This is a genomic window from Streptomyces zinciresistens K42, from assembly GCF_000225525.1.
GTDB classification, from domain to species: domain Bacteria; phylum Actinomycetota; class Actinomycetes; order Streptomycetales; family Streptomycetaceae; genus Streptomyces; species Streptomyces zinciresistens.
The window spans coordinates 1-44,758 of sequence record NZ_AGBF01000041.1 but is presented as its reverse complement, the minus strand read 5'-3'; the positions used below and the strand labels follow the sequence as shown (position 1 = coordinate 44,758).

Here is a 44,758-nt window from a genome sequence, read left to right as displayed (position 1 = left end):
CTGCCCCGGCACGCCCTGCTGCGGCTGGTCCTGCGCGCCCGGGAAGGGCTGCGCGCCCGGCTGGGGCGGCGGCGGTGCGTACCAGCCCGGCTGGCCCTGGCCCGGAACCGGCATCGGAGGCTGGGCGCCGGGCGGCAGCGGCTGGTGGAGCCCGGCCTTCTCGTCGGCGGTCGAGCGGTAGTCGACGGCGCCCTGCGTCATCCGCATGTACGCCTCCTCCAGCGACGCCTGGTGCGGCGACAGCTCCCACAGCCGTACGTCGGCGTCGTGCGCGATGTCGCTGATGCGGGGCAGCGCCAGCCCCGTCACCCGCAGCCCGCCGTCCTGCTCGGGCAGTACATGGCCGCCCGCCTCGGTCAGCGCGCCCGCCAGCTTCTCGCGCAACTGCGGCTCGGTGTCGGGTGTGCGCACCCGGGCGAAGCCGGCGGAGTTCGCGGCGATGAAGTCCGGCACCCTCATGTCGGCCAGGAGCTGTCCGCGCCCGATCACGATCAGATGGTCGGCGGTCAGCGCCATCTCGCTCATCAGGTGCGAGGAGACGAAGACGGTACGGCCCTCGGCCGCGAGCGACTTCATCAGGTTGCGCACCCAGAGGATGCCCTCCGGGTCGAGGCCGTTGACCGGCTCGTCGAACAGCAGCACCTGGGGGTCGCCGAGCAGCGCGGCGGCGATGCCGAGCCGCTGGCCCATGCCGAGGGAGAAGCCGTTGGAGCGCCGCCCGGCCACGTCCTGGAGGCCCACCACGCCCAGCACCTCGTCGACCCGGCGGGCCGGGATGCCGGAGAGCTGGGCCAGGCTCAGCAGGTGGCTGCGGGCGGCCCGGCCGCCGTGCACTGCCTTGGCGTCGAGCAGGGCGCCGACCTGGCGGGGGGCGTTGGGCAGCCTGCGGTACGGGTAGCCGCCGATCGTGACATGGCCCGCCGTCGGGTTGTCCAGGCCGAGGATCATGCGCATCGTCGTGGACTTGCCCGAGCCGTTGGGGCCGAGGAAGCCGGTGACGGCGCCGGGCCGCACCTGGAAGGACAGGTTGTACACAGCGGTCTTGTCGCCGTAGCGCTTGGTCAGGCCGACTGCCTCGATCATGCTCCGCACCCATCGAAAGGTTCTGGACAGCGGGGCGCACGCCCCCCGTAAGGCTTAGGAGGATATCGAGGAGCTGACGGTTCCGCTCAAGGGCGGGTAAAAACTTCACGCCATGGCGGGTGCCGCCCCCTCCGGGAGGCACCCGCGCCGCGTCAGGCGTCCCGCTTGCGCAGGGTCACGTAGCCGCCGGCGATCGCCGCGATCACCCACAGCGCCATGATCCCGAGGCCGCCCCAGGGGCCGTACGGCTTGTCGTCGTCGATCGGGGTCACCACCTGGAGGATGCGGCTGCCGGCCTGGTCGGGCAGGTAGCGGCCGACCTTCTGGGTGGCGGAGACATTGCCGAGGATGTTGGAGACGAGGAAGAAGAACGGCATCAGGATGCCCAGCGAGAGCATCGGCGAACGCAGCATCGCGGCCACGCCCATCGAGAACATCGCGATCAGCATCATGTACAGGCCGCCGCCGAAGACCGCCCGCAGCACCCCCGGGTCACCGATCTGCGCCCGGTGCTCGCCCAGCATCGCCTGCCCCAGGAAGAACGTGAGGAAGCTGGTGGCCAGGCCGACGAGCAGGGAGAGGCCCGTCGCCACCGCGATCTTGCTGAAGAGGAAGGTCCCGCGCCGCGGCACGGCGGCCAGCGAGGTGCGGATCATGCCGGTGCTGTACTCGTTGGACACGACCAGCACCCCGAACACGATCATCGCCAGCTGGCCGAGGCTCATCCCGGCGAAGCTGATGTAGGTCGGATCGAAGGAGAGCCGGTCCCGGGCGCTCAGGCTGTCGAAGTCGCTGTTCGACAGCGCGGCGATCAGCATCCCGAGGGCGACGGTGACCACCACGGCGAGCGACAGCGTCCACACCGTCGACGCCACCGACCTGATCTTGGTCCACTCGGAGCGCAGTACCTGGGTCGTCGCCATCTCAGCCCTTCCTCCAGCCGTCGCCCCATGCCTGCCCGGGGGCCGGTCCGGGGGCCTGCCCGGGAGCCGGTCCCGGGGCCGGTCCGGCCTGTGCGTGGTACTCCACCGACTCCGCCGTCAGCCCCATGAACGCCTCCTCCAGCGATGCCTGTTGCGAACTGAGCTCGTGGAGCACGATCTGGTGCTGCGCCGCCAGCTCCCCGATCCGCTCGGGCTTGCCGCCGTCCACCTCCAGCGCGCCGCCGCCCGCCTCCACGGCCGTGATCCCGGCCGTGTGCAGCACGTCGCGCATCCGCTCGCGCTGCGGGGTGCGGACGCGGACGTACGACCTGGAGTTCCGCGCGATGAAATCGGCCATCGAGGTGTCGGCGAGCAGCCGGCCCTGCCCGATCACGACCAGGTGCTCGGCGGTCAGCGCCATCTCGCTCATCAGATGGGAGGAGACGAAGACGGTACGGCCCTGCCCGGCGAGCGACTTCATCAGGTTGCGGATCCAGTGGATGCCCTCGGGGTCCAGACCGTTGACCGGCTCGTCGAACATCAGGATGCGGGGGTCGCCCAGCAGCGCGGCGGCGATGCCGAGCCGCTGGCCCATGCCCATCGAGAAGCCCTTGGTCTTCTTGCGGGCGACCGCCGTCAGCCCCACCGTCTCCAGCACCTCGCGCACCCGGGAGTCCGCGATGCCGTTGCTCTGCGCGAGGCAGAGCAGATGGTTGCGGGCGCTGCGCCCGCCGTGCCACGCCTTGGCCTCCAGCAGGGCGCCGATGGCCGTCAGGGGGTCCTTGAGCTGTTCGTAGTGCCGTCCGTCGATCCGCACGTCGCCCGCGGTGGGATGGTCCAGGCCCAGGATCATCCGCATGGTGGTCGACTTGCCCGCGCCGTTGGGACCGAGGAAACCCGTGACGATGCCCGGTCTGACGGTGAAGGAGAGGTTGTTGACAGCCACCTTGTCGCCGTACCGCTTGGTCAGCCCCGAGAGCTCAATCATGCGGCCACGCTAGGGCGGCCGTTGGGCCGGTGCCACCCGGGCGGGCAAACAGAGGTCCGCCACCGGGCGACGGCGGGCCCCGGCCGGCCCGCCGGACATGACGCGGGTCCGCCCCCCCTGACGGGGAAGCGGACCCGTGTCGTCCTACCTCACACGGTCACCGGGACTGCTGCGCCGGGACACCACGGGAGATCGGCTCGTCGTCGGCCGGGGAACTGGCGGCGGCGACGGCGGCACCCGTGAGGGTCGCCAGCATCTCGCGGACGTTCGTCAGCTGGGCGTTGATGCTGTCGCGGCGGTTGGTGAGGGCCGCCAGCTCGCGCTCGGACTCCGAACGGATCCGGTCGGCCTTCGCGTTGGCGTCGGCCACGATGTCCTCGGCCTGGCGCTGAGCCGTCTCGACCGTCTGGCGGGCGCGGCGCTCGGCGTCGGTCCGCAGCTTCTCGGCCTCCAGGCGCAGCTGCTCGGCGCGGTGCTCGATCTCGGCGAGGCGCTTCTCGGCCTTGGCCTGACGGGAGGCCAGGTCGCGCTCGGACTGCTCGCGGCGCTTGGCCAGGTTCGTCTCGAAGTCGGCAGCCGCCTGCGCGGCCTTCGCGCGGGTCTCCTCGAAGAGGGCGTCCGCCTCCTCACGCTTGGACTGAGCGTCCTTCTGGGCCTCGGAACGCAGCTGCGAGGCGTCGCTCTTGGCCTTCTCGACGATCCGGACGCCCTCGTCCTCGGCCTTGGACTTGCGCTCCGCGGCGAACGACTCCGCGTCGTTGCGGACCTGCTGGGCCGCCGACTCGGCCAGCTCGCGGTGCTGCTCGGCCGCGCGGCGGGCCTCCTCGCGCAGATCCTTTGCCTCCTCCTCGGCGAGGCGGAGGATCTTCTCGACACGCGCGCCGAGGCCGGCGTACGACGGCTCCGCGTCGGTCACGGCGGCCTGGGCGTTCTGCGTTTCGAGGTGGAGCTCCTCGATGCGCTTTTCCAGAGCGGTGATGCGGGTGAGAGCGCTGTCACGGTCGGAGACGAGCTTCGAGATCCGTTCGTCCACCTGAGCGCGGTCGTACCCACGCCGCACAAGCTCGAAGCCGTAGGGGGAAGTGTCGCTCATGGGGTTCCTGTCGAATGAGACCGGTGAGGTGATAAGTGGAATCCTAGGGGCCTGAGCGGTGTGTCATCGAGCGGATACGTGTTTGATCTGGAGAATGAGACCCCTTTTGAGTGGCTAACCTTCGGACGGCTTGCCAAAAACCGGGTCAAAACCCCCAGGGCGCGTCGGAACGCGCGCGTCGGAACACGCGCGCCCCCTACCCGTCGGACGGCTTGCCACCCGATCGGGGCGCCCCGACCGTCGCCCCCGCCTTGACCCCGCCGTCCTTGGCGCCGCCCGGCGCCTCGAAGGACTCCAGCGCCTCCAGGACGTCCTGCACCCGGGAGATCTCGGCGTTGATGTCCTCACGCCGGCGCACCAGGACCTCCAGCTCGCGCTTGCCCTCCTCGACCGTGCGCTTGGCCTCGCGGATCGCCTCGGCCTTCAGCTCCTCGGCCTCCCGCACCAGCGACCCGCGCTTCAGCTCGGCCTCCTTGAGCAGCCCCTCGGCCTTCTTCACGGCGGCGATACGGACCTTGCCCGCCTCGGAGTTGGCCTCCGAGACCAGTTCCTTCGCCTTCGCCTGCGCCTTGGCCAACTGCTCCTCGGCCGCCTTGATCAGCGCGTCGCAGCGGTCGCCCGCCGACCTCATCGTCTCGGCCGACTCACGGCGGGCCCGCTCGTGCAGCGACTCGATCTCCCCGGTGACGCGCTCGCGCAGCTCCTCCGCCCGCTCCCGGATCGCCGTGGCGTCCCGGCGGGCCCCGACCAGCAGCTCGTCGGCGTCCGTACGGGCCTTCTCCACCAGGGAGTTGCCCTCGACCGTCGCCTCGGAGACCAGCCGGTCGGCCTCCGTACGGGCGGCCCCCACCATGGTGTCGGCCTGCCCCTCGGCGTCCGCGGTCGTGCGGTGCGCCTGCTGCTGCGCCTCGGTGAGCAGCTTGTCGGCCTCGGCCGTGGTCTCGGTGATGAGCAGGTCGACCTGCTCGGCCGCCTCCGAGCGCCGCTTGTTGGCGTCCTTGCGCGCCTCGTCCAGGGTGCGCTCGGCCTCCGTGCGCGCCGCGGACACCAGCCGCTCGGCCTCCGCCGCCGCCTCGGCCCGCAGCCGCTCGGAGTCGCCGCGCATGCGATCGGCGTGCTGCTGGGCCGACCCCACCGTCTCGGCGGCCCCGGCGCGCAGCCGCTCCGCATCCGAGGTGGCGTCGCCGACCAGCTTCTCGGCCCGCGCGAGGGCATCGGCCCGCACCCGGTCGGCCTCGGTGACGGTCTCCGCCTGGAGCCGCTCCGCCTCCGAGCGGGCCTCGGTGATGAGGGTGTCGGCCTGCGTCGCCGCGTCCGAGCGCATCCGGTTGGCGTCCTCGCGGGCGTCCGCCCGGGTCCGCGACGCGGCCTGGTCGGCCTCGGCGAGCTTGTCGGACGCCTCGCTGCGCAGGCGCTGCGCGTACTCGGCGGAGTCCGAACGCAGCCGGTCCGCCTCGGCGATCGCCTCCCCGACCGTGCGCTCGGCGAGGGACTTGGCGGCCTCGGACTCCTCGTTGGCCTCGCGCCGCATCCGGGCCGCGTCCTCGCCGGCCCGCTCGCGCTCGGCGTAGGCGTCGGAACGGACCCGGTCCGCCTCCTCCTCGGCCTCCCGGCGGGTGCGGTCCGCCACGTGCTCGGCGGCGCTGCGCAGCCCGGAGATCTCCTCCTGGGCCTGCTCGTGCAGCCCGGAGACCGAGTCGCGGACCTGCTGGGCGTGCTGCTCGGCCGCCGACACCATCTCGGTGGCGCGCCGGTCGGCCTCCTCGACCAGCCGAACCGCCTCGGCCTGCGCCTCCTCCACCCGGTTGCGGGCGGAGGCCAGCAGTTCCTCGCTCTGCTCGCGGGCCCGCTCGCGCTCCTGGTCGGCCTCCTGCCGGGCGGAGCCGAGGAGTTCGTCGGCCTCGCGGCGGCGCCGGGCGGCCTCCTCCTGGGCGGCGGCCAGCGTCTCGGACGCCTCCGCCGCCAGCCGCTCGGCGGCGGACTGCGCCTCGGCGCGCACCCGGTCGGCGGTGTCCTGCGCCTCCGACTTCAGCCGCTCCGCCTCGACGGCGGCCTCCGAGCGCAGCCGTACGGCGACCGACTCGCCCTCGGCACGGGACGCGGACGCGTCCGCGGCGGCCTCGGTGCGCAGCCGGTCGGCCTCCTCCTCGGCCTGCTGCCGGAGCGTACGGATCCGCTCGGCGGCCTCCGAGCGCAGCCGGTCCGTCTCCTCGCCGGCCTCGCGCCGGATGCGGGCGGCGGCCTCGCGGGCCTCGCTCAGCGCCTCCTCGGCGGCCGTGAGCCGCTGCTCGGCCTCGGTGTGAAGGCGCGTCAGCTCCTCGGCGGCCTCCGCGCGCCGGGCCTCGACGCCCCGCTCGGTCTCCTCGTGCAGCTCGCGGGCGGCGCGCTCGGCGTCGGCCTTGACGCCCTCGGCCTGCTCGACGACCTCCTCGCGGTGCCGCTCGGCCTCCTGGCGGGTGCGCTGAAGGGTCTCCTCGGCCTGCCGGCGCAGCGTCGTCGCGCGCTCGATGGCCTCGGTGCGGACCTTCTCGCTGTCCGTGGTCGCCTTCTGGCGCAGCTCGTCCGCGTCCTGCCGGGCCTTGGCGAGCAGTTCCTCGGCGGTCTTGGCCGCCTCCTCGATCTGCTGGACGGCCTCCTTGCGGGCCTCCGCGCGGATCTTCTCGCCCTCGGCGACCGCCTCGGAGCGCAGGTGCTCGGCCTCGCCGCGCAGCCGGCGGGCCTCCTCCTGGAGCTCGACGGTCTTGGCGCGGTACTCCTTGGTGTCGTCCTTGGCCGCGCCCTTGAGCTGCTCGGCGATGTCGTTGGCCTCGCCGTGCAGCCGGGCCGCCTCGGCCTCGGCCTCCCCGCGGATCCGCTCGGCCTCCTCGGAGGCGGCCTTGGTGGTGTTCTGGGCGTCCTGCTGGGCCTTGTTGAGGACGTCCTCGGCGGTCTTGGCCGCCTTGGAGAGCTGGGTGGCGCTCTCCTCCGCGGTGATCGTGCGGGCCTTCTCGGAAGCCTCGGCGACGATCTTCTCGGCCTCCGCGCGGGCGTCGGCGACGACCTGCTCGGCGTCCGACCGGGTGCTCTCGGCCTCCTTGGTGGCCTCGCTGACCAGCCGGGCGACCTGCTCCTTCGCCGTGCGCGTGCGCTGCTCGTTGGCCGACTCGGCGCTCGCGAGGGCCTTCTCCGCGGCCGTCTTCGCCTCGGCGACCAGCTTCTCGGCCTCGGTCTGCGCCTTGCGCAGCGCCTCCTCGGCCTCCGCCATGCGCTGCTCGGCCGCCCGGCTGAGCTCGCCGGCCCGCCGGCGGGCGGTGTCCGACTCGTCGGCGGTGGAGCTGCGCAGCTGCTCGGCGTGGTCGGCGGCCTCCTGGGCCTGCGCCGAGGCGGCGTTCAGCAGCCGCTCGGCGTCCGTCCGCGCCCGGCGCAGGATCTGGTCCGCCTCCGCGCGGGCCTCCTCGGCCGCGCTCGTCAGCCGCTGGCGGGCCTCGCCGGTGAGCCGCTCGGCCTCCGTGCGCGCCGAGGTCATGGCCTGGTCGGCCTCGGTGCGCGACTCGTCGAGGAGCCGGCGGGCCTGCTGCTCGGTGCGGGCGCGCAGCTGCTCGGCCCACGCCACGTTCTCGTTGACGTGGGACTCGACGGTCTGCCGGCGCTCCGACAGCTCCTGGTCCAGCTGCTGGCGGCGGGTCACCGCCTCCTGGTGCAGCTCCGCCTGGAGCCGGGCCGCCTGCTCGGCGTGCTCCTGGAGGATGCGCTGCGTCTGCGCGCGGGCCTGGCTGAGCTCGCGCTCGGCCTCCTGGCGCAACTGGTCGGCCTGCACCTGCGCGTTGCGCAGCAACTGCTCTGCCTGGTAGCCGATGTCACCGCCGTCGAAGGCCGGCCGGGACATGATGGTGCGCCGAGCCTCGTGCAGCTTCGCACGCAGCACCTCGACCTGGTAGCCGAGGTCCTCGGCGTGCTGGATCGCCTTCTCCCGCTCGGTCTTCAGCCGATCCATCTCGGCCTCGAACCGAGAGAGGTGGTCGACGTCAGCCGCCGGCTCTCGCTCCTGGCGTTCGTAGCCCCGCACTGCGCGGTCCCATCCGTCCCCTGGTCGCATCTCTGGCCATACGAGCCCCGTCCGTCCGCCGAACGGTGCCCCCGGGGAATGGTGTCAGATCAACGGCGGAGCACGGGCTGCCGCCCCGACGCTCGCCCCCCGAAACCGGACCCCGGAACGGTCCCCCCGCAAAAGGGCGGGACCGGGCCACCCCGGTTCAGGGAGCGACCGCCCCCAACCCTACCGGCCCCTATGTACGAGGGTCAGTGCTCAGGTGACTCAACCGGCGCCGAAGTGACCAGTTCTGTCAGTACGCCGTGACAATCCTTGGGGTGCAGGAAGGTGATCCGTGACCCCATGGAGCCGCGCCGGGGCTCTTCGTAGAGCACGCGTACGCCCTTGTCCTTGATGCCGGCGGCGTCCGCGTCGACGTCGGCCGTGCCGAAGGCGATGTGGTGCACCCCCTCGCCGTTCTTGTCGAGCCACTTCGCCACGGCGGAGTCCGGCCGGGTGGGTTCGAGAAGCTGCAGGTAGGAGGCGCCGCCGTCGGAGGTCTCGTTGATCTTGAGCATGGCCTCGCGGACACCCTGCTCCTCGTTGACCTCCGAGTGGTACACCTCGAAGCCGTAGGTGGCCCGGTAGAACTCGACGGTCCTGTCGAGGTCGAAGCAGGCGATCCCGATGTGGTCGATTCTCGTCAGCATGGGATTCAGTGGAGCGCTCCTGGAGTGGTTACGCAACGTGCGCGCGATCACACCGACGGCCCGATGACGGCACGGAGTGCCACTCAGTACATTCGAAGTAAACCCTCGTTCACTCCTCGGCTGTCCAAGCTGGAAGGGGATCGCACCTCATGTCTTCTGGGATGTCTTCTGGAAACGGCACGACGTCCGTCATCGTCGCGGGTGCCCGCACCCCGATGGGGCGGCTGCTCGGCTCGCTGAAGTCCTTCTCCGGGGCCGACCTCGGCGGCTTCGCGATCAAGGCCGCCCTCGACCGTGCGGGGATCGGCGGCGAGCAGGTCCAGTACGTGATCATGGGCCAGGTGCTCCAGGCCGGGGCGGGGCAGATCCCGGCGCGCCAGGCCGCGGTCAAGGCCGGCATCCCCATGAGCGTGCCGGCGCTGACGGTCAACAAGGTCTGCCTGTCGGGCCTCGACGCGGTCGCGCTCGCCGACCAGCTGATCCGCGCGGGTGAGTTCGACGTGGTCGTCGCGGGCGGCCAGGAGTCCATGACCAACGCGCCCCACCTGCTGCCGAAGTCCCGCGAGGGCTTCAAGTACGGGGCGATCGAGATGCTCGACGCCATGGCGTACGACGGTCTGACCGACTCCTTCGAGGGCATCGCCATGGGCGAGTCCACCGAGAAGCACAACACCCGCCTCGGCATCGCCCGCCCCGAGCAGGACGAGATCGCCGCCCTCTCCCACCAACGCGCCGCCGCCGCCCAGAAGAACGGGCTGTTCGAGGCCGAGATCACCCCGGTGGAGATCCCGCAGCGCAAGGGCGACCCGGTGCTCTTCAGCAAGGACGAGGGCATCCGCGCCGAGACCACCGCCGAGTCGCTGGGCAGGCTGCGCCCCGCGTTCTCCCGGGACGGCACGATCACGGCCGGCTCGGCCTCCCAGATCTCCGACGGCGCCGCCGCCGTCGTCGTCATGAGCAAGGCCAAGGCGCAGGAGCTCGGCCTGGACTGGATCGCCGAGATCGGCGCGCACGGCAATGTCGCGGGCCCGGACAACAGCCTCCAGTCCCAGCCCTCGAACGCCATCCTGCACGCCCTGGGCAAGGAGGGCCTGGAGGTCTCCGACCTCGATCTCATCGAGATCAACGAGGCGTTCGCCGCCGTGGCCGTGCAGTCAATGAAGGACCTCGGCGTGTCCACGGAAAGGGTGAACGTCAACGGTGGTGCCATCGCCCTGGGCCACCCGATCGGCATGTCCGGCGCACGGCTCGTGCTGCACCTGGCGCTGGAGCTGAAGCGCCGGGGCGGCGGGGTCGGCGCGGCCGCGCTGTGCGGTGGCGGCGGCCAGGGCGACGCCCTGATCGTGCGGGTACCGAGGGCCTGAGTCCTCCTTCTGTGGGAACACTGTGCGAACGGAGCTGTGATGCAGGACGTCTCCACCCTGGTGGCCCAGGCCAGGGAAGGCCGGCCGCGTGCCGTGGCCCGGCTGATCTCCCTCGTGGAGGGGGCGTCCCCGCAGCTGCGGGAGGTCATGGCGGCCCTCGCCCCGCTGACCGGCAACGCCTACGTGGTGGGCCTGACCGGCTCGCCGGGCGTGGGCAAGTCGACCTCCACCTCGGCGCTGGTGACGGCCTACCGCAGACAGGGCAGGCGGGTCGGCGTCCTGGCCGTCGACCCGTCCTCGCCCTTCTCGGGCGGCGCGCTGCTCGGCGACCGGGTCCGGATGTCCGAGCACGCCTCCGACCCCGGGGTCTACATCCGCTCGATGGCGACCCGCGGCCATCTGGGCGGCCTGGCCTGGGCCGCGCCGCAGGCGATCCGGGTGCTCGACGCGGCCGGCTGCGAGGTGATCCTCGTCGAGACCGTCGGCGTGGGCCAGTCCGAGGTCGAGATCGCCTCCCAGGCCGACACCTCCGTCGTCCTGCTCGCCCCCGGCATGGGCGACGGCATCCAGGCGGCCAAGGCGGGCATCCTGGAGATCGGCGACCTGTACGTCGTCAACAAGGCCGACCGCGACGGCGCCGACGCCACCGCGCGGGAGCTGAACCACATGCTCGGGCTCGGTGAGTCCCGTGGCCCCGGCGACTGGCGCCCGCCCATCGTCAAGACGGTCGCCGCCCGCTCCGAGGGCATCGACGAGGTGCTGGAGGCGCTGGAGAAGCACCGTGCCTGGATGGAGGAGCGGGGCGTCCTGGCCGAGCGCCGCCGGGCCCGCGCCGCCCGCGAGGTGGAGGCCATCGCCGTCACCGCCCTGCGCGAGCGCATCGCGGACCTCCACGGTGACCGCCGCCTCGGCGCACTCGCCGAGCGCATCGTCACCGGAGAACTCGACCCCTACCGGGCGGCCGACGAACTGGTGGCAGGACTGACGACGCGCTGAGCCCGGCCGGACCGGGGCGGCGGACCGGGGCGGCGGCATGGCCGACTCCGGTGCCGCGCTGCTAAGTTGACGCCCATGCACCTCCTCATGGCCTAGGGCACACCCCGCCCGCGCACGGTGGACGGCCGGCCGGCCGGGACCGTCGCGGCGCACAGGCGTCCCCTTTTTCCGCCGTGAGCCGAGGAACCCCCGTGTCCGCCATGCCCCCCGCGCGGCCGTCGTACGCCGCCGTCCTGCGCGTCCCCCACGCCCGCCGCACCTTCGCCGCCGCGCTGCTCGGCCGGGCTCTCGTACGCGGTCGCCCCGCTGTCCGTGATGCTCGCCGTGACCCGCTCGTCCGGGTCGTACGCGGTGGCCGGCGCCGTGATGGCGCTCTTCTCCGGCACCAGCGTCTTCCTGTCGCCCGCGCGGGCGGCGCTGATCGACCGGTACGGGCCGCGCCGGGCCCTGGCGCCGATGGCCGCGCTCTACACCGTCCTGCTGGGCGTCCTCACCGTGGCCGTGTGGCGTCCGCAGGGCACCCCGCCGCTCGTGCTCGGCGCGGTGACGGCGGCGGCGGGCGCCTGCACCCCGCCGCTCGGCCCGGCCATGCGCGCGGTGTGGGGGCGGCTCGCACCCGGCCGCGCGCTGCTCCAGCGGGCGTACAGCCTGGACGCCGTCGCCGAGGAGCTTCTCTTCGTCTCCGGTCCGCTGCTGGTCGGCGTGGTCGTCGCCCTCGCCCCGCCGGCCCTCGGCATCGCGGCCGGCGCGCTGCTGATCGCGGCCGGGACGGCCGGCTTCGTGACGTCCCCGGCCGTCCGGGAGGTCCCGCCCGCGGCCGGGCGGTCCGCGCGGGGCGGGCGCCGGGTCCTCGGCGGGATCCGGCGGCCGGTGACCGCCGCCCTCGGCGTCGGCCTCACGCTGGGCGCCGTCGAACTGCTCGTCGTGGCGTACGTCGAGGGCCGCGGCCGGGGCGGTGAGACGGTCGCCTGGGTGCTGGCCGCCCTGTCGGCGGGCAGCGCCGTCGGCGGACTGCTCAACGGGGCCGTCGCCTGGCGCACCCCGGCGGGCGTACGGCTGCCGCTGCTGACGGCCGGGCTCGGACTGGCGGTGCTCGCCGCCGCGGCGGCCCCCGGCACGGTGATCCTCGCGGCGGCCATGGCGCTCGCCGGTCTCTTCGTGGCGCCCGCCCTCACCACGGCGTACCTCCTCGCCGACGAGGCGGCGGCGCCCGAGGCCCGGGTGCGGGCGGGAGCCTGGGTCAACACGGGCGTCAACGCGGGTGCCACGGCGGGCACCGCGGGTGCCGGGGTGCTGGCCGCGGCGCTGCCGACCGCCTGGTGCCTGGTGGTGACGGGTGCCGTGACGCTGGGCGCGGCGGCGGGCGCGGCGGCGACGGCGCCGAGGGGCGCCACCCGTGACGGGGGCGCCCCTCGGCCGGTGGGGGACGGGGATCGCGGTGCGGCGGTCCGGGGTCAGTCGTCGTCGCCGCGGTCGTCGCCGTCGTCGTGACCGCCGCGCTGGCCGCGGTCGTCGTGACCGGCGCGGTCGTCGCGGTCGTCGCTGTCGTCGTGACCGCGGCGGTCGTCGCGGGACTGGGTGACCTTGCCGGTCTTCAGGTCGACCTTGAACTCGCCCTTGGCGGTCTTCACGCTCCAGGCCCGGGGGCCGTCGTCGTCGAGGTCGACGTCGGTGACCGTGCCCCTGGCCGCCCCGGCGACGGCCGCCTCGCGGGCGTCGACCGACGTGCCCTTCAGACGGGCGAGGTCCCCGCGGCCGTTGTGGTCGTCGCGGTCGTCGCTGTCGTCCCGGTGGGCGCCGAGGACCTTGCCGGTGCTCGTGGAGACGCGGACGTCGCGCTCGGTGCCGTTGGACCTGACCACGTCGACCTCCCAGGCGCGGGTGCCGTCGTCGTCCAGGGAGACGCCGACCGCGGTGCCCGGCGTGTTCTTCAGGGCGGCGGTGATGGCGTCGGCGGCGCTCACCTTGGCCCCGGCGGGCCGCGCGGCGGACCCGTTGCCGCTCTTGCGGTCGCCGGTCCGGTCGTCCACCGTGCCGGCCCGGTCGTCGGCGACCCGGGTGCCGGACGGGCTCTGCGTCGGAGCGCCGCCGTCGTTCCCGACCGCGTAGGCGGCGACCGTGCCGCCGATGAGCGTCGCGGCGGCGACGGTGGCGATGACGATGTTGCGCTTCATGGGGTTCCCTCCCGGTTCGGCCGACTGCTGAGGAGTCGTTGCCTTTCGACGTCCACCAAGGTGCCGGAGCGACGCTGAGAGGAACCTGAAGGACCCTGAAGAGATCTTCAGGGAGGCTTTGCCAGGCTGTACCCATGCGCCTGCTCATCGTGGAGGACGAGAAACGCCTCGCCCGGTCCCTCGCCCAGGGACTGACGGCCGAGGGACACGCCGTCGACGTCGTCCACGACGGCGTCGACGGGCTGCACCGGGCGAGCGAGGGGGTGTACGACCTCGTGATCCTCGACATCATGCTGCCCGGCATGAACGGCTACCGGGTCTGCGCCGCCCTGCGCGCCGCCGGCCACGACGTGCCGATCCTCATGCTCACCGCCAAGGACGGCGAGTACGACGAGGCCGAGGGGCTGGACACCGGCGCCGACGACTACCTCACCAAGCCGTTCTCGTACGTCGTCCTCGTCGCCCGCGTGAAGGCGCTGCTGCGCCGCGGCGGACAGGGGGCCGGGGCCTCGCCGGTCCATGTGCTCGGCGACCTGAAGGTCGACACGGCCGCCCGCAGGGTCTTCCTGGGCGCGGTCGAAGTGCCCCTGACGACCAAGGAGTTCGCGGTGCTGGAGACCCTGGTCGTGCGGGCCGGGGAGGTGGTGTCCAAGTCCGAGATCCTGGAGCACGTCTGGGACTTCGCCTACGAGGGCGACCCGAACATCGTCGAGGTCTACGTCAGCACCCTGCGGCGCAAGCTGCACGCCGGGCTGATCCGCACGGTGCGCGGCGCGGGATACCGGCTGGAGCGGGTGGAGGCGGCGCCGTGAGGAGGCGGCTGTTCGGCTCCGTGCGCTCCCGGGCCACGCTGGCCGCCACCCTCGTCGTCGCGGTGGCGCTGGTGGCGGCCGGGACCGCCGTGCTGCTGTCCCTGCGGTCCAATCTGACCGGGCAGGCGGGCACCGACGCGGCGGGCGCGGCCCGCGCCGTCGCGGTCGAGCTGGCCGACGGCCGGCCCTACGCCAAGCTGACCGGCCTGGACGACGACGACCGCCCGGTCCAGATCGTCGACGAGAAGGGGACACCCGTCGCCGTCAGCAAGGACCTGCAGAAGATCAGCGGCACGGGCGTCGACTCCGTGCGGCCGCGACCGTCCACCGTGAACAAGGACAGGAGCGGCGGCCGGGACGACTCCGACGACTCGGGGGACGGCGGTTCCGACGACTCCGGCGACGGCGGCGCGGACGACTCCCCCAAGCCCGGTGAGATCGCCTCGGACACCGGCTACACCAACGGCTCCGCCACCGTCGACGGCCAGCGCGCGGACTACCGGTTCGCCTCCGTCCGCGTGGAGTTCGAGGACCGCGGCCGGCTCACCGTGTACGCCGGGGCGCCGCTGTCCGCCGAGCGCAGCGCGGTCGGCACCACCACCACCGTGATGCTGATCGGCTTCCCGCTGCTGCTCGCGGTCGTCGCCGGCGCCACCTGGCTGGTCACCCGGCGCGCGCTCAGCCCCGTCGAGGGCATCCGGCGCGAGATGGCCGCCATCACCGCCTCCGAGGACCTGGCCCGCCGGGTCCCGGTGCCGGCCACGCACGACGAGGTGGCCCGGCTCGCCCTGACCACCAACGAGACGCTGACCGCCCTGGAGACCTCCGTGGAGCGCCAGCGCCGCTTCGTCGCGGACGCCTCGCACGAACTGCGCAGCCCGATCGCCTCGCTGCGCACCCAGCTGGAGGTGGGCGCCGCCCACCCCGAGCTGCTGGACCTGGACGGCGCGGTGCACGACACCGTACGGCTCCAGGTGCTCGCGGCCGATCTGCTGCTGCTGGCCCGTCTGGACGCGGGGGAGCGGCCGGGGCAGGCGCGGTTCGACCTGGGCGCGCTGGCCCGGGAGGAGGCCGGGGGCCGGGCCGGGGTGAGCGTCGACGCACCGGACGCGGAGCTGCCGGTGATCGGGTCCAAGGGCCAGGTGGGGCGGGTGCTGACCAACCTGCTGGACAACGCGGCGCGCCATGCCCGCTCGGCGGTCACGGTGAGCGTCCGCGAGGAGCGCGGTGAACACGAGGAGGGCGACTGGGCCGTCGTCGCCGTGGCGGACGACGGGGACGGCGTGGCCGAGGCCGACCGCGAGCGGATCTTCGAGCGGTTCGTACGGCTGGACGAGGCCCGCAGCCGCGACGACGGCGGGGCCGGGCTGGGGCTGGCCATCGCGCGGGACGTGGCCGTACGGCACGGGGGCACGCTCACCGTCGACCGGGCGCCGGCGGGCGGAGCCCTGTTCGAACTCCGCCTGCCGCGGGCGCGGTAGGCCGCGGGCCGGGTCCGGCTACGGCCTGCCGCGCTGGCCGCGCAGGTGCTCGGCGATCGGCTTGAGGGCCTTGTCGAGTTCGGTCAGGGCGTCGGGGGACAGCAGGTCGATGAAGTGCCGGCGCACGGACGCCACGTGGTGCGGCGCGACCTTCCGCATGGTCTCCAGGCCGTGGTCGGTGAGGACGGCGTAGAGCCCGCGGCGGTCGGACTCGCAGTTCTCGCGCCGGACCAGGTTCGCGTTCTCCATCCGGGTGATCTGGTGGGAGAGGCGGCTCTTGGACTGGAGGGTCGCCGACGCGAGGTCGCTCATCCGCATCCGTACGCCCTCCGACTCGGAGAGGTTCACCAGGATCTCGTAGTCGTTCATCGTCAGGCCGAACGGCTGGAGGTCCTTTTCGAGCTGGTACGTCAACAGCCTGTTGACCTCCAGGTGGGTGCGCCAGGCGCACTGCTCCGCATCGGTCAGCCAGGGGGTGGCCGTCTCGGTCTCCATGAATGAAGTCTACCTAAAATGTTGAAAGGCGAACTAGTGAGGGTGTGTCCGTGAACCGGCGGTGTGCGCACACGTTCGATGTCACACTCCGCAGACTACCGCTCACAGCCCGAAGCGACGCTGGAGGTCTCCCAGCTGTCCGGGAAGGCGCGGTGTGCCGGCGGCTTGTGAAGACCCTGTGCGGACCCCGCCGGAACCGGGCACTCCGGCGTCCGGCGGAGGGGTCCCCGTGGCCTGCTCGGCCATGAGGGTCTCGCTCGACTGCAGCAGCACCGTGCCGGCGCCCGCGAACTCGAACTGGTGCTCCTCCCCGGAGGCCCCGCCGAGGCCCGTCAGCGCACGTAGACCGCCCATCACGCCGGTCATGTAGCCATGGTCGTAGTGGTGGCACGGGGAGGGGCAGTCGGCCCAGCCCACCAGCGCCTGCGGGTCCACCCTGATCGGGGGTTCCATGAACACCACCGGACCGTTGGACGCGGCCACGAACTTCCCGGTTCCGATGAGCGTCAGGAATCCCGGCACGATCGACTGCTTGAGCGTCAGACTTGGCTGAAAAGCGAGCAGGTTGCCGGAGCGAATGGTCAGGTTGCCGTCTTCGAGGTCGTACGAATTGACGTCGAAGGCCCGGTCGGCCAGCAGCATCTTGCCCGAGCCCTCGGCGACGACCCAGTCGCTCGCGTGCAGAGGCGAATGGAACGACGTACGGACGAGCCGGTCGAGCCGGCCGTGCCCGATGCCGTTGAACTCCATCGAGCCGTAGTAGGCGATCATCTTCCCCTTCTGCAGGAACCACTGGCTCCCCTTGAGCTCCACGCAGAAGGTGTAGGCGTTGACGTTGTCGTCGGAGGGCAGCGTCATGGGGTCGTGCACGGCGGGCCCCGCGCCGGGGTAGTGGCTCACAGCTTCTCCTCCGAGGCCTGGACGTACACCGCGCCGCTGCCGCTCAGCTCCAGCTGGAACGCCTCGCCGGAGCCGCGGCCCACCATGTCGCGCCAGCCGAGCGCGGTCGACAGCTTGTTGTGCACGTCGCCGTGGTGGGCGACGTACGCCTGGGGGTCGACATGGACGGGGCGCTGCGGGGTGATCGGGATCTCGAAGACCCCGCCGTGCGCCATGACCGCCACGGCGCCGTGCCCCTTCAGCGTCGTCGTGAACAGCCCCTGCCCGCTGACCTGGCCCCGCACCATGCCCATGACCCCGCCCTGCGAGCCGAGGAAGAGCGTGCCCTGCTGGAGCGTGCCCTCGAAGGCGAGCAGCCGGTCCGCCTCGACGCACAGGGTGTCCCCGGCGAGGCCGATCACCTGGATGTGGTGCCCGCCGTGCCCGAAGAGCACGGTGCCGCTGCCCTCGACGGTCATCAGCGGGGTGTCCTCGTTCGCCACCCGGCGCCCGATCATGGACATGATCCCGCCCTGGCCGCCGGCCGTGTTCGGGGTGAAGGACACCTCGCCCCGGTAGGCCAGCATCGCGCCGCGCTGGCTGAACAGCCTCTGGCCGGGCGCGACGGTGGCCTCGATCATCTTGGAGTTGATCTCGCGGAAGGCCATCTCAGACGTCCCCCGCGATCGTGTTGCGCTCGCTCGGCTGCACGTACACCAGCCCGTCCCCCTCGAACCTGATCTGGAACGCCTCCCCGCCGCCCTCGCCCAGCAGCGTGCGGAACGTCACACCGGACTGGAAGGACTGCCGCAGGTTCCCCTGGTGCGCCACGTACGCTCCCGGGTCGACGGTCAGCGGGTACTGCGCGCTGACCCGCAGCACCACCGCCTGGCCGTCCGACATGATCGCCGCCTGCCCGTGCCCCTCCACGGTCGTGGTGAACAGCCCGTTGCCCTGGGAGGCGCCGCGCAGTCCGGTGAAGGTCGTGCCCGTGCGCAGCCCCGCGTCGGTCGCGAGCAGATTGCTCGACTCGACGTAGAGCGTGTCGCCCCGGAGGGTGACGAGGTTGATCTCGGAGGCCCGGTCCGCGAACCAGCACGTCCCGTGCCCCTTCACCTCCATCACCGTCATCTGCTCGCCGGTGAGCCGCCGGGTCACCATGCCCCGCAGTCCCTCACCGCCGCCGCTCATCTTCTTGAAGGCCATCTGGCCGTCGTACGCGACCATGGAGCCGTTCTTCGCCTTCACGGCGTCTCCGGTCATGTCGACGGCGAGGACCTTGCTGTCCTGAAGTCGGAACATCGCCACGCAGCGAAGGTATCCGCAGGCCGCCGCCGCCGACAGGTACCTGGGACGTACTTCACCCCCGACCCGGCCCCGACCCGGCCCCGAGACGGCCGCCGGCGGACCGGCTCGGGGAGGAGGGCGCCCGCTCCCGTCGCGCCCCGGACGCGATCACGACCCCGGGACCGGAGCCGCGCCCGGGGTTTGCCACAATGGGCGAGCGTTTGTGCTCGCGTTCACAAGCCGATCGCCGCCCGAGCGCCCCTCTCCCACCGACCCCATCGAAGGTGACCCGTGGACATCAAGACCGCCACCGCCCTCCGCCGCCTGCGCCTGGTATCGGCGCCCGAAGCGGTGTCGTTCCTGCTCCTGCTCGTCTGCTCGGTACTGAAGCGGACCACGGACTTCAACGCGGTGCCCGTCATGGGCGCGGTCCACGGCTTCCTCTTCGTCCTCTACGTGGTCTTCTGGGCCGACGCCTGGAACCGCGCCAAGTGGCCGCTGAAGACCGCCGCGCTCTACTTCGCCCTCTCCGTCCTGCCGGGCGGCGGCTTCTTCGCCGAGCGCCGGCTCAAGCGCGAGGCCGAGGACGCGGTGATCGCCTCCCGCGCCCGCCAGGAAGGTGTCGTCGGCGCATGATCGTCGCGTTTTCCGTGACGCCGCTCGGCGTCGGCGAGGACGTGGGGGAGTACGTCGCCGACGCCGTGCGCGTGGTCCGCGAGTCCGGCCTGCCCCATCGCACCGACGCGATGTTCACCAGCGTCGAGGGCGACTGGGAGGACGTGATGGACGTCGTCCGGCGGGCCGTCGCCGCGGTCGAGGCACGGGCGCCCCGGGTGTCCCTGGTCCTCAAGGCCGACATCCGCCCCGGCGTGACCGACGGCCTCACCTCCAAGGTCGAAACCGTCGAACGGCACCTGGCGGGCCAGGACGTGTTCCGAACGTAGCGTCGCCTCTGCGCGTCCCCGCCCCCCGTCCCCGCCCCCGAAGGCGCCGCGGACCCCCTCGTGACCCAAGCCGCCCCGGCCGGGGCGGGCTTCGGCGCGAGGCCGGTCCCGCGGCGCCTTCGGCGTGTCCGGGCACCACCGTCCGCGAGGGCCGCACGGGGGCTCCGCGGGGGTGGTGACGCGGTGTCCGGCCGGGGCGCGCGGCGGCATTGCGGCCTGCCCGGCGGGCAGTTCCCCCCTTTGGCCCGCGTGGCTCGCGGAGCCCCGGGCCCTGACCCACGATGAAGGCTCAGGGCCGGAACCCGCGTTCGCGCAGGTGGACGGGGACGGCCGCCGCTCGCTCCCGCGAAGGAAGGGTCTCCCGGATGACCACTTCGCCCTACACGTCCCAGTCGGCGTTCGACGGCTCCAGAATGCGCGTCCTCCTCCTCGTCGACCTCCACGAAGGCACCCAGCAGCAGTTCCTGGACGCCTACGAGCAGATGCGCGACCGGGTCGCGTCGGTGCCCGGACACCTCGGTGACCAGCTGTGCCAGTCGGTGGAGAACCCCTCCCAGTGGGTCATCACGAGCGAATGGGCCACCGCCCCGCCCTACCTCGCCTGGGTCAACAGCGAGGACCACATCGAGACCGTCCGGCCTCTGCAGAACTGCGTGCGCGAACTGCGCTCGCTGCGCTACGGCGTCGTCCGCGAGACCGGCGGCGAGCACCCGCGGGCCGGCGCGCTCCAGAGCACCGTACGCGTGGGCGACGGCGTGATCCGCCACGCCCTGACCTTCACCGTCAAGCCCGGCTCCGAGTCCGAGGCCGCCCGGATCCTCGCCGGGTACGCCCCGCCCGAGTCCCGCGTCGACGCCACCACCCGGCTGAGCCGCACCACCCTCTTCATGCACGGCAACCGGATCGTGCGGACCGTCGAGGTGGAGGGCGACCTGACGGCGGCGCTGCGCCACGTCTCCCGCCAGCCCGAGGTACGGGCCGTCGAGGAGGCGCTCAACCCCCATCTGGAGCAGCACCGGGACCTCACCGACCCCGACTCCGCGCGCACCTTCTTCGTCCGGGCCGCCATGCCGCCCGTGCACCACGTGGCCCGCGGCGGCCCGGAGCCGGACGGCGTCCGGCGGCACGCCCTGTTCTACCCGGCCCGCAAGGGCTGCGGGACGGCGCTGGCCCGGCTGCTCGGCCGGCAGGACGAGACGGCGGCGGCCGACCCCGCCTCCCCCGTCCACCGCAGCACCGTCTTCCAGCGGGAGGACATCGTCGTCCGCCTCGTCGACGTACGGGGCGACCTGGAGACCGACCCGGTCCGGGCGCTCGGCATCCAAGGCGCCCGCACGGCCGCCGTACTGGCGCGCCTGCTCGACGCCGAAGCGCTCGCCGTCCCCGGACCGCTCTCGGGCGACCGGGGAGCCGACCGCCTCCTCGCCCGCGCCGGCATGGCGCTGATCACCGACCGCCGGGCCGCGCGGCCCTGACGGCGCGGGGACCGACACCTCACCGACCGACCTGGAGACAACCACCATGGAAAAGATGCGCCCGCGCGTCGTCGACCTGAACGAGATCGAGCCCAACCGCAAGCGCGGAGGCGACATCCGCACCCTGCTCACCCCCGTCACGGCGGGCGCCACGAGCGGTTTCATGGGCCTGGCCATCCTGCGGCCCGGCGAACGCATCAGCGAGCACTACCACCCGTACTCCGAGGAGTTCGTGTACGTCACCGAGGGCCGGCTGGAGGTCGACCTGGACGGGGAGACCGTCGGCCTGCGCGCCGACCAGGGCCTCATGATCCCCATCGACATGCGGCACCGCTTCCGCAACGTCGGTGACGAGGAGGCCCGCATGATCTTCCACCTGGGCCCGCTGGCGCCCGAGCCGAGGCTCGGCCACGTCGACACCGAGGCGCCCGAGCTCGGCGACGACGTCACCTCCTACCCGCTCGTCCAGGAGAAGGGCGCCCGATCCGAACGCCCCGGGGTCCTGTCATGACCCGGCGCGTGGCGGTGACCGGCATAGGCGTGGTCGCCCCCGGCGGGATCGGGGTGCCCGCGTTCTGGGACCTCCTGTCCAACGGCCGTACGGCGACCCGCGGCATCACCCTGTTCGACCCCGAGGGCCTGCGCTCGCGGATAGCCGCCGAGTGCGACTTCGACCCCCTCGCGTACGGCCTCGGCATCGACGTCGTCGAACGCGCCGACCGGTACATACAGTTCGCCCTCGTCGCCGCCCGGGAGGCGGTGACCGACAGCGGCGTCGACCTCGCCGAGGAGAACCCCTGGCGGGTGGCCGTGTCCCTGGGCAGCGCGGTGGGCGGCACCACCCGCCTGGAGCACGACTACGTCCTCGTCAGCGAGCGCGGCGCGCGCTGGGACGTCGACCACCGCGCCGCCCAGCCCCAGCTGCACCGGGCGTTCTCGCCCAGCACCCTCGCCTCCGACGTCGCCGAACGCTTCGGCGCCCAGGGGCCGGTGCAGACCGTCTCCACCGGCTGCACCTCGGGCCTGGACGCCGTGGGCTACGCCTTCCACACCATCGAGGAGGGCCGCGCCGACATCTGCCTCGCCGGCGCCTCCGACTCCCCGATCTCCCCGATCACCATGGCCTGCTTCGACGCCATCAAGGCCACGTCGCCCAACAACGACGACCCGGAGCACGCCTCGCGCCCCTTCGACGCCCGCCGCGACGGATTCGTCATGGGCGAGGGCGCCGCCGTCCTCGTCCTGGAGGAACTGGAGCACGCCAGGGCCCGCGGCGCGCACGTCTACTGCGAGATCGGCGGCTACGCCACCTTCGGCAACGCCTACCACATGACCGGTCTGACCTGCGAGGGCCTGGAGATGGCGCGGGCCATCGACGAGACGCTCGACCACGCGCGCCTGGACCCCACCGAGGTCGACTACGTCAACGCGCACGGCTCCGGCACCCGGCAGAACGACCGGCACGAGACCGCCGCGGTCAAGAAGTCCCTCGGCTCGCACGCCTACGACACCCCCATGAGTTCGATCAAGTCCATGGTGGGCCACTCGCTCGGCGCGATCGGCGCCATCGAGGTCGTCGCCTGCGTGCTCGCGCTGGCCCGCCAGGTGGTGCCGCCGACGGCGAACTACGAGACCCCCGACCCCGAGTGCGACCTGGACTACGTCCCGCGCACCGCGCGCTCGCGGCGGCTCGACAACGTGCTCTCCGTGGGCAGCGGCTTCGGCGGGTTCCAGTCCGCGGTGCTGCTGACGGGACCGAACGGGAGGAGACGACGATGAGCGGTCGACGCGCCCGGCGCACAGCCGTCACGGGCATGGGAGTGGTCGCCCCCAACGGCCTCACCGCCGAGACCTACTGGAAGAACGTCAAGGAGGGCGTCAGCGTCCTCGACCGGATCACCCGGGAGGGCTGCGAGCACCTGCCGCTGCGCGTCGCCGGCGAGGTCCGGGGCTTCGACGCCTCGGCGCTGATCGAGGAGACCTTCCTCGTCCAGACCGACAAGTTCACCCACTTCGCGCTCGCCGCCGCCGACGCCGCCCTCCAGGACGCGGGGCTCTCCAGCGCGGCCTGGACCGACGAGCCGTACTCCGTCGGCGTGGTCACCGCGGCCGGCTCAGGCGGCGGCGAGTTCGGCCAGCGCGAGCTGCAGAAGCTGTGGGGCAAGGGCTCCCGGTTCGTCGGGCCGTACCAGTCCATCGCCTGGTTCTACGCGGCCAGCACCGGTCAGATCTCCATCCGCAAGGGCTTCAAGGGCCCCTGCGGTGTGGTGGCCAGCGACGAGGCGGGCGCCCTGGACGCCGTCGCCCACGCCGGCCGGGCCGTGCGCCGGGGCACCGACGTCGTCGTCGTCGGCGCGGCCGAGGCCCCCCTCGCGCCGTACTCGGGGGTATGCCAGCTCGGCTACCCCGAACTCAGCACGGTCGAGGACCCCGCCCGCGCCTACCGGCCCTTCACCTCCGCGGCCTGCGGCTTCGTACCCGCCGAGGGCGGCGCCGTACTGATCGTGGAGGACCTGGAGCGGGCGCGGCGCCGGGAGGCGGACGTCCGGGCCACCGTGGCCGGGCACGCCGCGACCTTCACCGGCGCCTCGCGCTGGGACCGGTCGCGCGAGGGGCTCGCACAGGCCGTGCGCGGCGCCCTCGACGAGGCCGGCTGTGCACCGGAGGAGATCGACGTGGTCTTCGCCGACGCCCTCGGCGTCCCCGAGGCGGACCGCGCCGAGGCCCTCGCCCTGGCCGACGCCCTCGGGGCGCACGGCGGGCGGGTGCCGGTCACCGCCCCCAAGACCGGCATCGGACGGTCGTACTGCGGGGCACCGCTGCTGGACGTCGTGGCCGCGGTGCGGGCCATGGAGGACGGGCTGGTGCCGCCCACGCCGGGCGTCTTCGACGTCAGCCACGACATCGACCTGGTGACCGGCACCGCCCGCCCGGCCGAACTGCGCACCGCCCTGGTCCTCAGCCGGGGACTCATGGGCTCCAACGCCGCCCTCGTACTGCGCGCGGGCACCGGCTCCGCCCTCTAGAACGACAAGGAGAACCCTCATGACCACAGAAGTGACCGGAGTGACCGTCGAGGAACTGGCCACGCTGATGAAGCAGGCCGCCGGCGTCACCGTCGACCCGCGGGAACTGGAGCGCCGGGCCGACACGCCCTTCTCCGAGTTCGGGCTGGACTCGCTCGGCCTGCTCGGCATCGTCGGCGAGCTGGAGAACCGCAACGGCCGGGCGCTGCCCACCGACGCGGAGCGCTGCACCTGCCCGCGCGCCTTCCTCGCCCTGGTCAACGGCTCGCTCACGACGGGAGCCTGACATGGCCGGACACACCGAGAACGAGATCACCATCGCCGCGCCCCTCGACCTCGTCTGGGACATGACGAACGACCTGGAGCGCTGGCCGCAGCTGTTCAGCGAGTACGCCTCCTGCGAGGTCCTCGCCCGCGACGGCGACACGGTGACGTTCCGTCTGACGATGTTCCCCGACGAGAACGGCAAGGTCTGGAGCTGGGTCTCGGAGCGGGTCGCCGACCGCGACAAGCGCGTGGTGCGGGCCCGCAGGGTCGAGACCGGCCCGTTCGCCCACATGAACATCGTGTGGGAGTACGAGGAGACCCCGGCCGGCACCCGGATGCACTGGACGCAGGACTTCGCCATGAAGCCCGGGGCGCCCGTCGACGACGCCGGGATGACGGAGATCATCAACCGCAACTCGCCGATCCAGCTCGCCCTCATCCGCGACCGCGTCGAGCAGGCCGCGGGCGAGCAGCGGACCGCCTCCACCACCCCCGCCTGAGCGGCCCGCTCACCCGAGGAGAACCCATGCACCACGCCCTGATCGTCGCCAGGATGGCCCCGCACGCGGCGCAGGACATCGCCGACGTCTTCGCGTCCTCCGACCGCGGCGAACTCCCGCACCTCGTCGGGGTGAGCCAGCGCTCGCTGTTCCAGTTCGGCGATGTGTACATGCACTTCATCGAGTCGGAGCAGGACCCCGGCCCCGCCATCCAGCAGGTCGCCGGACACCCCGAGTTCGTCGACGTCAGCCGACGCCTCGAAGCCTTCGTCAGCCCCTACGACCCCGAGACCTGGCGGGGTCCCAGGGACGCGATGGCGCGGCGCTTCTACCACTGGAAGCGCGACGCCGTCCGCTGAGGAACGGCCGCTCCACCGCGGCACACAGGCCGCCGCCCGCGCCGAACGGCGCGGGCGGCGGCCTTGTCGCGGCGGAGCGGGCTCAGCCGCGGGCGAGCCCCGGCATCAGCCGCAGCGCGTTGTCCCGGTTGATGCCCCGCAACTGCTCCTCGGACAGGAACGGGTCGGCGTCCAGGGCCGGCGCCACCCGGTCGACCAGCACGTGGCCGGGCGTCGGCGGCCAGTCGGTGCCGAAGAGGATGCGCGCCGGGTCCACCGTCGCGAGCAGGGTCGGCGTGGCCGAGGGGGACATGGGGCCCGCGGTGTCGAACCAGAACCGGTGCAGGTGGTCGCGGACCCGGCCCGGCTCGATCGGCGGGTTCAGCGATCCGCCGAACAGCTCCAGCCGGGCCGCCATGTACGGCAGGAAGCCGCCGCCGTGCGGCAGCACGAAGCTGAGGTTCGGGTAGCGGTCCAGGGTGCCGTTCCTGATGAGGTTGACCGCCGCGCGGGTTGTGTCCATCAGGAAGTCGCACACGAAGGGCGGCATCCCCGGCAGACCGGGAGCGCCGTCCTTGCCGGCCGGCACCTCCATGGGGTGGGTGCTGATGACCGCGGAGCGCTCGTTCAGCTCCTGGAGCAGGCGGTCGTGCGACGGGTCGCCGAGGAAGACCCCGTTCACGCTGGTGCGGGTGCTCACCCCGACCGCGCCCAGCTCGTCCAGGCCGTACGCGACGCTCCACGAGGACAGGTCCAGGTCGTCGAGGAAGACGGGGGTGAAGAACGCGAACCGGCCGGGCGCGGACGCGGCCACGTCGGCCGCCGCGCGCAGGGCGACCCGCGCGCTCTCCTGGCGCACGGCACGCTCCTGGAGGCGGCCGAGCATCGCCACGGTCATCACCGCGGTGCCGATGCCCGTCTTGTCCATCAGCTCCAGTGCCGCGTCCTGGTCCCAGCGCGTCCACCACGGCAGCTTCCCGCGGCTGACGATGCCGCGTTCCTCGGCCCAGTCCAGCCAGGCCGGGGCGGTGAAGTGGTGGTGGACGTCGATGCGTCCGGCAGGGGTCATGGCAGCGTCCTCGTCTTTCGTCGGCGTACGGCGGGGGTCAGTCGCGGCAGAGCACGCTCTGCAGCACGGCGGTCAGCACACGGTCCGTGTCGGGCATCGCCGCGTCGGCCCGCCAGGCGACGAACCCGTCCGGGCGCACCAGGACGGCGCCGTCCTCGGCCGTGCCGTGCAGCTCCGCCCAGTCGGCGTCCGGCTCCGGCACGAGGTCGTGGTCGGGACCGGTGCCCACGAGGTACGCCGCCACCGGCACGCCGAGGTTCGCGCCCGCCTTCTCGACGGCGGTACGCCACTTCTGCCCGCCGGAGCCGGCCAGCAGCACGAAGGAGCGCTCGTACAGGTCGAGCGTGGAGATGCGCTCGCCTTCCCGCAGGACCCACATGTGCGGGGCGCGGCTGCCGGGTTCGCCGCCGAGCTGGAAGGAGTCGGGGACGACCGGGCGCTGCGCGGGGGCGTCCACCACGGCACCGGAGGCGTAGCGGTAGCAGAGGGCGACCGTCATCAGGTCGGCCGGGTCGTCGTTGCGGCCGGCGGGGCTGAAGCCGGGGTGCTCCTCGTCGGCGGCCTGGGCGCAGGCACGGGCGCCGGTGGCCAGCGCGACCGGGCGCCGTTCGGCCTCGTAGGTGTCCAGCAGCGGCAGGCCGGCCCAGCCGCGCAGCACCGCGGCGAGCTTCCAGGCGAGGTTGTGGCCGTCCTGGATGCCGGTGTTGGAGCCGAACGCGCCGGTGGGCGGCATCTCGTGGGCCGAGTCGCCGGCCAGCAGGACCCGGCCCGCGCCGTAGCGGTCGGCCACGCGCTTGGAGGCGTGCCAGGGGGCGCGTCCGGTGATCTCGACGTCGATGTCGGGGACGCCGACGGCGGCCCGGATGTGCGCCGCGAGCCGCTGGTCGGTGAAGTCCGCCAGGTTCTCGCCCCGGCCGGGGTACCAGGGGACGTGGATGACCCACTTCTCCTCGTTGTCCACCGGCAGCAGCGCGCCCTCACCGTCCGGGTGGGTCACGTAGCAGACCACGAAGCGCTTCTCCCCGACGTGCGCCTGGAGCTTCCTGCTGCGGAAGGTGACGCTGACGTTGTGGAACAGCTCGCCCGGACCGGACTGGCCGATCTCCAGGCGGGTGCGCACCGGGCTGCGCGGGCCGTCGGCCGCCACGAGGAAGCCGGCCTCGACGGTGTACGTCTGCTGGGTGGTGCGGTCCAGCACCTCTGCCCGTACGCCGTCCGCGTGCTCGGTGAAGGAGAGCAGCTCCGTGTTGAAGCGGACGTCAGCGCCCAGCTCCCGGGTGTACTCCAGCAGCACCGGCTCCAGGTCGTTCTGGCTGCACAGGCACCAGTCGGAGGAGCTGACCCGCGAGACGTCCATGCCGCCCGCGATGTCCCCGACGATCCAGCGGCGCCGCGCGCCCACCAGGGTGTCGACCTGGAGGATGCCGTCGTTGCCGGACAGGGTGCGGGCCGCCCCCCGGATGCGCGACTCCAGGCCGGCGGTCCGGAAGAGCTCCATGGTGCGCACGTTGTTGCCGCGGCCGCGCGGGTGCGTGGACGTCGCGGCGTGCCGCTCCACGAGCAGGTGCTGGATTCCGAGGCGTCCCAGGAATACCGAAGTGGAAAGTCCCACCAGGGATCCGCCGACGACGAGAACTGGTACAGATTCCGCTTGGTGTGCGCTCACGTCGTCGATGTGTACCAAGCCCGTCGTCCGCCACACACACGTCGTCCGGCGAGCCGACCCATATGGCGCAGCGCCGTTTGCGGGCCGTCGCGCACCGGGAAACTGTGGGCTCTGAGCCAGGGAAATCCACGCCGAACCCGGGGACCAGCCATGACGCAAGCGTTCGCATCCGAGGAGTCCGAGGCGCTGTCGTTCGAGGAGGCCGCCGCCGCGGCCTCCTCGTGCAGCCGGGAGTTCCGCGCCGACCCGCACCCTGTGTACGCCACGCTGCGCGAGGCGGCGCCGGTCTGCCCGATGTCCCCGCCGCACGGCGTCGAGACGTACCTCATCACCCGCTACGACGACGCCCGCGCGGCCCTCGCCGATCCCCGGTTCAGCAAGGACATGTACGGCGCCCTCGACGCCTACCACCGCATCTTCGGCGACTCGTCGATCGCGCTCGACGACAACATGCTCTTCTCGGACCCGCCGAAGCACACCCGGCTGCGCAGGATCGTCGGCAGCACCTTCACCCCGAAGCGGGTCGAGGCGCTGCGGCCGCGCGTGGAGCAGATCACCGCCGGGCTGCTCGACCGGTGTCCGACGTCCGCCCCGGTCGACCTCCTCCCGGAGTTCTGCTTCCCGCTGCCGCTCCAGGTGATCTGCGAACTCCTGGGCGTTCCCGAGAACGAGCGCCAGAAGGCCCAGGAATGGTCCGCGACCGTCGCCAAGACCGGTTTCGGTCCGGAAGCGCGCGCGAAGCTGGAGATCGCCGAGGGGAATCTCCGCGAATACCTCGTGGAACTGTGCGCGCGCAAGCGCAGGGAGCCGGACGACGGCCTGCTCAGCGCGCTCGTCACGGCGAAGGACCAGGAAGGCGCGCTCACCGACCACGAACTCGTCTCCACGGCCTGGGTCCTGCTGTTCGCGGGCCACAAGACGACGGCGTACCAGATCGGGAACACCGTGCACCATCTGCTCGGCCGGCCCGAGCAGAAGGCGATGGCCCTCAAGGACGCGAGCGCGCTGAACGCGGCGATCGAGGAGGTGCTGCGCTTCGAGACCTCGGTGGAGAACGCCACCTTCCGGCACGCCACGGAGGACGTGGTCCTGCGGGACACCCTCATCCCCAAGGGCGCGCTCGTGCAGATCTCCCTCGCCGGCGCCAACCGCGACCCGGAGATGTTCGCCGAGCCGAACGAGATGGACGTACGCCGTCCGAACGTCCAGGCCACGCACCTCGCCTTCGGCTTCGGCCCGCACTACTGCGTCGGGGCGCCGCTGGCCCGCCTGGAGATGCAGACCGCCCTCACCACGCTCTTCGCGCGCTTCCCGCGCGTGGCGCGGGCCGGCGACCCGGGGGAGGCGCGCTGGATGACCGTGCCGTTCCCCGCCTTCCGCGGGCTGGCCGAGCTCCCCGTCGTCCTCGACCCGTCATGACCGCCGGCTCCCCGGCCCCCGAACGGGTGCGCGTGGTGCGGCTGCTGCGGGTGCGCGAGGGCATGGAGGCGGACTTCGTGACGTCGTATCGCGAGGTCCGGCGGGGGGCGGAGGGCTTTCCCGGGCACCTCGGCGAGCAGCTGTGCCGCTCCCTGGACGACCCCGCCCAGTGGATGCTCACCAGCGAGTGGGCGAGCCTGGAGGCCGTCCAGCGGTGGCGCACCGGCACCGACCACCGGGCGCTGGTCGCGCCCATGAACGCCTGCCTGCACGACGACCGGTGGACGGCTGTCTTCCGGATCAGCGAGGCGACCCCGGCGTAGACCGGTGACCGCGGGCGGGGGAGCGGGCGGGGGACCGAAGGGCGAGACAGGGCTGACCGGCATGTGACCGGCCGGTAAGGTCGACCGCGTGCCGAAGCCGCTCAGCCTCCCCTTCGACCCCATCGCCCGCGCCGACGAACTCTGGAAGCAGCGCTGGGGGAACGTGCCGTCCATGGCCGCCATCACCTCGATCATGCGCGCGCAGCAGATCCTGCTCGCCGAGGTCGACTCGGTGGTCAAGCCCTACGGACTGACGTTCGCGCGTTACGAGGCGCTGGTGCTGCTGAACTTCGCCAAGGCCGGCGAACTGCCGATGTCCAAGATCGGCGAGCGGCTCATGGTGCATCCGACCTCGGTGACGAACACAGTGGACCGGCTGGTCCGCTCCGGTCTGGTGGACAAGCGGCCCAACCCCAACGACGGGCGCGGCACCCTCGCCTCCATCACCGCCAAGGGCCGCGAGGTCGTCGAGGCGGCCACCCGCGACCTGATGGCCATGGACTTCGGGCTCGGGGTGTACGACGCCGAGGAGTGCGCGGAGATCTTCGCGATGCTGCGCCCGCTGCGGGTCGCGGCCCACGACTTCGACGAGGGCTGAGACGGGGGCCGGGACGGGGGCCGGGGCGCGTCCGCGCCGGGGCCGCGACCGGCGTCCGCGACCGGGGCCGCGACCGGGCGTCCGCGACCCGGGACCCGGGACCCGGGACCCGGGACCCGGGACCCGGGACAAGATCTCCCGGAACGGATGGTTACGCTCTTGCGCATGAAGAAGAGCGTCCTGACCCGCTACCGGGTGATGGCCTACGTCACCGCCGTCATGCTGCTCGTGCTGTCCACCTCGATGGTGTTCAAGTACGGCTTCGACACGGGCGAGGACGTCACCTTCGCCGTCTCCCAGGTCCACGGGTTCCTCTACATCATCTACCTGATCTTCGCCTTCGACCTCGGGTCCAAGGCCAAGTGGCCGTTCGGCAAGCTCCTGTGGGTGCTGCTGTCCGGGACGATCCCGCTCGTCGCCTTCTTCGTCGAGCGCAAGGTCACACGCGAGGTGGAACCGCTGCTCAGCGGCGCCGAGCCGGCCGCCGCACGGGCCTGACGAAGCCGCCGTGCCGAGGGTGCGGCGGCTTTCCCGTCGACATTTACTAGGACGTCCTAGTAAATTCGTGGGTATGGACGCTGACGCCATCGAGGAGGGCCGCCGCCGCTGGCAGGCCCGGTACGACGCCGCGCGCAAGCGCGACGCAGACTTCACCACGCTCTCCGGGGACCCCGTGGAGCCGGTGTACGGGCCCCGGCCGGGAGACGGGTACGAGGGCTTCGAGCGGATCGGCTGGCCCGGGGAGTACCCCTTCACCCGCGGGCTGCACCCGACCGGCTACCGCGGGCGGACGTGGACCATCCGGCAGTTCGCCGGGTTCGGCAACGCCGAGCAGACCAACGAGCGCTACAAGATGATCCTCGGCAACGGCGGCGGCGGTCTCTCCGTCGCCTTCGACATGCCGACGCTGATGGGCCGCGACTCCGACGACCCGCGCGCGCTGGGCGAGGTCGGGCACTGCGGTGTCGCCATCGACTCCGCCGCCGACATGGAGGTCCTCTTCAAGGACATCCCGCTGGGCGGCGTCACCACGTCCATGACCATCAGCGGCCCGGCCGTGCCGGTCTTCTGCATGTACCTGGTGGCCGCCGAGCGCCAGGGCGTCGACCCGGGCGTGCTCAACGGCACGCTCCAGACCGACATCTTCAAGGAGTACATCGCCCAGAAGGAATGGCTCTTCCAGCCCGAGCCGCATCTGCGCCTCATCGGCGACCTCATGGAGCACTGCGCGGCCGGCATCCCCGCCTACAAGCCGCTGTCCGTCTCCGGCTACCACATCCGCGAGGCCGGGGCGACGGCCGCGCAGGAGCTGGCGTACACCCTCGCGGACGGCTTCGGCTACGTCGAACTGGGCCTCAGCCGCGGTCTCGACGTCGACGTCTTCGCACCCGGCCTGTCCTTCTTCTTCGACGCGCACCTCGACTTCTTCGAGGAGATCGCCAAGTTCCGGGCCGCCCGGCGGATCTGGGCGCGCTGGATGCGCGACGTGTACGGCGCCCGGAGCGAGAAGGCGCAGTGGCTGCGCTTCCACACCCAGACCGCGGGCGTGTCGCTGACCGCCCAGCAGCCGTACAACAACGTCGTGCGCACCGCCGTGGAGGCGCTGGCCGCCGTGCTCGGCGGGACCAACTCGCTGCACACCAACGCCCTCGACGAGACCCTGGCCCTGCCCTCCGAACAGGCCGCGGAGATCGCCCTGCGCACCCAGCAGGTGCTCATGGAGGAGACCGGCGTCGCCAACGTGGCGGACCCGCTGGGCGGTTCCTGGTTCGTCGAGCAGCTCACCGACCGGATCGAGGTCGACGCCGAGAAGATCTTCGAGCAGATCAAGGAGCGGGGCCTGCGGGCGCACCCCGACGGGCGGCACCCCATCGGGCCGATCACCTCCGGCATCCTGCGCGGCATCGAGGACGGCTGGTTCACCGGGGAGATCGCGGAGTCCGCCTTCCGCTACCAGCGGTCCCTGGAGAAGGGCGAGAAGCGCGTCGTCGGCGTCAACGTCCACACCCCCTCCGTCACCGGCGACCTGGAGATCCTCCGGGTCAGCCACGAGGTGGAGCGCGACCAGGTGCGGGTGCTGGCCGCCCGCAGGGCCGCCCGCGACGACGCCGCGGTGCGCGCCGCCCTGGCGGAGATGCTGGCCGCCGCGCGCGGCGGCGCCAACATGATCACGCCGATGCTGGACGCCGTGCGCGCCGAGGCGACCCTCGGCGAGATCTGCGACGTGCTGCGCGACGAGTGGGGCGTCTACACGGAGCCGGCCGGCTTCTGAGCGGTGCGGGGGCGGTGAGGGGGCGGTGCGGGGGCGGTGCGGGGCGCCCGCCCCGCCCCCTCACTCCCCGGGAGCCCCCGAGGCCGCTCCCGTCAGCCCCAGCAGCAGGACCTGCGTGAAGCCGCGCACCCACTCCTCGTCCGCCGGATGCCCGCTCACCAGCGTGCGGTGCACGACCGCGCCCGCCACCATGTCGAAGATCAGGTCGACCGTGCGGGCGGCCTCCCCGGCGTCGCTCTCCGGCGGCAGCTCGCCCCGGCACTGGGCGCGCACCCTGCCCTCCACCACGAGCCTCTTCTGGCGGTCCACGACCGAGGTGCGCAGCCGCTCGCGCAGCGCGTCGTCCCGGGTCGACTCCGCGACCACCGCCATCAGTCCGCTCCTGGCCTCCGGGCGGGCCAGGATGGCGGCGAACTGGAGCACGACCCCCTCGATGTCGGCGGCGAGGCTGCCGCGGTCGGGCAGCCGCAGCTCGTCGAAGAGTTCCGCGACCGCGTCGACGACGAGTTCGTTCTTGCCGGACCAGCGGCGGTACAGGGTCGTCTTCGCGACCCCCGCGCGGGTGGCCACGTCCCCCAACGTCAGCTTGGACCAGCCCAGTTCGACCAGAGCCTCGCGGGTGGCCGCCAGGATCGCGGCGTCCGCGGCGGCGCTGCGCGGACGGCCGGGACGGGCGGTGGCGGGGCGGCTCTGCATGTCCCGACCATAACCGGGGGTTTGTCCCGTGCGACGGTGAGGCAGATCACTCGGGGGTGCTGGTCACGCGGACCCGCATGCCATTACGCTACGACCCGTAGCGAAAGCGACGACCACTGGCGCGGGGTGGGGACCCGGCGCCGACACCATGCCGGGTCGGGCCCGGCGGGCACACCGTTTTCACAGTGCGCACCGGACGGGGGAGGATAGACCCATGCAGCCACGGAACATGTCCATGAGCGGGGTCGTCGACCTCGCCGCGGTGAAGGCGGCCCAGGAGGCCAAGGCCAAGGCGGAGCAGGTGCGCGCCGAGTCCGCCCGGCAGGGCGGGGGAGGGGCCGTCTCGCCCGCCGACCTCGTGATCGAGGTGGATGAGGCGGGCTTCGAGAGCGAGGTCCTCCAGCGCTCCGCCGAGGTGCCCGTCGTCATCGACTTCTGGGCCGAGTGGTGCGAGCCCTGCAAGCAGCTGAGCCCGGTGCTGGAGCGGCTCGCCGTCGAGTACAACGGCCGCTTCCTGCTCGCCAAGATCGACGTCGACGCCAACCAGATGCTGATGCAGCAGTTCGGCGTCCAGGGGATTCCCGCCGTGTTCGCGGTGGTCGCCGGCCAGGCGCTGCCGCTCTTCCAGGGCGCGGCCGGCGAGGCCGAGATCCGCGAGACGCTCGACCAGCTCGTCGCCGTCGCGGAGCAGCGCTTCGGCCTCACCGGCCTGAGCGTCGACCCGGACGCCGAGCCCGGCGGCGCGCACAGCGCCCCCGCCGTCCAGGCCGGTCCGCACGACGCCCTGCTGGAGGCCGCCGTCCAGGCCCTGGACGCGGGCGACCTGGACGGTGCCGTCCGGGCGTACCGGAGCGTACTGAGCGAGGACCCGTCGAACTCGGAGGCCGGACTCGGCCTGGCGCAGGCCGAGTTGCTCCAGCGGGTGCAGGGCGCGGACCCCCAGCAGGTGCGCAAGGACGCCGCGGAGAACCCGGCCGACGTGCGGGCGCAGATCGCCGCGGCCGACCTCGACCTGGTGGGCGGTCATGTCGAGGACGCCTTCGGCCGGCTCATCGAGACCGTGCAGCGCACGGCGGGCGAGGACCGCGACACCGTACGGCTGCGGCTGCTGGAGCTGTTCGAGGTGGTGGGCGGCGAGGACCCGCGGGTCGCGGCCGCGCGCAGGGCGCTGGCGCGGGCGCTGTTCTGACCGGCGTGCCGACCGGGGCGGCGGCCCCGTTCTGACCAGTCACTAAACGCGCGGGGCCGTGGTGCCCCGGTGAAACAACTGTCGACAGAGCACCAAAGCGGCCGCGCTTTACCAAAACTTGGTAAACGCGGCCGCAGTTACTCCAGGTAAGTCGGGGGTGTGGTTCTGTCGGCTTCTGTCTGGCGATTCATGGATTTGTCCGGGCGGGTGATGCCACCCTGAGTCGCTGCCCGAGACCCGCGGGTCGTTGTTCGGTTATCCGGCCGTTACTACCGAGTAACGAAGCCCCTTGTGCGGGCGGCGAGAATGCACCACGATCGGCCACGCTCGGTCCGTTCCCGCACCCCGACAGCCGGTCGGGTCACGGGAGTTCCTGGGTCCCCACCGAGCAGGGCCGGCGGCAGTGGCGCCGGCTCTTGGGCAGGGGGGTCTTCGCTCATCGGCGAAGCCTGTCCAGCAAGGTTGTGCGTGATGCGTGTCAGGCGCGACCAGTGGTTGTCGCTCGGGGGTGATCGCCGGTGATTCGGGCGCGTTCGGCGCCACCGAGCGCGGGCGCTCTCCTTCCCGAGGACGTAGCACTTCTCCCATCCCTGCCCGGCTGGGCCGTCGAGCCGACAGTGGCAGCCAGGGTCAGGAGATGTACGTCCGAGAAGGAGGAAATATGGAGTCCCAGGTGCGTGGCGGGACCAGATGGAAGCGGTTCGCTGTGGTCATGGTGCCCAGCGTCGCCGCCACGGCAGCGATAGGTGTCGCCCTCGCGCAGGGCGCTCTCGCCGCGTCGTTCAGCGTGTCCGGCCAGTCGTTCAAGGTCTCGACGGACAAGCTCGTCGGTAACGGCTTCTCGCAGTACGGCGCTCTTGACGAGGGCTACACGCTCTCCGGCAAGAAGACGGTCAACCCCGTCGCCGTCTCGGCGTTCAAGTCCGCGACCATCAACAACCTGTGCCAGTCCGTGGTCACCCCTGACATCCCGGTCCTCGGGAGCGTCAGCCTGATCCTGCGGGCCGGCCAGGGCGACACCCCGGTCGAGGCGAAGAACCTCTACATCGACATCGCCGACCTGAGCGCGGACGCGACGTTCGAGAACATCGACATCGGTGTGGCCGCCAAGGACGCCAGCAAGGGTCCGGGCATGAAGGGCGGCGGCGAGCAGGCCAACCCGTACGGGTTCGCCCAGCAGGCCGACAAGGCCACGCTGACCGGCGTGAAGCAGACGGCGTGGGCCACCACGGCCGGAACCTTCAAGCTCAGCGGGCTGAAGATGTCGCTGTCGACGGGTGCCAAGGAATGCTACTGAGCACTCGGTGACGGGCGGGGGAGCCGATGGCGCCCCCGCCCTTCCACTCTCCGCCCGCTTTCTTCACAAGTGGGCGGGAAACAGCACCACTTCGACGCACCACCCACGTACCACCCACGCATCACCACCACAGCAACGCCGTACCAGGGAGCTGTTTTCCATGAGTGCCGAGACTCCTGTCGCGCCCGGCCATGACGAGCATCACCTCCAGGTCCTTCGGCGGAACTTCCGTGCCTGGAGGGGCACCAGGCCGTTCTGGGCGGGTCTGTTCGTCATGCTCGGCGGACTCCCGATCGCCTACTTCCCGTACGCGAACCTGCAGATCGGCAATCTGACCCTGGCGATGGCCACGACCGCGGGAGCCGGGTCCCTGATCATCGGTGTCCTGCTCGTGGTCCTGGGCTTCAGCCTCTGGTTCCAGAAGCACGTACGCACCTTCGCGGGCGTCGCGGCGATCCTGCTGGCCCTGGTGTCCATCCCCGTCTCCAACATCGGCGGCTTCCTCATCGGCTTCCTCCTCGCCCTCGTCGGCGGGGCCATGGCCGTGTCGTGGGCGCCGGGTCGGGAAGGCGAGGCGGTGCCGGCGGCGCCCGGCGGGGCGCCCGCGCCCGAGGGCGCCGGCGACTCCGGCACCGATCTCCACAAGCCCGCGGTGGGCGAGCCGAACGATCTGTCAGGAACGAGCCCGGGGAACGGGGCGAACGGGAGGCACAGTGCCGGCTGACGAGGTGACCCACGGGACCGAGGTGGACACGTCCCGTGCGAGAACCGGGCCGCGTCACGCGGCGCCCAAGAAGCCGCTGTTCACCAGGTTCCACATGCCCGCGGGCAAGGCGATAGCCCTGGCGGCGATGCCGACCGCGGTCCTCATGGGCATGGGCTTCACGCCCACGCTCGCGCAGGCCGACAGCGAGAACGCCGGCAAGCCGACGGCCAAGAGCCTCACGGTGGACGAGTACAAGGACTGCGTGGCCGCGCTGGCGGACGACGCCTCGGCGTCCCCCTCCCCGAGCACCACCGAACCGGCCGGCGAGGAGACGGCGAAGCCGACCCCCTCGGCGTCGCCCGGCTCCGCGGGCGGTGCGGCCTCCGGGGGCGAAACCCCTCCTTCTGGCTCCTCTGGCTCCTCTGGCTCCGCTGGTTCTTCCGGTTCCTCCGGTTCGTCGGATTCAGGTTCCGACGACGCGGACGGGCCCACCCCGACGCCGTCCCCGAGCAAGTCCGCCGGGGCGCAGACCGGCGCCCCGGCCACGCAGACCCCCGCGCCGCCCGAGGGCGGCGGCAACCTGCTGGAGAACATAGGCGACGCCATCTCCGGCATCTTCACGGGCGGCGCGAAGGACGAGGCGGGCGCGACCGCGACGCCGTCGCCGGGCGCGAGCGACAGCGCGCAGGCGCCGTCCGGGTCCTCCGGCTCCTCCGGCTCCGGCGGCTCCGCGGGCAAGGACGCCTCCGAGGCGCCCGACCCGGTCGGGGAGACCGCCGGCAAGGCCACCGAGAAGGTCGGGGACACCGTCGGGGGCGCCACCGGCAAGGCGTCCGAGGCCGCGAAGGACACCACCGAGGCGGCCCGGGACGCGGCGGGCGAGGCCACCGCCACGCCGAGCCCCTCCGCGAGCTCCACCGCCGACCCGCGGAACTGCCCGAAGGCCACCGACGCCGAGGGCGGCGTCGACAACCCCGTGCCGCTGCCCGACGACCCGTGGTTCCTGAACGCCAGTTCGCTGCTGCTGAAGGGCGCCGACTACCAGGGCGTCGTCAAGGTGCGCACGGCGGGCGGCGCCACCAAGAAGGTGCTGAAGTACGTCATCTCCGACGGCACCGACATCGGCGACCTGAAGCAGACGGTCAAGGACAAGCAGTCCGGCAAGACGTACCACGTGGAGGCGGCGCCGGGTTCCACCTCCACGATCCGCAACGGCAAGACGGTGATGTACACCGAGAGCATCTCCGGGAACCTGCTCGGGCTGATACCCGTGACGTTCGACCCGGAGAACCCGCCGCCGCTGAACATCCCGCTGATCTACTTCACCAAGGTCAAGGTGGTCCAGGCCGGCCAGTTCGGCGGCACGCTGTTCGTGCCCGGCCTGCGCAACTTCATCACCGACTGACCGATCCCACCGGACCCGTCCGGGAGCCGCACAGACCGAGGGCGCCCCCTGCCGCAGGGGGCGCCCTCGGTGCCGTACCGCAGACCGGGTGTCAGTCGCGGCCCGTGCCGCCCAGGTGGTGCACCCGGACCATGTTGGTCGTCCCGGGGACACCGGGCGGCGAGCCCGCGGTGATCACGACGATGTCGCCCTCGCCGAACAGGTTGAGCTTGACGATCTCCTGGTCGACCAGGTCGACCATCTCGTCGGTGCTGTTGACGAACGGCACGACGTGCGGCTCCACGCCCCAGCTCAGCGTCATCTGGTTGCGGGTGGACTCGTCCGTGGTGAACGCGATGATCTGCTGGGCCGCGCGGTAGCGGCTCAGCCGGCGGGCGGTGTCGCCGGACTGGGTGAAGGCGACCAGGCCCTTGCCGCCGAGGAAGTCGGCGATCTCGCAGGCCGCGCGGGCCACCGAACCGCCCTGCGTGCGCGGCTTCTTGCCGGGGACGAGCGGCTGAAGGCCCTTGCTCAGCAGCTCCTGCTCGGCCGCGGTGACGATCTTCGACATCGTCCGCACGGTCTCGACGGGGTACGCGCCCACGCTGGACTCGGCGGACAGCATGACCGCGTCGGCGCCGTCCAGGATCGCGTTGGCGACGTCGGACGCCTCGGCGCGGGTCGGCCGCGAGTTGGTGATCATCGACTCCATCATCTGGGTCGCCACGATCACCGGCTTGGCGTTGCGGCGGCACAGCTCGATGAGGCGCTTCTGCACCATCGGGACCTTCTCGAGCGGGTACTCGACGGCCAGGTCGCCGCGCGCGACCATCACGCCGTCGAACGCCAGCACGACGTCCTCCATGTTCGCCACCGCCTGCGGCTTCTCCACCTTGGCGATGACCGGGACGCGGCGGCCGACCTCGTCCATGACCTTGTGCACGTCCTGGACGTCGTGGGCGTCCCGGACGAAGGAGAGCGCGACCAGGTCGCAGCCCATGCGCAGCGCGAACCGCAGGTCCTCGACGTCCTTCTCGGACAGCGCGGGCACGTTCACCGCCGCGCCGGGCAGGTTGATGCCCTTGTGGTCGGAGACGACGCCGCCCTCGATGACGATCGTGCGCACCCGGGGGCCCTCGACGTCCAGGACCTTCAGCTCGACGTTGCCGTCGTTGATGAGGATCTGGTCGCCGCGCGAGACGTCACCGGGCAGGCCCTTGTACGTCGTCCCGCAGACGGTCTTGTCGCCCGGGACGTCCTCGGTCGTGATGACGAACTCGTCACCGCGCTCCAGCTCGACCGGGCCCTCCGCGAAGGTCTCCAGGCGGATCTTCGGACCCTGGAGGTCGGCGAGCACCCCGATGGCCCTGCCCGTCTCCCGGGCGGCCGACCGCAGGCGCTCGTAGCGCCCCTGGTGGTCCTCGTGGGTGCCGTGGCTGAAGTTGAAGCGGGCCACGTTCATGCCGGCCTCGATCAGCGAGACGAGCTGTTCATGGGAGTCGACCGCGGGGCCGAGGGTACAAACGATTTTCGAACGGCGCATGGGACGATCCTATCGGTTTGTTTCGCCGCGGAATATTCCGTCTGGTGGAAGATACAAATGAGCTTCGCTTTGCTCAGCCGTGTCACCGGGCCGTCTGCCTCAGCTGTTCGCCTTCCCGACCAGTGCGTAGGTCTGTGTCGCGATCTCCAGTTCCTCGTCCGTGGGCACGACGGCCACCGCCACCCGCGCGCCCGCGGGCGAGACGATCCGCGGCCCGTCGGCGCGCGCGGCGTTCAGCTCCGGGTCCACCGCGAGACCGAGCTGGTCCAGGCCCGCCACGGCGGCCTCCCGCACCGGCGCCGCGTTCTCGCCGACACCGGCCGTGAACGCGACCGCGTCCACCCGGCCGAGCACGGCGCAATACGCGCCGATGTACTTCTTCAGCCGGTGAATGTAGATGTCGAAGGCCAATCGCGCCCGCTCGTCGCCCTCGTCGATCCGGCGGCGGATCTCCCGCATGTCGTTGTCGCCGCACAGGCCGGTCAATCCGCTCTTCTTGTTGAGAAGAGTGTCGATTTCCCCGATGGACATGTCGCCAACGCGTGCCAAATGGAAGATGACCGCGGGATCGACGTCCCCGGATCGCGTACCCATCACGAGCCCCTCCAAAGGCGTGAGCCCCATCGAGGTGTCGACGCAGGTCCCGCCCCGCACCGCGGACGCGGAGGCGCCGTTGCCCAGGTGCAGCACGATGACGTTGACGTCCTCGGGGGCCCTGCCGAGCAGGGCGGCGGTGGCGCGGGAGACGAAGGCGTGCGAGGTGCCGTGGAAGCCGTAGCGCCGGATGCGGTGGCGGTCGGCGGTCTCGACGTCGATGGCGTAGCGGGCGGCGGACTCCGGCATCGTCGTGTGGAACGCGGTGTCGAAGACGGCGACCTGCGGCAGGTCCGGGCGCAGGGCGCGGGCGGTGCGGATGCCGGTCAGGTTGGCCGGGTTGTGCAGCGGGGCCACCGGGATGAGCCGCTCGATCTCGGCGAGCACGGCGTCGTCGACGACGGTCGGCTCGGTGAAGCGCCGGCCGCCGTGCACCACCCGGTGCCCGATCGCGGCCAGTTCGGGCGAGTCGAGGCCGAGGCCGTCGCGGGCGAGTTCCTCCGCCACGGCCTTCAGCGCGGCGTCGTGGTCCGCGATCGCGCCGGTCCGCTCCCGGCTCTCCCCGCCGCCGGCCGACGGGGTGTGCCGCAGCCGTGAGGTCCGCTCGCCGATCCGCTCGACGAGGCCCACGGCCAGCCGGCCGCCGTCGCGCATGTCGAGCAGCTGGTACTTCAGCGACGAGGAGCCGGAGTTGAGGACGAGGACGCGGGTGGCGGTCACGGGGCGGTGGCCTTCCGGTCGGCGGGGGAGACGGTGGACTGCGACTGGATCGCCGTGATGGCGACGGTGTTGACGATGTCCGAGACGAGGGCGCCCCGGGAGAGGTCGTTGACCGGCTTGCGCAGGCCCTGGAGCACCGGGCCGACGGCGATCGCGCCGGCGGAGCGCTGCACGGCCTTGTAGGTGTTGTTGCCGGTGTTGAGGTCCGGGAAGACCAGCACCGTCGCCTGCCCGGCCACCTCGGACCCTGGCAGCTTGGTCGCGGCGACGGTCGGCTCGACGGCGGCGTCGTACTGGATGGGGCCCTCGATCTTCAGATCGGGCCGCCGCGCGCGCACCAGCCCGGTCGCCTCGCGCACCTTGTCGACGTCGGCGCCCGAGCCCGAGGTGCCCGTCGAGTACGACAGCATCGCGATCCGCGGCTCGACGCCGAACTGCTCGGCGGTCGCGGCCGACTGGATGGCGATGTCGGCCAGCTGCTCGGCGTCCGGGTCCGGGTTGACGGCGCAGTCGCCGTAGACGAGGACGCGGTCGGCGAGGCACATGAAGAACACCGAGGAGACGATCCCGGCGTCCGGCCGGGTCTTGATGATCTCGAAAGCGGGCCGGATGGTGGCGGCGGTGGAGTGCACGGACCCCGAGACCATGCCGTCGGCCAGCCCCTCCTGCACCATCAGCGTCCCGAAGTAGTTCACGTCGGAGACCACGTCGTACGCCAGCTCCACCGTGACGCCCTTGTGGGCGCGCAGCTGGGCGTACTTCTCCGCGAAGGCGTCGCGCAGCTCGCTGGTGGCCGGGTCGGTCAGCTGCGCGCCGCCCAGGTCGATGCCGAGGTCGGCGGCCCGCTTGCGGATCTGGTCGACCGGTCCGAGCAGGGTCAGGTCGCACACCCCGCGGCGCAGCAGCACCTCCGCGGCGTGCAGCACCCGCGGCTCGGTGCCCTCGGGCAGCACGATGCGGCGCATGCGCGAGCGGGCCCGCTCCAGCAGCTTGTGCTCGAACATCATCGGCGTGACCCGGTCCGTGCTCGGCGCCGAGACCCGCGTGAGCAGGTCGCCGGTGTCGACGTACCGCTCGAACAGACCGAGCGCGGTCTCCGCCTTGCGCGGGGTCGTCGCGTTCAACTTGCCCTCCAGGGAGAACAGTTGCTCGGCGGTGGGGAAGCTGTAGCCCGGCACCGACAGCACCGGGGTGCCCGGGGCGAGCCGGTCCGCCAGGGTCATGATCGCCTCGCCGGGCCGCTCGTCCAGGGTGAGCAGCAGTCCCGCGATCGGCGGGGTGCCCGAGCTGTGCGCGGCCAGCGAGCCGATCACCAGGTCGGCGCGGTCGCCCGGGGTCACCACCAGGCAGCCCGGGGTCAGCGCGGTCAGCAGGTTGGGCAGCATCGCGCCGCCGAACACGAAGTCGAGGGCGTCGCGCGCGAGCCCGGAGTCGTCGCCGAGCAGGACGGTGGCGTCCAGGGACTGCGCGATCTGCCAGACGGTCGGCGCGGCGAGGGCGGGCTCGTCCGGGACGACGTAGCAGGGCACCGGAAGCCGCGCCGCGAGGGAGCCGGCGATCGCGTCCCGGTCCTCGGGGCCGACCCGGTTGGTGACCATGGCGAGCACGTCGCAGCCCAGGTTCTCGTACGCCCGGTAGGCGTTGCGCGTCTCGGCGAGCACGGACTCGGCGGTCTGCCGGCGGCCGCCGACGACGGGTATCACGGAGGCGCCGAACTCGTTGGCCAGGCGGGCGTTGAGAGCGAGTTCGTCCGGGAGCTGGGTGTCGGCGAAGTCGGTGCCGAGGACGAGGACGACGTCGTAGTCCCGGGTGACGAGGTGGAACCGCTCGACGAGGGTGGAGACCAGCTCGTCGGTGCCGCGCTCGGCCTGGAGCGTGGACGCCTCGTGGTAGTCCATGCCGTAGACCGTCGCCGGGTCCTGCGAGAGCCGGTAGCGGGCGCGCAGCAGCTCGAACAGGCGGTCGGGCGAGTGGTGCACCAGCGGCCGGAACACCCCCACCCTGTCGACCTGCCGGGTCAGGAGCTCCATCACTCCCAGTTCGACCACCTGGCGTCCGTCGCCGCGGTCGATACCGGTCACGTACACGCTGCGCGTCACGCGTGCTCTCCGTTTCGTCCACCTGCACAAAAATCGCCCACCGAGGTGAGCAGAACCCTCTTGACAGTACCTCTGCCGATGGATAAGGCGCCCGTCAGTACCGGGGTCCCGGCCGTACCGGGAAGGGGGCGGAAAGGCCCGCGGGTCGGCGTATCGGGAGAAACGTATCGGGAGAAAAAGGGGGAAGAAGGGGTGAACCGAACGGAAGGGACGCCGTCCTCGGAGGCATGAAACAATCGGACCGGCTCACCGGTCACGACAGCGAGCAGGGAGACACAGCACGATGCGCATCGGAGTGCTCACCGCAGGCGGCGACTGCCCCGGACTGAACGCCGTGATCCGGTCGGTCGTGCACCGGGCCGTCGCCCAGTACGGCGACGAGGTGATCGGCTTCGAGGACGGCTTCGCGGGCCTGCTCGACGGCCACTACCGCCACCTCGACCTGGAGGCCGTGAGCGGCATCCTGGCCCGCGGCGGCACGATCCTCGGCTCGTCCCGGCTGGAGCGCAACCGGCTGCGCGAAGCCTGTGAGAACGCACCCGACATCGCACGCGACTTCGGCATCGACGCGCTCATCCCGATCGGCGGCGAGGGCACGCTGACGGCCGCGCGCATGCTGTCCGACGCGGGCCTGCCGGTGGTGGGCGTACCGAAGACGATCGACAACGACATCTCCTCCACGGACCGCACCTTCGGCTTCGACACGGCCGTGGGCGTCGCCACCGAGGCCATGGACCGGCTGAAGACGACGGCGGAGTCGCACCAGCGGGTGATGGTCGTCGAGGTCATGGGCCGCCACGCGGGCTGGATCGCCCTGGAGTCCGGCATGGCCGCGGGCGCCCACGGCATCTGCCTGCCCGAGCGCCCCTTCGACCCCGGCGACCTGGTGAAGATGGTCGAGGAGCGCTTCTCGCGCGGCAAGAAGTTCGCGGTGATCTGCGTCGCCGAGGGCGCCCACCCCGCCGAGGGCAGCATGGACTACGGCAAGGGCGAGATCGACCAGTACGGCCACGAGCGGTTCCAGGGCATCGGCACCGCCCTCGCCTTCGAGCTGGAGCGCCGCCTCGGCAAGGAGGCCAAGCCCGTCATCCTCGGCCACGTCCAGCGCGGCGGCACACCGACGGCGTACGACCGCGTCCTCGCCACCCGCTTCGGCTGGCACGCCGTGGAGGCCGCCCACCGGGGCGAGTTCGGGCGGATGACGGCGCTGCGCGGCACGGACATCGTCATGGTGCCGCTGGCCGAGGCGGTCACCGAGCTGAAGACGGTGCCCAAGGACCGCATGGACGAGGCCGAGTCGGTCTTCTAGGCGGCCCTCCGCGGTGCGGCGGGGCGTGGTGCGGCGGGGCGTGGTGCGGTGGGGCGCGGTGCGTGGTGCGGCCCTCCGCGGTGCGGCGGGGCGTGGTGCGGCGGGGCGTGGTGCGGTGGGGCGCGGTGCGTGATGCGGCGGGGCTCAGGGACCGTCGCTCCGGACGGCCGTCCAGAAGCGCTCCACGATCCGGTCCAGGAACTCCCGGCCGGCGGCGCTGGAGTCCCCGCTGCCGCCGCCCCAGCTGAGCGTCGCCGCCATCTGCCCCTGGTAGCTCTGGTGCAGCCCCTGGAGGGCGTCCTCCAGGACGCGCCGGTCCAGCGGCACCATCCTGCCGACCGGGCGCACATACGCCTGCCAGCGCGTCGTGACCGCGCTGTGCAGCAGGTCGGCGAGCCTGCCCTCCCGGCCGGTGACGGTGATGAAGTCGGGCAGCGTGAGGCCGAGCGTGTGCGCCAGCGCGGCCGACTGGCGCTCGGTGCCCTGCCAGTCGTCGTGCTCCTCCATGCGCAGATAGGCGCGGGTGTCGTGCCCGACGGCGCGTGCCACGTCCTCCGGCGCGAGGCCGCGGGAGATCCGGTGCTCGCGCAACGTCCTTGGTCTGCCCAGCAGTTCACCCGGGGAGCACCACAGCACACCGGCGAGAGCGGTGAGTTCGCCGCTGTCGGGGGCGGTGAGTTCGCGCTCCCACGCGATGACCAGGTCCCCGGTGACGTACGGCAGCCCGTAGGAGACCCGCAGGCCGTGGGCGACGTGCTCGGGCCCCATGTCGAGGGCGGCGCGCAGACGGCGGGCCGCGGGGGCGTTGAACGGGGGAGTCGGCGGGTCGCGGCGGCTGGGGCGGTCGGGGGGCTGGTTCGGCTGGGCTGGGGGTCGGCGCACGGCCCACAACGTAGGGCGCGGCGAGCGGGGTGACCACGGTCTGTTCGGCCAGGATCACGGATCGTAGGAAACTACGGCTACCCGCGGGTCCGTTCTCCGGAGGGTGGACCGGCCCCGGCGGGCAGCGCTGCCCGCGGCGCGGCGCCCC

41 protein-coding genes and 1 pseudogene are annotated in these 44,758 nt (G+C 72.4%); 24 read left to right on the top strand and 18 right to left on the bottom strand.

The genetic code is table 11. The features are described from left to right. The 6 genes from SZN_RS15145 to mce all read right to left on the bottom strand — a co-directional run. Nucleotides 1–1,083 (bottom strand): ATP-binding cassette domain-containing protein (locus SZN_RS15145; protein ID WP_007495872.1); only part of this gene is annotated, 1,083 nt, incomplete at its 3' end. Nucleotides 1,084–1,235: 152 nt separating this feature from the next. Beyond that, nucleotides 1,236–2,006 carry an ABC transporter permease gene (locus SZN_RS15140; RefSeq protein WP_007495870.1) on the bottom strand — a complete coding sequence of 257 codons (771 nt, stop codon included), beginning with the start codon at nucleotides 2,004–2,006 and terminating at the stop codon, nucleotides 1,236–1,238. Nucleotide 2,007: 1 nt separating this feature from the next. Beyond that, on the bottom strand, nucleotides 2,008–2,994 hold the full coding sequence (locus SZN_RS15135) for an ABC transporter ATP-binding protein (protein WP_007495868.1): 987 nt from the start codon (nucleotides 2,992–2,994) through the stop codon (nucleotides 2,008–2,010). 157 nt (nucleotides 2,995–3,151) lie between these two features. Continuing rightward, nucleotides 3,152–4,087 (bottom strand): coiled-coil domain-containing protein, encoded by a 936-nt coding sequence (locus SZN_RS15130; protein WP_007495867.1) that lies wholly within the window; start codon nucleotides 4,085–4,087, stop codon nucleotides 3,152–3,154. A 196-nt stretch (nucleotides 4,088–4,283) separates the two neighbouring features. Then, complete coding sequence (scy, locus tag SZN_RS15125) at nucleotides 4,284–8,132, bottom strand: polarized growth protein Scy (protein ID WP_007495865.1); 3,849 nt, start codon at nucleotides 8,130–8,132, stop codon at nucleotides 4,284–4,286. 233 nt (nucleotides 8,133–8,365) lie between these two features. Continuing rightward, entirely contained in the window at nucleotides 8,366–8,806 is a 441-nt protein-coding gene (gene mce / locus SZN_RS15120) for a methylmalonyl-CoA epimerase (RefSeq protein WP_007495863.1), read from the bottom strand. Between the two features lie 161 nt (nucleotides 8,807–8,967). On the opposite strand from mce, the gene SZN_RS15115 reads away from it, so the two are divergent. From SZN_RS15115 to SZN_RS15105, 3 genes and pseudogenes are all read left to right on the top strand, one after another. Beyond that, nucleotides 8,968–10,170 carry an acetyl-CoA C-acetyltransferase gene (locus SZN_RS15115; RefSeq protein ID WP_043730745.1) on the top strand — a complete coding sequence of 401 codons (1,203 nt, stop codon included), beginning with the start codon at nucleotides 8,968–8,970 and terminating at the stop codon, nucleotides 10,168–10,170. A 39-nt stretch (nucleotides 10,171–10,209) separates the two neighbouring features. Then, nucleotides 10,210–11,166, top strand: coding sequence for a methylmalonyl Co-A mutase-associated GTPase MeaB (gene meaB, locus SZN_RS15110; protein ID WP_007495859.1), 957 nt, complete (start codon nucleotides 10,210–10,212; stop codon nucleotides 11,164–11,166). Nucleotides 11,167–11,366: 200 nt separating this feature from the next. Then, nucleotides 11,367–12,657 (top strand): annotated as a pseudogene (locus SZN_RS15105) (MFS transporter). On the opposite strand, the gene SZN_RS15100 reads toward SZN_RS15105, so the two are convergent. Then, nucleotides 12,621–13,340: a PepSY domain-containing protein gene (locus SZN_RS15100; protein WP_007495855.1), complete on the bottom strand. Its 720-nt coding sequence runs from the start codon at nucleotides 13,338–13,340 to the stop codon at nucleotides 12,621–12,623. The pseudogene SZN_RS15105 and the gene SZN_RS15100 sit on opposite strands and share 37 nt — an antisense overlap. A gap of 134 nt (nucleotides 13,341–13,474) precedes the next feature. On the opposite strand from SZN_RS15100, the gene SZN_RS15095 reads away from it, so the two are divergent. Both SZN_RS15095 and SZN_RS15090 read left to right on the top strand, forming a co-directional pair. Beyond that, nucleotides 13,475–14,152, top strand: coding sequence for a response regulator transcription factor (locus SZN_RS15095; protein WP_007495853.1), 678 nt, complete (start codon nucleotides 13,475–13,477; stop codon nucleotides 14,150–14,152). After that, nucleotides 14,149–15,633 (top strand): sensor histidine kinase, encoded by a 1,485-nt coding sequence (locus SZN_RS15090; protein ID WP_007495851.1) that lies wholly within the window; start codon nucleotides 14,149–14,151, stop codon nucleotides 15,631–15,633. Before SZN_RS15095 ends, SZN_RS15090 begins: the two co-directional genes overlap by 4 nt. A gap of 18 nt (nucleotides 15,634–15,651) precedes the next feature. Here SZN_RS15090 and SZN_RS15085 read toward each other — a convergent pair whose 3' ends face one another. The 4 genes from SZN_RS15085 to SZN_RS15070 all read right to left on the bottom strand — a co-directional run bounded on the left by SZN_RS15085 (nucleotide 15,652) and on the right by SZN_RS15070 (nucleotide 18,309). After that, complete coding sequence (locus SZN_RS15085) at nucleotides 15,652–16,128, bottom strand: MarR family winged helix-turn-helix transcriptional regulator (protein ID WP_007495850.1); 477 nt, start codon at nucleotides 16,126–16,128, stop codon at nucleotides 15,652–15,654. A gap of 102 nt (nucleotides 16,129–16,230) precedes the next feature. Beyond that, nucleotides 16,231–17,028: an AIM24 family protein gene (locus SZN_RS15080; protein WP_007495848.1), complete on the bottom strand. Its 798-nt coding sequence runs from the start codon at nucleotides 17,026–17,028 to the stop codon at nucleotides 16,231–16,233. Continuing rightward, entirely contained in the window at nucleotides 17,025–17,675 is a 651-nt protein-coding gene (locus tag SZN_RS15075) for an AIM24 family protein (protein ID WP_007495845.1), read from the bottom strand. Before SZN_RS15075 ends, SZN_RS15080 begins: the two co-directional genes overlap by 4 nt. A gap of 1 nt (nucleotide 17,676) precedes the next feature. Then, complete coding sequence (locus tag SZN_RS15070; RefSeq protein WP_007495844.1) at nucleotides 17,677–18,309, bottom strand: AIM24 family protein; 633 nt, start codon at nucleotides 18,307–18,309, stop codon at nucleotides 17,677–17,679. A gap of 276 nt (nucleotides 18,310–18,585) precedes the next feature. On the opposite strand from SZN_RS15070, the gene SZN_RS15065 reads away from it, so the two are divergent. The 9 genes from SZN_RS15065 (at nucleotide 18,586) to SZN_RS15025 (ending at nucleotide 24,865) form a co-directional block, all read left to right on the top strand. Next, nucleotides 18,586–18,930, top strand: a complete 345-nt coding sequence (locus SZN_RS15065; protein WP_007495842.1) for a DUF3817 domain-containing protein — start codon at nucleotides 18,586–18,588, stop codon at nucleotides 18,928–18,930. Further along, on the top strand, nucleotides 18,927–19,238 hold the full coding sequence (locus SZN_RS15060; protein ID WP_007495840.1) for an MTH1187 family thiamine-binding protein: 312 nt from the start codon (nucleotides 18,927–18,929) through the stop codon (nucleotides 19,236–19,238). The genes SZN_RS15065 and SZN_RS15060 overlap by 4 nt, the downstream gene beginning before the upstream one ends. Nucleotides 19,239–19,603: 365 nt before the next feature. Next, entirely contained in the window at nucleotides 19,604–20,713 is a 1,110-nt protein-coding gene (locus tag SZN_RS15055; RefSeq protein ID WP_007495838.1) for a SchA/CurD-like domain-containing protein, read from the top strand. Nucleotides 20,714–20,759: 46 nt separating this feature from the next. Continuing rightward, nucleotides 20,760–21,224 (top strand): cupin domain-containing protein, encoded by a 465-nt coding sequence (locus tag SZN_RS15050; RefSeq protein WP_007495836.1) that lies wholly within the window; start codon nucleotides 20,760–20,762, stop codon nucleotides 21,222–21,224. Beyond that, nucleotides 21,221–22,492: a beta-ketoacyl-[acyl-carrier-protein] synthase family protein gene (locus SZN_RS15045; protein ID WP_007495833.1), complete on the top strand. Its 1,272-nt coding sequence runs from the start codon at nucleotides 21,221–21,223 to the stop codon at nucleotides 22,490–22,492. The genes SZN_RS15050 and SZN_RS15045 overlap by 4 nt, the downstream gene beginning before the upstream one ends. Further along, nucleotides 22,489–23,739, top strand: coding sequence for a ketosynthase chain-length factor (locus tag SZN_RS15040; RefSeq protein ID WP_007495831.1), 1,251 nt, complete (start codon nucleotides 22,489–22,491; stop codon nucleotides 23,737–23,739). The genes SZN_RS15045 and SZN_RS15040 overlap by 4 nt, the downstream gene beginning before the upstream one ends. A 19-nt stretch (nucleotides 23,740–23,758) precedes the next feature. Then, nucleotides 23,759–24,025: an acyl carrier protein gene (locus tag SZN_RS15035; protein WP_007495829.1), complete on the top strand. Its 267-nt coding sequence runs from the start codon at nucleotides 23,759–23,761 to the stop codon at nucleotides 24,023–24,025. Between the two features lies 1 nt (nucleotide 24,026). After that, the gene (locus SZN_RS15030; RefSeq protein WP_007495828.1) at nucleotides 24,027–24,506 is read left to right on the top strand and encodes an SRPBCC family protein; all 480 of its coding nucleotides are present in this window, start codon (nucleotides 24,027–24,029) and stop codon (nucleotides 24,504–24,506) included. Nucleotides 24,507–24,532: 26 nt separating this feature from the next. Next, the gene (locus SZN_RS15025; RefSeq protein ID WP_007495827.1) at nucleotides 24,533–24,865 is read left to right on the top strand and encodes a TcmI family type II polyketide cyclase; all 333 of its coding nucleotides are present in this window, start codon (nucleotides 24,533–24,535) and stop codon (nucleotides 24,863–24,865) included. An 82-nt stretch (nucleotides 24,866–24,947) separates the two neighbouring features. On the opposite strand, the gene SZN_RS15020 is transcribed toward SZN_RS15025, so the two are convergent. Both SZN_RS15020 and SZN_RS15015 read right to left on the bottom strand, forming a co-directional pair. Continuing rightward, on the bottom strand, nucleotides 24,948–25,913 hold the full coding sequence (locus tag SZN_RS15020; RefSeq protein WP_007495826.1) for an amidohydrolase family protein: 966 nt from the start codon (nucleotides 25,911–25,913) through the stop codon (nucleotides 24,948–24,950). A 37-nt stretch (nucleotides 25,914–25,950) separates the two neighbouring features. Beyond that, nucleotides 25,951–27,579, bottom strand: coding sequence for an FAD-dependent oxidoreductase (locus SZN_RS15015; protein ID WP_043730749.1), 1,629 nt, complete (start codon nucleotides 27,577–27,579; stop codon nucleotides 25,951–25,953). 150 nt (nucleotides 27,580–27,729) lie between these two features. Here SZN_RS15015 and SZN_RS15010 point away from each other — a divergent pair, with 150 nt between their 5' ends. The 5 genes from SZN_RS15010 (at nucleotide 27,730) to icmA (ending at nucleotide 32,191) form a co-directional block, all read left to right on the top strand. Next, complete coding sequence (locus SZN_RS15010) at nucleotides 27,730–28,998, top strand: cytochrome P450 family protein (protein WP_007495824.1); 1,269 nt, start codon at nucleotides 27,730–27,732, stop codon at nucleotides 28,996–28,998. Continuing rightward, entirely contained in the window at nucleotides 28,995–29,321 is a 327-nt protein-coding gene (locus SZN_RS15005; RefSeq protein ID WP_007495823.1) for an antibiotic biosynthesis monooxygenase family protein, read from the top strand. The genes SZN_RS15010 and SZN_RS15005 overlap by 4 nt, the downstream gene beginning before the upstream one ends. An 88-nt stretch (nucleotides 29,322–29,409) precedes the next feature. Beyond that, nucleotides 29,410–29,919: a MarR family winged helix-turn-helix transcriptional regulator gene (locus SZN_RS15000; protein WP_007495822.1), complete on the top strand. Its 510-nt coding sequence runs from the start codon at nucleotides 29,410–29,412 to the stop codon at nucleotides 29,917–29,919. Between the two features lie 165 nt (nucleotides 29,920–30,084). Next, nucleotides 30,085–30,417, top strand: a complete 333-nt coding sequence (locus tag SZN_RS14995; protein WP_007495820.1) for a DUF3817 domain-containing protein — start codon at nucleotides 30,085–30,087, stop codon at nucleotides 30,415–30,417. 73 nt (nucleotides 30,418–30,490) lie between these two features. Then, nucleotides 30,491–32,191, top strand: a complete 1,701-nt coding sequence (gene icmA, locus SZN_RS14990) for a coenzyme B12-dependent isobutyryl-CoA mutase large subunit (protein WP_007495818.1) — start codon at nucleotides 30,491–30,493, stop codon at nucleotides 32,189–32,191. A 60-nt stretch (nucleotides 32,192–32,251) separates the two neighbouring features. Here the strand turns inward: icmA and SZN_RS14985 are convergent, their stop codons facing one another. Beyond that, nucleotides 32,252–32,887 (bottom strand): TetR/AcrR family transcriptional regulator, encoded by a 636-nt coding sequence (locus SZN_RS14985; protein ID WP_007495816.1) that lies wholly within the window; start codon nucleotides 32,885–32,887, stop codon nucleotides 32,252–32,254. Nucleotides 32,888–33,101: 214 nt separating this feature from the next. Between SZN_RS14985 and SZN_RS14980 the strand changes: the two genes are divergently transcribed. The 4 genes from SZN_RS14980 (at nucleotide 33,102) to SZN_RS14965 (ending at nucleotide 37,484) form a co-directional block, all read left to right on the top strand. Continuing rightward, on the top strand, nucleotides 33,102–34,076 hold the full coding sequence (locus SZN_RS14980; protein ID WP_007495814.1) for a tetratricopeptide repeat protein: 975 nt from the start codon (nucleotides 33,102–33,104) through the stop codon (nucleotides 34,074–34,076). A 661-nt stretch (nucleotides 34,077–34,737) separates the two neighbouring features. Then, nucleotides 34,738–35,373, top strand: coding sequence for a DUF6230 family protein (locus tag SZN_RS14975; RefSeq protein WP_007495812.1), 636 nt, complete (start codon nucleotides 34,738–34,740; stop codon nucleotides 35,371–35,373). Between the two features lie 160 nt (nucleotides 35,374–35,533). Continuing rightward, nucleotides 35,534–36,097 carry a DUF6114 domain-containing protein gene (locus SZN_RS14970; protein WP_007495810.1) on the top strand — a complete coding sequence of 188 codons (564 nt, stop codon included), beginning with the start codon at nucleotides 35,534–35,536 and terminating at the stop codon, nucleotides 36,095–36,097. Further along, nucleotides 36,087–37,484 carry a hypothetical protein gene (locus tag SZN_RS14965; RefSeq protein WP_007495809.1) on the top strand — a complete coding sequence of 466 codons (1,398 nt, stop codon included), beginning with the start codon at nucleotides 36,087–36,089 and terminating at the stop codon, nucleotides 37,482–37,484. The genes SZN_RS14970 and SZN_RS14965 overlap by 11 nt, the downstream gene beginning before the upstream one ends. Nucleotides 37,485–37,575: 91 nt before the next feature. Here the strand turns inward: SZN_RS14965 and pyk are convergent, their stop codons facing one another. From pyk to pta, 3 genes are all read right to left on the bottom strand, one after another. After that, on the bottom strand, nucleotides 37,576–39,006 hold the full coding sequence (gene pyk, locus SZN_RS14960; protein WP_007495807.1) for a pyruvate kinase: 1,431 nt from the start codon (nucleotides 39,004–39,006) through the stop codon (nucleotides 37,576–37,578). 99 nt (nucleotides 39,007–39,105) lie between these two features. Then, entirely contained in the window at nucleotides 39,106–40,320 is a 1,215-nt protein-coding gene (locus tag SZN_RS14955; RefSeq protein ID WP_007495805.1) for an acetate kinase, read from the bottom strand. Further along, entirely contained in the window at nucleotides 40,317–42,419 is a 2,103-nt protein-coding gene (gene pta / locus SZN_RS14950; protein ID WP_007495803.1) for a phosphate acetyltransferase, read from the bottom strand. The genes SZN_RS14955 and pta overlap by 4 nt, the downstream gene beginning before the upstream one ends. Nucleotides 42,420–42,702: 283 nt before the next feature. Here pta and SZN_RS14945 point away from each other — a divergent pair, with 283 nt between their 5' ends. Then, a complete protein-coding gene (locus SZN_RS14945; protein ID WP_007495801.1) occupies nucleotides 42,703–43,728 on the top strand; it encodes an ATP-dependent 6-phosphofructokinase in 1,026 nt (341 codons plus the stop codon). A gap of 144 nt (nucleotides 43,729–43,872) precedes the next feature. On the opposite strand, the gene SZN_RS14940 is transcribed toward SZN_RS14945, so the two are convergent. Next, complete coding sequence (locus SZN_RS14940; protein WP_425274440.1) at nucleotides 43,873–44,619, bottom strand: helix-turn-helix domain-containing protein; 747 nt, start codon at nucleotides 44,617–44,619, stop codon at nucleotides 43,873–43,875. Nucleotides 44,620–44,758 lie beyond the last annotated feature (139 nt).

Coding starts and splice junctions, on each gene's coding strand:
- SZN_RS15140 (WP_007495870.1), bottom strand. CDS start 2,006: ATGGCGACGACCCAGGTACTGCGCTCCGAGTGGACCAAGATCAGGTCG.
- SZN_RS15135 (WP_007495868.1), bottom strand. CDS start 2,994: ATGATTGAGCTCTCGGGGCTGACCAAGCGGTACGGCGACAAGGTGGCT.
- SZN_RS15130 (WP_007495867.1), bottom strand. CDS start 4,087: ATGAGCGACACTTCCCCCTACGGCTTCGAGCTTGTGCGGCGTGGGTAC.
- mce (WP_007495863.1), bottom strand. CDS start 8,806: ATGCTGACGAGAATCGACCACATCGGGATCGCCTGCTTCGACCTCGAC.
- SZN_RS15115 (WP_043730745.1), top strand. CDS start 8,968: ATGTCTTCTGGAAACGGCACGACGTCCGTCATCGTCGCGGGTGCCCGC.
- meaB (WP_007495859.1), top strand. CDS start 10,210: ATGCAGGACGTCTCCACCCTGGTGGCCCAGGCCAGGGAAGGCCGGCCG.
- SZN_RS15100 (WP_007495855.1), bottom strand. CDS start 13,340: ATGAAGCGCAACATCGTCATCGCCACCGTCGCCGCCGCGACGCTCATC.
- SZN_RS15095 (WP_007495853.1), top strand. CDS start 13,475: ATGCGCCTGCTCATCGTGGAGGACGAGAAACGCCTCGCCCGGTCCCTC.
- SZN_RS15085 (WP_007495850.1), bottom strand. CDS start 16,128: ATGGAGACCGAGACGGCCACCCCCTGGCTGACCGATGCGGAGCAGTGC.
- SZN_RS15075 (WP_007495845.1), bottom strand. CDS start 17,675: ATGGCCTTCCGCGAGATCAACTCCAAGATGATCGAGGCCACCGTCGCG.
- SZN_RS15070 (WP_007495844.1), bottom strand. CDS start 18,309: ATGTTCCGACTTCAGGACAGCAAGGTCCTCGCCGTCGACATGACCGGA.
- SZN_RS15060 (WP_007495840.1), top strand. CDS start 18,927: ATGATCGTCGCGTTTTCCGTGACGCCGCTCGGCGTCGGCGAGGACGTG.
- SZN_RS15055 (WP_007495838.1), top strand. CDS start 19,604: ATGACCACTTCGCCCTACACGTCCCAGTCGGCGTTCGACGGCTCCAGA.
- SZN_RS15050 (WP_007495836.1), top strand. CDS start 20,760: ATGGAAAAGATGCGCCCGCGCGTCGTCGACCTGAACGAGATCGAGCCC.
- SZN_RS15045 (WP_007495833.1), top strand. CDS start 21,221: ATGACCCGGCGCGTGGCGGTGACCGGCATAGGCGTGGTCGCCCCCGGC.
- SZN_RS15040 (WP_007495831.1), top strand. CDS start 22,489: ATGAGCGGTCGACGCGCCCGGCGCACAGCCGTCACGGGCATGGGAGTG.
- SZN_RS15035 (WP_007495829.1), top strand. CDS start 23,759: ATGACCACAGAAGTGACCGGAGTGACCGTCGAGGAACTGGCCACGCTG.
- SZN_RS15030 (WP_007495828.1), top strand. CDS start 24,027: ATGGCCGGACACACCGAGAACGAGATCACCATCGCCGCGCCCCTCGAC.
- SZN_RS15025 (WP_007495827.1), top strand. CDS start 24,533: ATGCACCACGCCCTGATCGTCGCCAGGATGGCCCCGCACGCGGCGCAG.
- SZN_RS15020 (WP_007495826.1), bottom strand. CDS start 25,913: ATGACCCCTGCCGGACGCATCGACGTCCACCACCACTTCACCGCCCCG.
- SZN_RS15010 (WP_007495824.1), top strand. CDS start 27,730: ATGACGCAAGCGTTCGCATCCGAGGAGTCCGAGGCGCTGTCGTTCGAG.
- SZN_RS15005 (WP_007495823.1), top strand. CDS start 28,995: ATGACCGCCGGCTCCCCGGCCCCCGAACGGGTGCGCGTGGTGCGGCTG.
- SZN_RS14995 (WP_007495820.1), top strand. CDS start 30,085: ATGAAGAAGAGCGTCCTGACCCGCTACCGGGTGATGGCCTACGTCACC.
- icmA (WP_007495818.1), top strand. CDS start 30,491: ATGGACGCTGACGCCATCGAGGAGGGCCGCCGCCGCTGGCAGGCCCGG.
- SZN_RS14985 (WP_007495816.1), bottom strand. CDS start 32,887: ATGCAGAGCCGCCCCGCCACCGCCCGTCCCGGCCGTCCGCGCAGCGCC.
- SZN_RS14980 (WP_007495814.1), top strand. CDS start 33,102: ATGCAGCCACGGAACATGTCCATGAGCGGGGTCGTCGACCTCGCCGCG.
- SZN_RS14975 (WP_007495812.1), top strand. CDS start 34,738: ATGGAGTCCCAGGTGCGTGGCGGGACCAGATGGAAGCGGTTCGCTGTG.
- SZN_RS14970 (WP_007495810.1), top strand. CDS start 35,534: ATGAGTGCCGAGACTCCTGTCGCGCCCGGCCATGACGAGCATCACCTC.
- pyk (WP_007495807.1), bottom strand. CDS start 39,006: ATGCGCCGTTCGAAAATCGTTTGTACCCTCGGCCCCGCGGTCGACTCC.
- SZN_RS14945 (WP_007495801.1), top strand. CDS start 42,703: ATGCGCATCGGAGTGCTCACCGCAGGCGGCGACTGCCCCGGACTGAAC.